General features: G+C 59.2%; 51 protein-coding genes and 1 pseudogene (1 of these 52 only partly in view). 18 read left to right on the forward strand and 34 right to left on the reverse strand.

Annotated features, from left to right (window positions below):
- From R8871_RS00270 to R8871_RS00285, 4 genes are all read right to left on the reverse strand, one after another.
- Nucleotides 1–375: the 5' portion of a cupin domain-containing protein gene (locus tag R8871_RS00270; RefSeq protein ID WP_175048510.1), read on the reverse strand. The gene continues 117 nt to the left of window position 1, outside the view; the window shows 375 of its 492 coding nt (coding positions 1–375); its start codon is at nt 373–375; its stop codon lies beyond the left edge, outside the window.
- Between the two features lie 185 nt (nt 376–560).
- Nucleotides 561–1526, reverse strand: coding sequence for a LysR family transcriptional regulator (locus R8871_RS00275; protein WP_093645125.1), 966 nt, complete (start codon nt 1524–1526; stop codon nt 561–563).
- Nucleotides 1527–1620: 94 nt separating this feature from the next.
- A complete protein-coding gene (locus R8871_RS00280; RefSeq protein WP_175048511.1) occupies nt 1621–2577 on the reverse strand; it encodes a quinone oxidoreductase family protein in 957 nt (318 codons plus the stop codon).
- Between the two features lie 38 nt (nt 2578–2615).
- Nucleotides 2616–2867, reverse strand: coding sequence for a hypothetical protein (locus R8871_RS00285; protein WP_175048512.1), 252 nt, complete (start codon nt 2865–2867; stop codon nt 2616–2618).
- Nucleotides 2868–2964: 97 nt separating this feature from the next.
- On the opposite strand from R8871_RS00285, the gene R8871_RS00290 reads away from it, so the two are divergent.
- On the forward strand, nt 2965–3765 hold the full coding sequence (locus R8871_RS00290) for an AraC family transcriptional regulator (RefSeq protein WP_175048513.1): 801 nt from the start codon (nt 2965–2967) through the stop codon (nt 3763–3765).
- 57 nt (nt 3766–3822) lie between these two features.
- On the opposite strand, the gene R8871_RS00295 is transcribed toward R8871_RS00290, so the two are convergent.
- The 3 genes from R8871_RS00295 to R8871_RS00305 are packed head-to-tail and all read right to left on the reverse strand — an operon-like array spanning nt 3823 to nt 6140.
- Entirely contained in the window at nt 3823–4824 is a 1002-nt protein-coding gene (locus tag R8871_RS00295; protein ID WP_175048514.1) for a 3-hydroxybutyryl-CoA dehydrogenase, read from the reverse strand.
- A complete protein-coding gene (locus R8871_RS00300; protein ID WP_175048515.1) occupies nt 4821–5927 on the reverse strand; it encodes an NAD/NADP-dependent octopine/nopaline dehydrogenase family protein in 1107 nt (368 codons plus the stop codon). The genes R8871_RS00295 and R8871_RS00300 overlap by 4 nt, the downstream gene beginning before the upstream one ends.
- Nucleotides 5928–5984: 57 nt before the next feature.
- A complete protein-coding gene (locus R8871_RS00305) occupies nt 5985–6140 on the reverse strand; it encodes a hypothetical protein (RefSeq protein WP_175048516.1) in 156 nt (51 codons plus the stop codon).
- 2 nt (nt 6141–6142) lie between these two features.
- Here R8871_RS00305 and R8871_RS00310 point away from each other — a divergent pair, with 2 nt between their 5' ends.
- Together R8871_RS00310 and R8871_RS00315 are read left to right on the forward strand one after the other, a co-directional pair.
- Nucleotides 6143–7126: an AraC family transcriptional regulator gene (locus R8871_RS00310; protein WP_175048517.1), complete on the forward strand. Its 984-nt coding sequence runs from the start codon at nt 6143–6145 to the stop codon at nt 7124–7126.
- A gap of 5 nt (nt 7127–7131) precedes the next feature.
- Complete coding sequence (locus R8871_RS00315; protein ID WP_175048518.1) at nt 7132–8205, forward strand: LysR family transcriptional regulator; 1074 nt, start codon at nt 7132–7134, stop codon at nt 8203–8205.
- A 53-nt stretch (nt 8206–8258) separates the two neighbouring features.
- On the opposite strand, the gene R8871_RS00320 is transcribed toward R8871_RS00315, so the two are convergent.
- On the reverse strand, nt 8259–9353 hold the full coding sequence (locus R8871_RS00320) for a porin (protein ID WP_175048519.1): 1095 nt from the start codon (nt 9351–9353) through the stop codon (nt 8259–8261).
- Nucleotides 9354–9748: 395 nt separating this feature from the next.
- Between R8871_RS00320 and R8871_RS00325 the strand changes: the two genes are divergently transcribed.
- Entirely contained in the window at nt 9749–11173 is a 1425-nt protein-coding gene (locus tag R8871_RS00325; protein ID WP_175048520.1) for a spinster family MFS transporter, read from the forward strand.
- Between the two features lie 131 nt (nt 11174–11304).
- Here the strand turns inward: R8871_RS00325 and R8871_RS00330 are convergent, their stop codons facing one another.
- Together R8871_RS00330 and R8871_RS00335 are read right to left on the reverse strand one after the other, a co-directional pair.
- Entirely contained in the window at nt 11305–11775 is a 471-nt protein-coding gene (locus R8871_RS00330) for a hypothetical protein (protein WP_175048521.1), read from the reverse strand.
- Between the two features lie 797 nt (nt 11776–12572).
- On the reverse strand, nt 12573–13487 hold the full coding sequence (locus tag R8871_RS00335; RefSeq protein WP_175048522.1) for a LysR family transcriptional regulator: 915 nt from the start codon (nt 13485–13487) through the stop codon (nt 12573–12575).
- Nucleotides 13488–13760: 273 nt separating this feature from the next.
- Here R8871_RS00335 and R8871_RS00340 point away from each other — a divergent pair, with 273 nt between their 5' ends.
- From R8871_RS00340 to R8871_RS00350, 3 genes are all read left to right on the forward strand, one after another.
- A complete protein-coding gene (locus tag R8871_RS00340; protein WP_217468876.1) occupies nt 13761–15077 on the forward strand; it encodes a YfcC family protein in 1317 nt (438 codons plus the stop codon).
- A 103-nt stretch (nt 15078–15180) separates the two neighbouring features.
- Nucleotides 15181–16374, forward strand: a complete 1194-nt coding sequence (locus R8871_RS00345; protein WP_175048523.1) for a M20 aminoacylase family protein — start codon at nt 15181–15183, stop codon at nt 16372–16374.
- 267 nt (nt 16375–16641) lie between these two features.
- Nucleotides 16642–17217 carry a hypothetical protein gene (locus R8871_RS00350; protein ID WP_246287274.1) on the forward strand — a complete coding sequence of 192 codons (576 nt, stop codon included), beginning with the start codon at nt 16642–16644 and terminating at the stop codon, nt 17215–17217.
- 523 nt (nt 17218–17740) lie between these two features.
- Here the strand turns inward: R8871_RS00350 and R8871_RS00355 are convergent.
- Nucleotides 17741–18070 (reverse strand): hypothetical protein, encoded by a 330-nt coding sequence (locus R8871_RS00355; RefSeq protein WP_175048524.1) that lies wholly within the window; start codon nt 18068–18070, stop codon nt 17741–17743.
- Between R8871_RS00355 and R8871_RS00360 the strand changes: the two genes are divergently transcribed.
- Together R8871_RS00360 and R8871_RS00365 are read left to right on the forward strand one after the other, a co-directional pair.
- Complete coding sequence (locus tag R8871_RS00360) at nt 18069–18653, forward strand: hypothetical protein (protein ID WP_175048525.1); 585 nt, start codon at nt 18069–18071, stop codon at nt 18651–18653. The two genes, R8871_RS00355 and R8871_RS00360, sit on opposite strands and share 2 nt — an antisense overlap.
- Before the next feature lie 432 nt (nt 18654–19085).
- Nucleotides 19086–20225: an acyltransferase family protein gene (locus tag R8871_RS00365; protein WP_175048526.1), complete on the forward strand. Its 1140-nt coding sequence runs from the start codon at nt 19086–19088 to the stop codon at nt 20223–20225.
- Between the two features lie 246 nt (nt 20226–20471).
- On the opposite strand, the gene R8871_RS00370 is transcribed toward R8871_RS00365, so the two are convergent.
- The 4 genes from R8871_RS00370 to R8871_RS00385 all read right to left on the reverse strand — a co-directional run bounded on the left by R8871_RS00370 (nt 20472) and on the right by R8871_RS00385 (nt 24442).
- Nucleotides 20472–21665 carry a GGDEF domain-containing protein gene (locus R8871_RS00370; protein ID WP_175048527.1) on the reverse strand — a complete coding sequence of 398 codons (1194 nt, stop codon included), beginning with the start codon at nt 21663–21665 and terminating at the stop codon, nt 20472–20474.
- Between the two features lie 372 nt (nt 21666–22037).
- Nucleotides 22038–22409 carry a hypothetical protein gene (locus R8871_RS00375; protein WP_175048528.1) on the reverse strand — a complete coding sequence of 124 codons (372 nt, stop codon included), beginning with the start codon at nt 22407–22409 and terminating at the stop codon, nt 22038–22040.
- 675 nt (nt 22410–23084) lie between these two features.
- On the reverse strand, nt 23085–23564 hold the full coding sequence (locus R8871_RS00380) for a hypothetical protein (RefSeq protein ID WP_175048529.1): 480 nt from the start codon (nt 23562–23564) through the stop codon (nt 23085–23087).
- A 341-nt stretch (nt 23565–23905) separates the two neighbouring features.
- The gene (locus R8871_RS00385) at nt 23906–24442 is read right to left on the reverse strand and encodes a hypothetical protein (protein ID WP_246287276.1); all 537 of its coding nucleotides are present in this window, start codon (nt 24440–24442) and stop codon (nt 23906–23908) included.
- Nucleotides 24443–25859: 1417 nt separating this feature from the next.
- On the opposite strand from R8871_RS00385, the gene R8871_RS00390 reads away from it, so the two are divergent.
- Together R8871_RS00390 and R8871_RS00395 are read left to right on the forward strand one after the other, a co-directional pair.
- Entirely contained in the window at nt 25860–26087 is a 228-nt protein-coding gene (locus R8871_RS00390) for a hypothetical protein (RefSeq protein ID WP_175048530.1), read from the forward strand.
- Nucleotides 26088–26163: 76 nt separating this feature from the next.
- Nucleotides 26164–26430 (forward strand): hypothetical protein, encoded by a 267-nt coding sequence (locus R8871_RS00395; RefSeq protein WP_175048531.1) that lies wholly within the window; start codon nt 26164–26166, stop codon nt 26428–26430.
- A gap of 385 nt (nt 26431–26815) precedes the next feature.
- Here R8871_RS00395 and R8871_RS00400 read toward each other — a convergent pair whose 3' ends face one another.
- Genes R8871_RS00400 through R8871_RS00410 form a run of 3 tightly spaced genes read right to left on the reverse strand, consistent with a single transcriptional unit; the run spans nt 26816 to nt 30742 of the window.
- Nucleotides 26816–28060, reverse strand: coding sequence for a D-amino acid dehydrogenase (locus tag R8871_RS00400; protein WP_175048532.1), 1245 nt, complete (start codon nt 28058–28060; stop codon nt 26816–26818).
- Complete coding sequence (locus R8871_RS00405) at nt 28057–29514, reverse strand: N-acyl-D-amino-acid deacylase family protein (RefSeq protein WP_175048533.1); 1458 nt, start codon at nt 29512–29514, stop codon at nt 28057–28059. The genes R8871_RS00400 and R8871_RS00405 overlap by 4 nt, the downstream gene beginning before the upstream one ends.
- A gap of 7 nt (nt 29515–29521) precedes the next feature.
- Nucleotides 29522–30742 carry an MFS transporter gene (locus R8871_RS00410; protein WP_246287278.1) on the reverse strand — a complete coding sequence of 407 codons (1221 nt, stop codon included), beginning with the start codon at nt 30740–30742 and terminating at the stop codon, nt 29522–29524.
- Between the two features lie 133 nt (nt 30743–30875).
- Here R8871_RS00410 and R8871_RS00415 point away from each other — a divergent pair, with 133 nt between their 5' ends.
- Both R8871_RS00415 and R8871_RS00420 read left to right on the forward strand, forming a co-directional pair.
- Nucleotides 30876–31778, forward strand: coding sequence for a LysR family transcriptional regulator (locus R8871_RS00415; RefSeq protein ID WP_175048534.1), 903 nt, complete (start codon nt 30876–30878; stop codon nt 31776–31778).
- A gap of 127 nt (nt 31779–31905) precedes the next feature.
- On the forward strand, nt 31906–32064 hold the full coding sequence (locus R8871_RS00420) for a hypothetical protein (protein WP_175048535.1): 159 nt from the start codon (nt 31906–31908) through the stop codon (nt 32062–32064).
- A gap of 72 nt (nt 32065–32136) precedes the next feature.
- Here R8871_RS00420 and R8871_RS38830 read toward each other — a convergent pair.
- The 11 genes and pseudogenes from R8871_RS38830 to R8871_RS00470 form a co-directional block, all read right to left on the reverse strand.
- A pseudogene (locus R8871_RS38830) lies at nt 32137–32259 on the reverse strand (hypothetical protein); the annotation flags it as partial.
- Nucleotides 32260–32283: 24 nt separating this feature from the next.
- On the reverse strand, nt 32284–33408 hold the full coding sequence (locus R8871_RS00425; RefSeq protein ID WP_175048536.1) for a tetratricopeptide repeat protein: 1125 nt from the start codon (nt 33406–33408) through the stop codon (nt 32284–32286).
- A 132-nt stretch (nt 33409–33540) separates the two neighbouring features.
- Entirely contained in the window at nt 33541–33801 is a 261-nt protein-coding gene (locus tag R8871_RS00430; RefSeq protein ID WP_175048537.1) for a hypothetical protein, read from the reverse strand.
- Between the two features lie 262 nt (nt 33802–34063).
- A complete protein-coding gene (locus R8871_RS00435; protein ID WP_175048538.1) occupies nt 34064–34573 on the reverse strand; it encodes a hypothetical protein in 510 nt (169 codons plus the stop codon).
- Between the two features lie 352 nt (nt 34574–34925).
- The gene (locus R8871_RS00440) at nt 34926–35177 is read right to left on the reverse strand and encodes a hypothetical protein (protein ID WP_175048539.1); all 252 of its coding nucleotides are present in this window, start codon (nt 35175–35177) and stop codon (nt 34926–34928) included.
- 96 nt (nt 35178–35273) lie between these two features.
- Complete coding sequence (locus R8871_RS00445) at nt 35274–35702, reverse strand: nuclear transport factor 2 family protein (RefSeq protein ID WP_175048540.1); 429 nt, start codon at nt 35700–35702, stop codon at nt 35274–35276.
- A 386-nt stretch (nt 35703–36088) separates the two neighbouring features.
- Nucleotides 36089–36793, reverse strand: a complete 705-nt coding sequence (locus R8871_RS00450) for a hypothetical protein (protein ID WP_175048541.1) — start codon at nt 36791–36793, stop codon at nt 36089–36091.
- Between the two features lie 276 nt (nt 36794–37069).
- Nucleotides 37070–37606: a hypothetical protein gene (locus tag R8871_RS00455; RefSeq protein ID WP_175048542.1), complete on the reverse strand. Its 537-nt coding sequence runs from the start codon at nt 37604–37606 to the stop codon at nt 37070–37072.
- A gap of 149 nt (nt 37607–37755) precedes the next feature.
- Nucleotides 37756–38181 (reverse strand): hypothetical protein, encoded by a 426-nt coding sequence (locus R8871_RS00460; protein ID WP_175048543.1) that lies wholly within the window; start codon nt 38179–38181, stop codon nt 37756–37758.
- 792 nt (nt 38182–38973) lie between these two features.
- Nucleotides 38974–40005: a Type 1 glutamine amidotransferase-like domain-containing protein gene (locus R8871_RS00465; RefSeq protein ID WP_175048544.1), complete on the reverse strand. Its 1032-nt coding sequence runs from the start codon at nt 40003–40005 to the stop codon at nt 38974–38976.
- A gap of 352 nt (nt 40006–40357) precedes the next feature.
- Nucleotides 40358–40906 (reverse strand): DUF2199 domain-containing protein, encoded by a 549-nt coding sequence (locus R8871_RS00470; RefSeq protein WP_175048545.1) that lies wholly within the window; start codon nt 40904–40906, stop codon nt 40358–40360.
- 596 nt (nt 40907–41502) lie between these two features.
- Here R8871_RS00470 and R8871_RS00475 point away from each other — a divergent pair.
- Together R8871_RS00475 and R8871_RS00480 are read left to right on the forward strand one after the other, a co-directional pair.
- Nucleotides 41503–41763: a hypothetical protein gene (locus R8871_RS00475; RefSeq protein ID WP_175048546.1), complete on the forward strand. Its 261-nt coding sequence runs from the start codon at nt 41503–41505 to the stop codon at nt 41761–41763.
- Nucleotides 41760–41981 (forward strand): hypothetical protein, encoded by a 222-nt coding sequence (locus tag R8871_RS00480; RefSeq protein ID WP_175048547.1) that lies wholly within the window; start codon nt 41760–41762, stop codon nt 41979–41981. Before R8871_RS00475 ends, R8871_RS00480 begins: the two co-directional genes overlap by 4 nt.
- 291 nt (nt 41982–42272) lie before the next feature.
- On the opposite strand, the gene R8871_RS00485 is transcribed toward R8871_RS00480, so the two are convergent.
- The gene (locus tag R8871_RS00485) at nt 42273–43160 is read right to left on the reverse strand and encodes a LysR family transcriptional regulator (RefSeq protein WP_246287280.1); all 888 of its coding nucleotides are present in this window, start codon (nt 43158–43160) and stop codon (nt 42273–42275) included.
- An 801-nt stretch (nt 43161–43961) separates the two neighbouring features.
- Here R8871_RS00485 and R8871_RS00490 point away from each other — a divergent pair.
- Complete coding sequence (locus R8871_RS00490; protein WP_175049921.1) at nt 43962–44537, forward strand: helix-turn-helix domain-containing protein; 576 nt, start codon at nt 43962–43964, stop codon at nt 44535–44537.
- A gap of 558 nt (nt 44538–45095) precedes the next feature.
- Here the strand turns inward: R8871_RS00490 and R8871_RS00495 are convergent.
- The 4 genes from R8871_RS00495 to R8871_RS00510 all read right to left on the reverse strand — a co-directional run bounded on the left by R8871_RS00495 (nt 45096) and on the right by R8871_RS00510 (nt 55150).
- The gene (locus R8871_RS00495) at nt 45096–50585 is read right to left on the reverse strand and encodes an AAA domain-containing protein (RefSeq protein WP_175048549.1); all 5490 of its coding nucleotides are present in this window, start codon (nt 50583–50585) and stop codon (nt 45096–45098) included.
- Nucleotides 50582–51775 carry a M48 family metalloprotease gene (locus R8871_RS00500; protein ID WP_175048550.1) on the reverse strand — a complete coding sequence of 398 codons (1194 nt, stop codon included), beginning with the start codon at nt 51773–51775 and terminating at the stop codon, nt 50582–50584. The genes R8871_RS00495 and R8871_RS00500 overlap by 4 nt, the downstream gene beginning before the upstream one ends.
- A gap of 713 nt (nt 51776–52488) precedes the next feature.
- The gene (locus R8871_RS00505; protein ID WP_175048551.1) at nt 52489–53616 is read right to left on the reverse strand and encodes an aminotransferase class V-fold PLP-dependent enzyme; all 1128 of its coding nucleotides are present in this window, start codon (nt 53614–53616) and stop codon (nt 52489–52491) included.
- A 334-nt stretch (nt 53617–53950) separates the two neighbouring features.
- Nucleotides 53951–55150, reverse strand: a complete 1200-nt coding sequence (locus tag R8871_RS00510) for a hypothetical protein (RefSeq protein ID WP_175048552.1) — start codon at nt 55148–55150, stop codon at nt 53951–53953.
- 153 nt (nt 55151–55303) lie between these two features.
- On the opposite strand from R8871_RS00510, the gene R8871_RS00515 reads away from it, so the two are divergent.
- The gene (locus R8871_RS00515; protein ID WP_175048553.1) at nt 55304–56104 is read left to right on the forward strand and encodes an SRPBCC domain-containing protein; all 801 of its coding nucleotides are present in this window, start codon (nt 55304–55306) and stop codon (nt 56102–56104) included.
- A 280-nt stretch (nt 56105–56384) separates the two neighbouring features.
- On the forward strand, nt 56385–57620 hold the full coding sequence (locus R8871_RS00520; protein WP_407673116.1) for an MFS transporter: 1236 nt from the start codon (nt 56385–56387) through the stop codon (nt 57618–57620).
- Nucleotides 57621–57671: the final 51 nt, after the last annotated feature.

A 57671-nucleotide genomic window follows, 5' to 3' on the forward strand; every position in this document is an offset into this window, starting at 1 on the left:
CGCCTGATGGCCGCGGCGCAGCCGTACATAACCCATCGACTGGCCCGACGGTTGGCCTTCGAGCCGCACGCTGCCTTCGGTCTGCGCGTCGACCAGCGGGCCGTCGGACGGCTTGATGAAATAGATATCGATCTCGCCGTCGAGTGCGACCGCGAATTCATCGTGCGACGCAGCAAACCACGGCGACGAACCTTCCGCGCGCAGCGTCTCGATCACGTACTTGAGATTCTTGCCGACGACGATTTTTTCGTAAGGCTCAGCGCGGCTCGCAACGTCGAACACGTTCGACATCGCGTAGTGCTCCGGTTTGCCCTTGATGATTTCGATGGAGCCTTTGCGGAAATTGTCCAGGCTACCGAACCAGGTCTCTTGCATGTCTGCCTCCAGTTGATCTACGAATCCGCGAATGCGTTGCTTGGATCGAAGATTAAGTGGCGACAGGCGCAACAGCAATGATCTGAGGGTCGGGAAACGCGAACCATGGGTGCTTCAAAATCGCGCCAGGGAAACTACCTGGTGGAGAACCCGCGGGGTTCTCCCAGGGGTCGCCGGGGGGGTTCTCAGTCTTCGGCCAGCTCTTCGCCGACGCTTTTGGTCTCGTCGTCCGGCGGAGAAATGCCGAGCGCCTTGTCCCACTGCGGTTCGCGCAGATAGCGGGCGCGCAGGAAGTCGACGAAAGCCTTGACCTTGGTGGTCGAGCGGTGCGAGGCGGGATAGACCGCCGACAGCCACAGCGGCGGCGCCGCGTACTCCGGCAACACGCGTTCAAGGCGCCGCTCGAGCAGATCGGCCGCGGCGACCATTGTCGGCAGATAGACCACGCCCGCACCGGCTCGCGCGAACTCGAGCAGCAGGTGCACGCTATTGGTTTTGAGCACGGGATTCAGGGCGATTTCGAAGCATTCGTTGCCGCGCATCAGCGGCCACTTGTCGCCCCATGGGTAGTACGAGTAACGGGCGAAATCGTGCCGCAGCAAATCGAGCGGTGTTTCGATCACCGGCTCTTCCTTCAGATATCCGGGCGCGGCGCACAGCACGCCACGCACAGGAAAGAGACGCCGCTCCACCAGCAGGTTGGAAGCCGGCGGATAGATCTGCAAGGCCAGATCGAAGCCTTCCTGCACCGGATCGATCACCCGGTCGTTGACGGTCACGACGAACTCGACGCGTGGGTAAGCGGCGCGGAATTCGATCAGCGTTTGCGAGAAATGCCCAAGCGCGAAGCCCGGCAACACGTGGATATTGAGCGTGCCGGCGAGCGCCTGCGGATCGCCGCGGGAGCGTCCCGACAGATCGTGGACCTTGTTGACCAGTTCGGCGCACTCGCGGTAGTACGTTTCGCCGAGTTCCGACAGGCGCACGGCCCGCGTTGAACGATGAAAGAGCGGCACGCCGAAATGGTCTTCGAGCTGCTTGACGCGCGAGGTCACCACCGATTTGGCGACGCCCAGCTGGCGCGCGGCACCGGCGAAGCTCTGCGCTTCCGCCGCCCGCACGAACGCTTCCATCGACATGAACAGGTCCATCTTGTCTCCTCCGGTCTCTGTGGCCCGTAGTCTGCCTTGCTTACGGCAAGTGTAGTCTGCTTCGGGATTCTGGACGCGGCAACGGCAACTCGAACTAACCGGGCGTGAAGACCGTGCGGACCTGGCTGTCGCTACTTCCCCAATAAAGGTTCAGATCCGCAAGCGGCACGGCCTCTGTTGCAATCTGAAGTCCCGCGGGCACTGTTGCAGTGAACACTTCTTTCACCGCATGCAGGAGACGAGGCAAGGTCACGCTGCCAATTCCGCTGCCCAGCAGCGTGATCGCGGTCGCGCGCAACACGGCTGCCGGTAACTGGATATCGGCACCGCTAATCGCGCCGATCTGCACAAAGCGGACCGGATAAGCGTCAGCCGACGCTTTTGCCGCGGCGATCAACAACGACCGTGCGCTGGGTCCCCACAGGTAATCCAGTACGACGTCCACCCCTTGGCGAAAATGCGATTCGAAGGCGCGGCTCAGGCTGCTTTCGTCCTGTTCCAGCGAAATCGTGAAATCGGCACCAGCGCGTTTGAGCGATTCGAGGCTGACCGGATTGCGACCTGTCGCAATGATTTTTCCAGCGCCGAGATACTTCGCGATCTGCACAGCAAGGCGTCCGGAGGCGCCCGTTGCGCCGTTGACCAGCACCGTCTCGCCTCGCACAAATCTGGCCCGCTCGGTCAGTGCCGCCCAGGACGACATGCCCGGAATCGCAATGGCGGCCGCCGTGACGTCGTCGATCGAATCGGGTAGCGGAATGCAGTTTGCCTCGGGTACGAGGCTGCGTTCCGCCAGCGCGCCGAACGGCGCGTGCGGGGCGAAGAAGTAGACACGTTGGCCGTCTTCGAGACGCCCGGTACCATCAACGCCCGCCACGAATGGGAAGGCGCCTGAAGCCGAGTAATGCGAGCCCGCTGCCTTGCTGCGGGTAATCCGGCTTAACGCCGAAGCGGCGACGTCGATCAGATGATGGCCAGCCAGCGCATGGGGATGATCGAAGTCTTCGTAAACGGGTACCTGGCCCGCACCTTTGACAACTGCAGCTTTCATGAGAATTCCTCGAAGATAAGATTGAAGCTGTGTCCCGATCACTGTGCGTCGAGCCAATTGCGCAGTGAAACATCACGTATCTCGAGCACATCGAAGAGTCCTATGGCGCGCAGTGCGGGCAGTCCTTCGACGATGTCCGCTTCGGCGTCCGCACGCGCTTCTTCACTGGCGCCTTCATCGCTCCAGATACGCGCACTGGCGAGAAAAGCCGCGACGGTACCCTTGCGAACCGTCGTGCCATTGATGTCGACCTGGTCGACGTGATCGGGAAGAATCTGTTCTGCTCGCATCGCACCGCACTCCGGTCGTTAAAAGAACGAAATCAGTGTAGTCGTGCAAAAGCGGCCCGTCTCCGGTATAAAGGCCATTCCATACGGTGTTTCGGCCATGCCTTCTTACCTCATTCGTCCCGATCTCGTGACCTCGCCGGAAGGTCCCTATCTCGCCGCGGCGGAGCTGACGCAAAGCGAAGCTCGCGCGACGGCATCGCACAGCCATGCGCGCGGACAGCTCATGGGCGCGCTGAGCGGCCTCATCTCGGTCGGACTCGACAAGCAGCAGTGGGTTGTTCCCGCGATACACGCGATCTGGATTCCGCCGCATTGCGTCCACTCGGTGCGGTCGTATGGCCCGTTCTCAGGGTGGAGCGTGTTTATCGCTGAAGAGCGGTGCGCGCCGTTACCGCGTGAACCTCGCGCGATCAGGACTGCGCCTTTGTTGCGCGAGGCCGTGCGGCGCGCGGCGACCTGGCCGGGTATCGAACTCGACGAAGCGCAGACGCGTATTGCGGATGTCATCGTCGATGAACTGGCCGCAGCGAAAGAGGAATCGCTAGGTCTGCCGAGCCCCGAAGATCCAAGGCTCGTCCGGATCACGGACGCGTTGGCGAGCGATCTCTCGGACAATCGCCGCCTCGAAGAATGGGCCGCGTGGGCCGGTGTTGCGCCACGTACGCTGAGCCGGCGTTTCGTCGCGGAGACGGGTCTGACGTTCGCGCAATGGCGTCAACAGGCCCGTCTGCTTCGCGCGCTTGAGCTTGTCGCGGATGGCCTACCCGTCACCACGATTGCGCTTGAACTCGGCTACGACAACGTCAGCGCGTTTATCGACATGTTCCGGCGAGTGATGGGGACAACGCCAGGGCGATACGCAACAGCCGCGAATCCAGACGATAGAGCCGTCATCTGATTCATGAGGGGCGTCCACGCAGCATCGCCCTCAACGAACATTTTTCGCAGACACCGTTCAGCTTTTCAACGCGGCATTAAACACTGGCGCGAGCCCGGTACTGTCGAGCAAATTGCTGAATTCACCGAGCCGTTTGTGCAGATACGCCGGCACATCGACATCCGCGTAATCGTAGAAGCCACGTTTATCGCGCAGGCCATCGCGGCCTTCCCGCATGTTGTCGCTGACGATCGTGGCGGGCAGGAAGCGTGGATCGATCGCCCGCGCCAGGTAGTGCGACGCATAGTAGAGGATGTCGCAGCCGCCCCAGTCGATAAATTCGAGCAGACCCAACACGGAAAACCGCAGACCGAAACCCGTACGGATAGCCGTATCGATGTCTTCCGCGCTGGCCACGCCCTCCTCGACCATACGCGCGGCCTCGTTCATCGCCAGCGCCTGGATGCGCGGCACGATGTATCCCGCCGACGGCGCGCACACCACCGGCACCTTGCCGACCCGGCGCAGCAAGGCGACCACGCGCTCAACCGTCTCTTTCGCCGTGGCATCGCTACGACTGACCTCCACGAGCGGCATCAGATGAGCCGGGTTGAGCCAGTGCGCGTTGAGAAGCCGCCCGGGATGCACGACCACCTGCTGAAGCTCGGTCACGAGAAACGTCGAAGTAGTCGATGCAAACAACACGTCCGCCCCAGCGTGCTCGCATAGCCAGGCGAACGCGACCTGCTTGGCCTCCATCACTTCCGGCACGGCCTCGAAGACGATCTCGCCTTCGGCAAGCCCTTCCCGCGCGCGCTCGCGATCCACAATGACGATGCGCGCCATCGTCTCCGCGGCCTGCGCCTCGGTGAGGCGGCCGAACACCACCTGCGTCTGCAACTGCCGCACGATCTCGCCACGCGCGGCGGCCGCAAAGGCGCTACGCGCTGCCGGGTCGCGCTCCTTGAAGTCGATCAGCGTCACGCGCAGACCGGCATAAGCGAAAGCCAGCGCGATCCCCTGCCCCATCCGCCCCGCACCGAGGATATGAACGTGCTGGATCTCGACGGCTGCGCTCATTGGTTGAAACCCCGTTCGAGCAAGGCCGTCATCGCCTCACGTGAAAGCGACGCAAGGCCCAGCCGCTCGAGCGTGCGGCCTTCGCCGTACAGGTCGCGCTCCGACACCGCGCTCGCCAGATTCAGCAGACCTTCGGCGACGGGCGTCGGCACGCCGGCCCAGCGTCCCGCCGAAACAAGAAACGACAACCCGAGCCGCGTATCTTCGAGCATATAGCGATGCGTCTTCAGATCGATGTCCTCGCGCCAGTCGCCGCTATCGGTCAGCTTGCCGTGTGCGCCGCGGCCGTACATCCACTCGTCGCCCTCGCTCGCGTAGTGGTCGGCGAGCGGAAAATGCGGCGCACCGTAGCCGAGGGCCTCGCGTACCGCCATCCGTTCGGCGTCGAGCACGCTCGTCACGCGGCGGATCGACGGTTGCGTGCCTTCGTTGTGGATGTCCCAGGCGTCGAAGTGCTCGAGCGGTCCCGCGTTCATCATAATCAACGGCGGGTGGATTACCGGTCCCGCGTTCATCAGGGCGCCGCTCAGCGCATCCTCAATCGGTTCGACCGATGGATAAGCCTCCTGCAGCACCTGAACCGCCCACGTCGCAAACCGTGCGGGAAAGACGCCGCTCGGCAGACGCGTGGCGTACGCGCTCACCACCACATTGTCCTCGCCATGTTTGCGTGCGAGGTACGGCAACGTGCCGGTCTCCGCGAAGGCCACCTCGTGCGCGTTGCCCGCCTCGTGCATCGCCTTCGCGAACACATAGCTGCCGAACGTGCCGGGCGGCAGGAACACCACCTGATGGTCCGCGAGAAAGGGTGCCAGTTGTGCCGCCAGTGCTTCATGCGTCGTTGAAGGCAGCGGGATCACGATGAGCGCTGCGCCCTGCACCGCTTCCGCCAGGTCGTCGACGAGACGGATCGCACCCGGCTGCGCGGCGATCGGCACCCGCCGCTCGCCGCGAAAATCCTTGACCTTGAGCGCGCCAAGTTCGCGCAGCCGCGCCGCGGCGACCGTATCGCGGCGCCACCACGTCACGTTATGGCCTTTTTCCAGCATGTCGATCACAGCCGCATAGCAGCCGTGGCCCCCGCCCAGTACGCTGACATTCATCACACTTCTCCTTGTTCGATGATCGTCAGACTACGGGGTCGACGGCACAAAGACGCTTCACAGCGCGCAAGCGGCATTCAAATCCGGCAACTCAATGAGAACGCCGTCGCGCGCCTGATGAACAATCGCGCAATCCGGGTCGATCCGTTCTTGCGCGAAAAAAATGGCCATCGCATGATGAGCGCGCTGCCCGCTCCCCGCTTCGAGGCCCATGAATGGAAATCGCGATTTCACGCAGAAACCGTAACCGTCTGATCGCATCGCACGCCCGCGAGGATATCGAGCGGGAAGTCTCACAGGTGCTCTGTCCGCACCGGATGGAAGTCGCACACCGCGGCCCGCTCAATGCCGAGCTATACGGCGTCGCGCTCCATCAGGCGATGCTCCTCGAACTCCACTACGGCAGCGAAACTCACATCGATGCCGGCGACATCGGCAATCACTACCTGTTTCGCACCACGCTCAGCGGCCAATGCGCGCTGGAATCGGGCGGCGAACGCGTTTCGCTGCGGGCCGGGAGCCTGAGTGTGTCGTCGCCCGCGCGCATGAGCCGCATCGTCACGGACCGCGATTGCCGCAACCTGCTCCTGCGGATCGACCGCCAGGCGCTCGAGGTCAAACTTGCCGAGATGCTGAACGACAGCGTCAAACAACCGCTCGTGTTCGATCTCGCTTTCGACAACGCCCACACGGGCACCACGGTTTTTTTGTCGACACTGCGCTACCTGTGCAATCTGTGCGACCAGTTCGACGAACCCGCGCAGGAACGGATCTTCGGCCGCGATCTCACGCAGTGGCTGATGACCGTTCTGCTCAGCCAGTTGCCGCACTCGTACAGCGCGACGCTGGCCCGTGCCTCCTCGGCGCCACTGCCGGTCCACGTGCGCCGCGCGCGCGACTATATCGACGCCCACCTCGACGAGCCGCTGCGGATGGACGCCCTGGCGCGCGCCGCCGGTGTTTCGACGCGCACGCTACAGAACGGTTTCAGCCAGTTCCTCGATACGTCGCCCGGTGGGTATATCCGCGAACGGCGGCTCGAGGCCGTGCACCGTGCACTGCAGGCGCAGCCTGAACGGTCGGTGACCGATATTTTCATCGAGCACGGCGTGCATAGCTTCGGGCATTTCGCCAAGGCGTACGCGCGGCGCTTCGGCTGCCTGCCATCGGCCACCGCGAAGCGCATGGTGCGCAACTGACTCTCATGCAGACCGATCCCTCCAATTCCGCCGAGTCCGCCGACTCCACCGCTTCGGTTGCGCACGAACATGACCCGTTGCCCTTTGCAGAAACCGCCGGGGCTCCGCGTGTACGGGACCTTGATCTGAACCTGCTGAAGGCATTTCACGCGGTGTACATCGAGAAAAACGTCGGCCGTGCGGCGTTGCGGCTGGGAATCACGCAGCCTTCCGTGAGTCACGCGCTTGCCCGCCTGCGGCTCGTGTTCCGCGACGCGTTATTCGTGCGTACGCCCGGTGGTGTCGAAGCAACGCCACGTGCGCAGCGCCTCGCGATTTCAATCGATCGCGTGCTGGAGATTCTTCAGGACATGCTCGATGAAGGCGCGCAGTTCCGCGCCGCCACGTCGCGCCGCGTGTTCCGCCTGCATATGAGCGATTTCGCCGAAGCCGCGTTCCTGCCGACGCTGATGCGCGAACTCGATACGCGAGCGCCCGGTGTGGTGATCGAAACCCATCAGATCGACGACAGCCAGTTCAACGTGGCGCTCGAATCGGGCCGCATCGACTTTGCGCTCGGGCATTTCCCGCATGCGTCGAGCCACTTTCACCATAGCGAACTGCTGCAGGAGCGTTATGTGCTGCTGATGGCGCGGCGCGTGGCGGAGCAGTTCGAACTGCGGGAAGGCTATACGTTGAATGCGAACGTGCCCGCGGGGCTGCACTTCATCGCGGTGACTTCGCACCCGCAATCGGTCGAACTGCTCGAACGCTATGGGCTCACCTCGCGCGTGCGAATTGCCGTGCCGAACTTCATGGTGGTGCCGGCGATCCTTAGCCGCTGCGATTACGCGCTGATCCTGCCGCGCACCGTTGCGCGCGCATTCTCCACGCTCGGTGAATCCGCCGTGTTCGAACTCGAAGATGCGCTCACGTGGCCCGTGAACGCATACTGGCATCGCCGTTTCGATGCCGATCCCGGCCACCGGTGGCTGCGCGGTGTGCTCATGGAGCTGTTCCGGATCGGCGCCCGTGAGCCTTTCGACAGCTGGCTCAGCGCGCCGCTCGATCTCAATCCGGAAGGCGTACGCAGCGCCTGAGCGCGTCCGGAGTAACCCGCCGGTTCATCGGCGGGTCGGCTTGATCGGCCCGCCTAGAACGCCGTCATGATGCCGGCCACCACCGAGCTTGCGGTCGCGCCAGCCTTCGCCACCGACACCCCGCCACCCGCCGCGCCGTTAACCGTGAAGTTCGCGTGTGCGCCGTTGCGAATCATTGCCGCGCCCGTATAGAGCACAGTGCGCTTGGAAAGCGGATAGTCGCAGCGCACGCCGAACGAATCGGCATTGCCTTGGCTGTCGGCCACTTTCCGGTAATGGCCGTAGCTCAGCAATACCAGCGAGCGGCCCACCGGCACCGTGGCGTCGAGTTCGAACAGATCATTGTGCGGATTCGAACTGGCGGCGTTCACACTCGTCGCGACGTCCGGCCCGCCGCGATGACGTAGATAGATGAAAGCCGGTTTGACGAAGCCGAAATCGTACGAAATTGCGCCAAGCGCGTAATTACCGGCGGCCGTCGGACTGTTCGCATTCAGCGCCGCCGCGCTCGCCGGACTGAAGGTCTGCTGCATGTAGTCGGCGTCGACCGAGAGATTGCCGTTCACGTAGTTGACCGACGCACCATACGTATCGCCCAGCGTCGACGGCACGTTCGATGCACCATTCGCTCCACGCGCGGCGATCGCCCGCACGAGCACGCCGCCCATTCGCGGCGAGGAATAGCGTATCGAGTTGTTCACGCGCAAAAACGCGGGCCCGACGAAGTTATTCGCCGCATTGCCCCATGCGAGGCCGGCGCCGTCTCCCGGCAAGCTGTAGGTCACGAACGACGTATGCAGCACCGTGTAATTGACGCCGGCCTGCATCGCGCCAAACGGACCCGACAGCCCAACCCACGCTTCGCGTCCGAACAACGCGCCGTTGTTGCCGAGCGTGCCGTTAGCCGAGTTGAAGCCGTTTTCGAGCTTGAAGATCGCGCGATAGCCGCCGCCGAGATCTTCACTGCCCTTCAAGCCGAATTGCGTCGCGAAGATATCGCCGCTGCCCATCCGCACCACATGGTTGGGGCCGAAATTCGCGTATTCGATCGACGTGTCGATCCGTCCGTACAAAGTCACGCTCGATTGCGCAAGCGCGGGTGCCGCTGCGAGGCTCAGCAGCGACACGCACCACATCCGTTTGGTCATTCCCTTGGTCCCGGCGAAAGTCTGGTTCTAACTGCCGCGCGGATTTGCCGTCGCGACGCTCGTGTTTTCCGTCTTCTCCAAAGCCCTTCGTTTGATGGAACGGAAAACGAAGCGAGTCTAGGAACACCAATTTCGAGCGTCGATGAATGCGCACATATAACACTTATAGACAGCGCGAATGACGTGCGCCGCGCACCGTACAACGGCCTCTCTCGCCTTATGGGACAAGCCTTTCCGGCCGCCGCCTGGGGAAAACTTTAGTGACCCAGGGGAATCTCGCCGTGTGTGCGCAGGCCTTGCGTATATGTTTCAGAAATTTGTTTACATACGCTGCTTCGACACCTCATTGCAACCTCATCGCAACTTCGTCGAATATCAGGCACAGGAGAACCGGCATGGCCGTATCAACGAGCAATAACCCTGCACGCAGGCGCTATACGTACGAGTGGTACGTGGTCCTGATCTGCATGCTTGCGTATGTGTTTTCCTTCGTCGACCGACAGGTTCTCGCGCTGATGATCGAGCCGATCAAGAAGGATCTGCATCTGACCGACACGCAGTTCAGCCTGCTGCAAGGCTTCGCGTTTTCGCTTTTCTATGCGGTGATGGGCATGCCGCTCGCCTATCTCGCCGACCGCTTCGCCCGCCCTCGCATCATCGCGACTGGCATCGCGTTATGGAGCCTCGCCACCGCGGCCTGCGGCGTCAGCCAGAACTTCATCCACATGTTCTTTGCCCGCATGAGTGTCGGCGTGGGCGAAGCCGCGCTGTCGCCCGGAACGTATTCGATGTTGAGCGACTACTTTCCGAAGGAAAAACTGGGGCGCGCGGTGGGCGTGTACTCGCTGGGCTCATTCATTGGCGGCGGGATGGCATTCCTGATCGGCGGATACGTGATCCATCTGCTCAAACAGATGACGACGGTCAGCGTGCCGCTTCTCGGCGACGTGCGTTCGTGGCAACTCACGTTCTTTATCGTCGGCTTGCCGGGCTTTCTGGTTGCTTTGCTGTTTATTCTCACCGTGCGCGATCCGGCGCGTCGAGGACTCGTGCGGGACGGCGCCGGCCAGGCAAAGCGTGTATCGATGGGCGACTCGCTGCGCTTCATCGGGACGCATGGCAAGACGTTTACCTGCCACTACCTCGGCTTCTCGTTCTATGCGATGACGCTGTTCTGCCTGATGAGCTGGACGCCGGCGTTCTATATCCGCCACTTCGGCCTCACGCCGGCTGAAGCTGGTTACACGCTCGGCACGATCCTGCTGGTCGCGAACACCATCGGCGTGTTCTGCGGCGGGTGGCTCAACGACTGGCTCATGAAGAAAGGCCGCACGGACGGTCCGATGCTCGCGGGTTTTATCGGCGCGGCGGGGATGCTGGTACCGGCTGTTGCTTTCACGCAGGTCGATAGTTTGAATGTGTCGCTTGCGCTGCTGGTTGTGGCGATGTTCTTTGCGTCGTTTCCGATGCCGACTTCGACTGCTGCGATGCAGACGCTCGCGCCGAATCAGATGCGTGCGCAGATTTCGGCGGTGTTTCTGCTGGTTTCTAACCTCATCGCACTGGGAATCGGCACGACGCTTGTCGCGTTGCTGACGGACAAGGTGTTCGGTTCGCCGAAAGCGGTTGGTGACTCGATGTCGGTTGTTAACCTCGTGGCCACGCTGCTGGCCGCTGGGTTGTTGTGGCTGGGGTGCAAGCAGTTCCGGTTGAGCCTTGCGCGTGTGCAGGGGCAAACGGGGGCGGCGGCAGTTGGGGCACATCACGATGTCGCAGACGCCGCGCATGCCGGCGGCGTTGCGCCGCTCGTGGGACAGTAGGTCTATTCCTGCTTCGGGCTCAACCTATTTCTTTGCACTATTCGCTGGTGGTGATGGGAAGGCCGCCCGCTTTCGGGCGGTTGCGCAATGGACGGCGGTCGGCGAACTGAAGCCGTCCGCCTTCCCGGTGCTTAATGTTGCACGGGAGCTGGTTGTTGGTCCGCGTCTTCTTCGTTTGTCGCGGAATTGGCTGACGTTTGTTTGGCCGGGCTGGGTGTCCTGGCTGCCGGTGTTTCCGTCCCCGCTATTTGTGATGCCTCTGCGAGCAGGCGCGCTGCACGGTTCGCGGTGATGCGGCTTTGAGGGACGCCCTTCGCATCGAGCGCAATCACCTGGTATAGCTCACGGTCGCATTCGAGCTCCCGATGATATTGCTCTGCTGTGTCGACGAGCAATTCAAGCATGGTCTGCTGGCGTCGTCTTTCGTCGCTTGTGATGGCAGGATTCCTACACATTGAGGACGCAAGCGTGATCAATGTGTTGAGTTGGCTCAACTGCCGGTTGCAGAGGTCGAAGGTCTGCAATGCAAGTTTTTCGTACTGGAGCGCGTCGACTGGCGGGCGTGAAGCGGGTTGAGATTGTTTTGTAGATTTGGTGTTCATGGCGCGACCTCCCTGGTACTTCCTGGATCGCCCGACACTCGCTTGCTTGGGGAAGTGGGTGAGCGGGCACGTGGCGGGTTTGGAAGACCGGTGTTCTAACGAGCCGGCGAGCCTTGCGGCTCCCCCACCACAGCCCGCCCATTGAAAACAACAGACGTGCAGGGGTAGACGCACGACCCGCCTAGGCGGGTGTGCGGTTAGAACAACAGGCTTCCACACCTGACCGCCGGGTGTTTCCCGACGGCTTGATGATTATAAATCATGGCAGCCGCGTAGCGTTCAACCAGGCAGGCTAAGTGTTTGCGTTTGGCCGATTGGATAAGGGTTCGTCGGCGGCGGGTGGCGTGTTGTCGCGAATGCGGAGGTCACAGAAGATGCGGGCGATTGGTCGTCTCTGCGCCGATAGTCAGCGCGCAGGTGTATCTGGGCTTCGTCAGTTTCTGAACTTGGCGGTCGAGAGCGGTTCATCTGCCATTGCCGACGTTGGACTTCCATCTGATCGCGACTGGTCGAATGACTGCTCTCCGGGAATGCGGCGAACTGAAGTCGACTCAACTCGGACCCTGGCACAGAGATCATCTGAATGGCTGCCTCCGAGCATAAAAGTCGTTGCTTCAGGGCACCTACTCTCCTGGAGTCAGGGGCGCGAAGATGGCCGGCAATACGTGACGAACTGCGGAAGCATCCGTCGTAAGCAAAGATTCCCAACCTTCGGCGACCGCGAAACCGTGTCGATTGCTGGGCGCGCGTATCGAACACCCAGCTGGATCGAGCTTTGCGATTTCGCCCTCGGCCACCTAGACAGACGACATGAGTCGTACGATCTCCCGGCACAGAAAGTTGGCGGCGGGGCTGAGCTTTCGGCCCACCCTCGTCGCCACATAGCGCTCGAACGTATCGGCGATCGGGTGTTGAATGGGCACCGCCACCACGAGGCCTGCCTCGACTTTTTCCTTTGCCGCCCATCTGGTCATGAACGCAATGCCCAACCCTTGTGCCACAAGCGACGAGGCGACGGTAAAGAGATCGCAGGTGAACACTGGCGAAACGCTCAGATCGGCGTCCCAGAACATGGCATTCACATAACCCCGCGCCGCGAACTGGCCCGACATGAAAATGAGCGGCTCGTGCACAAGCTCCTCAATGCGAACCGACGCATTCACGGCGAACCGATGGCCGGCGGGCACAATCGCACACAACGGTTCACGCTGGAATAGCCGCGCATTCAGCAAAGGATCGCGCGACGTACCGATGGAAACGCAGATGTCCGCCTCATCCTCCCGAACCATTCGAATCAGATCCGGCAGTGGGCCCGTGCGGATATCCATGGCGATATCCGGGTACTTTTGATGGAAACGCGTCAGTACCACCGAAATCAGGTTACCGACCAAGCCTTCACCGACAGCCAGCGTGACATGTCCGCGCCGTAGGTCGCGATATTCAGCGAGCTGCGCGCGAAAGCGCTTTGCCTGACGCTCCCGTTCGTGGCCGTACTCGACGGCGGCCAGACCGACCTGGGTCAGCGAGATGCTCCGCCCGCGTCGCGACACTAGAGCCAGTCTCATCTGACGTTCCGCCGACGCGATCTGCCGGCTGATAGTCGATACGTTTACCCCCAGCGATTCGGCGGCCTGCCGCATTCCCCCATGTTTATCCACTGCGCTGAGGTACTCGAGCGTTCGCTCACTGATGCTCTGGTCTTCAGTCGGCATGTGGATTTTCCTGTTGCATCAAATGCAACATTTTCGCATGTTGACGTGTCGATTTCCGAATTGTTTCTGACACATACTCCGGGTCTTTCAGACACAGCGCGAGACCTGATCCGAATGGTCCGCACCGGGCACGCATGCCGCCGATCCGATTGGCTCGCGATCTCGCCCCCAAAAGAGGAGACACAAATGGATCCCAGCGAAATGACACCGGTCGAGGTAACAGCAAAGCGGCGTAATGCTTTGCCCGTCCAACGCACACCGACGAGTCCGTACGTGTTGCTCTTCGCGGTGCTGCTGCTTGCAGCCGTTGCCACGTGGATCATTCCGGCCGGCGAGTACGATCGCGTGATCAGGAACGGTATCAGCTTCGTGGTACCCCATAGCCTCAAGCGCGTCCCGCAAGGCGGGATCGGACCCGGCGCGGTCTTCATGACGATTGCGAACGGTCTGATCGCCTCGGCGCCGATCATCTTCCTGATCCTGTTTACCGGAGGCGCGCTCGCCGTTCTTGAGAAATCGGGGGCGATAAGCGCCGCGCTCAATCGAATCGGCAGCGGATCGAACACGCGGGACGTATCAGTCATCGTCACCGTGTGTACAGTCTTTTCGTTGCTGGGTACGCTCGGCGTAGTGGGCAATTCCGTCGTGGCCTTCGTTCCGCTCGGGCTTCTGATCGCGCGCTCGATGCGCCTGCCCGCCGTATTCGGTGTGGCCTTCATCTATCTGGGGGCGTACGCCGGTTTCAACAGCGCCCTTCTCAATCCCGCAACCACCGGGGTGTCGCAACGGTTGGCGGAATTGCCCATTTTTTCGGGTATTGGGTTTCGCGCTGTGGTGTACGTCTTCTTTACCGTGGCCACTATCGTGTTCCTGATAGTGAACGTAAGGGCGTTCCGGCGCGAGCCACAGACGCAGAGATTTCTCATTGCCGGCGGCGACGCCCCCGAACCCCACATGCCGGCGAGTGTCATCGCGCCGACCTGGCGGCAGACATTGGCGCTCCTCTTTTCGACTCTTGCCCTCGGTACGTTTGTTTTCGGCGCGATCGAGATGCATTGGGGAGAGACCGAGATGATCTCAATGTTCATGATCATCGCGATTGGCGCAGGCCTGATCTGCGGTATACGGCCTACCCGGATCGCCGACGAGTTTCTGGCGGGATCCGGAAGATTGGTGCACGGCGCACTCATCGTCGGCCTTGCACGCGCGATTTCCAGTGTGCTGAGCAACGGCAAAATTCTCGACCCCATCGTCGATCTACTGTCCAACATTCTGGCGCCTCTTCATCCCATGTTCGCGGCCATCGGCATGTTTTTGAGCGCGGCCGTAATGCATATCGCGATTTCGTCGGGGTCGGGGGAGTCCGCGGCGTTGATCCCTGTCTTCGCACCGCTGGGTGACGCACTTCATCTGACGCGTCAGGTCACCGTGCAGGCGGTGCTGTTAGGCGAAGGGATCATGAATTGCTTCAATCCGACATCCGGCGTTTTGATGGCCGTTCTCGCGACTGCGCGGATTCCATTCGGAAATGGGTGCGCTTTGTCATGCCGCTTATCCTGCTCTGGGGTGTCATCTGCATTGTTGCATTGATGGTCGGCGTCCTCATTCACTGGGGGCCGTTCTGAATCGCGAGGCTCGCCAAGTAACGCCGCCATGATCGTCGTCTCCCGCTTATCACTCCTGGTGAATCTCCATGCCGTTCAAACCTTTTACATCATTGATCGATCTCGTGCCTCACGAGGCGGACCTCGCGCGCTTGCGTTATCAACTGCATAGCCATCCGGAACTCGCCTTCTCGGAGAACCAGACCTCGGATCTCGTCGCGGCTCATCTGCGCGACTACGGCTACGAGGTTCATCGGGGTATTGCGGAAACGGGGGTGGTCGGAACACTCTCAATAGGCGACGGCTGCCGCACGATCGGCATTCGCGCCGATCTCGACGCGTTGCCGATTTGCGAGGCCAACACTTTCGCTCACGCCAGCAAGCATCCCGGAAGAATGCATGCCTGTGGTCACGACGGCCATACGGCGATGCTGTTGGGCGCAGCGAAACAGCTCGCGCAAAACCGATGTTTCAACGGTACCGTGAACCTGATCTTTCAGCCAGCGGAAGAACGCGGGTTCGACAGCGGAGCAAAGCAGATGATCGCGGAGGGACTCTTCGAGCGGTTCCCGTGCGATGCCGTTTTTGCCATGCATAACCACCCCGGCAAGCCGGCCGGTACTTTCATGTTCCGCTCCGGCGCGTTCATGGCGGCGGGAGACCGGGTGTTCATCAAGATTGTCGGACAGGGAGGTCATGCAGCGAGGCCACATCTCGCCCACGATCCGGTCGTCGCCGCATCGAGCATCGTGATGGCGTTGCAGACCGTGGTCGCGCGAAACGTCGATCCGACGAAGTCAGCCGTCGTTACAGTCGGCAAAATCGCTGGCGGCGATGCGCCCAACGTTATTCCCGGTCAGGTCGAACTGAGTCTGAGCGTACGATCGTTCGACCCGGAGGTCCGGGATCTGTTGAAGGACAGGATCATTGCGCTCGTCCATGCCCAGGCAAAAAGCTTTGATGTCGACGCGACGATCGATTATGTCGAAGGGTATCCCGTCGTCCGCAATTCCGATGAGGAAACTCGCTTCGCCGTCGAAGTCGCGCGAGAGCTGGTGGGCCGCGACGCCGTGAACGACAGTATGGACATGCTCATGGGAAGCGAGGATTTTGCCTACATGCTCCAGGAACGGCCCGGTTGTTTTCTGCGCATCGGCAACGGTCCTGCCGATCAGGGACGCACCTTGCACAGTCCGAACTACGACTTCAACAACGAGAACCTCGCTGTGGGCGCCGCGTTCTGGTCTCGCCTTGCCGAGCGTTACCTGAATCTGGACCGCTAGTCCCGACGAGGAATGGTTGCTTGAATCGAACATGATCTTTAGGAGAAGGTCCCTTGCCGGAGGGAAGCGGACATTCGAACGTCCGACTTAGATCTGCTTCGAGCGGCCGAAGTTGGCCGCACTGAGCCGGACGACGATCGGCTCTGATCGACCCACAAGGGACGGTCGCGGTTAGCCTAAGCGGACATTGGCGAGCGGCGTCGACGAGGACCAATGCTCCTATGACACAATGGCTACACACCAGCCTGCTCGCGACGACGTAAGACTATGACTCACACTCAATCAGCCACCAACGCTGCCCAATCGAGTTCGTTGATGACGGCATTTCCGGCGGCGCTTCGCCCTGAAGTGAGTGTCGTCGCGGATTTGATCCAAGGTAGCAACGCCACTCATCCTGGATTGCCTGTCGTTGTTCGAGGCGAGTCGCTCAATATTCCATATCGGATTCACCACGATTCCGATGAAATGCTGTTCGCGCGGCTGAACGAAACCCAAGCGATCGTGTACGCGTGCGTGCTAACGAGACACCATGATGGGCATATGCGGCAGCGCCAAATTGGGCGACTGGTTACGTTAACTGAACCTTGGGTAGCGCCATTCGTTATGCAACTCTGCGGCGAGTACGTCATTGAGATTCTCGATGCTATCGAGGCGCACTTACCATCCATGCATCAACGCAGTTACGGAGCGTTCTTCCGGGAAAATCCGCTATTTTTTCAAAGAACGCAGGATCGCATGATTAGCTACTGGGATTGCTATTACCGTTGGCTATACAAGCGAAAACTCGACTATGTTGGGTTCCGATTATTCGGCCGATTCCGTGAATGGAGTGCTGCTGTCTAGCCAATTCGTCCCATCGAACGCCGGAACCGGCCAGACTCGGCGACCCCTTACTCGTAGGATTTTCCCGCCATTAGAATGTCCGTGGCGCGGCGCCACGGGTTCCCAGGCCGGACGTAGAACTGGAGACCGTTCTTCGACGCTTCGGCCCATGCGCCGGCGGCCCCAAGAAATGCTCCAATGGTCCCGCTTTCCCAGCCAAGCGCGCCAATGGAGTGCGGAGGCGACGGCATGGCAGCCTCTATCTCCCGTTCAACGGTCCAGTCGCCCGCGAGAGCGCTCAGAAAATCGACGAAGGATCGTTAATCGAAAACGCGATCCAATGCCTCGCGCAGCTTACCCGCCATCTCAGCTTGAAGTTTATCGTTCACAGGCCTATTGTCCGAACGCTCTGCAATGGATTGTCGACGTTCTGGCAACGCTCGTCGAGTGTCGCTTTGTGGCCGATCCTTGCCTCATGCAAACGGCATGGATCACCCGAATGTCACATGGTCGCGATCGGCAGCACGCGACCCGGAGCAGCCCATCAGATTTCTCCGGAGCGGCCGTTCGCATGTTGGAGGTGCAAATTTTTCTTGGCCATCGTGCAATTTTTCATCGTTTGTTGCTCCGGCGAAGAGGTGCGATATTGGCGATTCATTCGGGGAGGTAGTGAGTTGATTACGCGAAGGCAGGTCACAGTGGCGGTATCTGTCGCTCTTACCTCATTGATGATCTCGCCATGTGGGTTGGCTTTGCCGCGAGCGGAACCTTCCATCAAGACGGTTGAGTCCTCCCGACCGCCGTATGTCGCCAGAACCGCTGGCGATGCACTGATTTCGATTACGCTGCCGCCAAAGCTGTTGGGCCTGGACATGAACGTCGAGAACTCGATCGCGTCGGAAACCGGCGATTTCAAACCGGCACGCTATTCATTTCCGGATACCGCCGTTCCGCAATCTGTCCTTCACGATCTGACCAGAATCTATCGTTACGATCGTCGACGGGATGTTCCGATCGTCTCTTCGGGGGGGGACTGGGTAATCGCGGAGTACTTCATTGCGGGCTCCCATGTTCCCGTGTCACGATTCCGGTTGCTGGGCAAGCAGGTCCAGCGTCAGGAACAGCTGGATGGGAGTGGACGAACGATCAGGATCATCGCGGTCGGCTGGGCTCGTCCGTCCACGGCGGAAGATGACGGGACAACGAATATGTCAGAGCTCGGTCAACATCCTGCGTGGATTCGCGTATTCAAAGTGTCTCCTGCGGGAACGAAAACACTCGTTGCTTTAGCCTGGCGGCGGAAGGGTTTCGCTACTGCGCCTGAGACCTATGACGAACCGGACGAGAAGTTACTCATGTTCGGTCTACCGGATGGCACCATGAAGTGGCGTACGAAGGCCGAGTTCCTGAAAGCGCAGGATATTGACCTCAATGCTGCAAAGTTTGATGCTCAGTAGTGCGTCCTACAAGGTTGAAACAGATGCGCTTCGACAATCGGTGCCAGTTGCCGCGCACGGATATTCGCCAGCGGTTGCCAGAATCGGGTATAGCCCGAGGCACCAGCCAGGAAAAGGAGCTTCGATGGTGTCGACATCGTTTCTGGTGGCCTCTGTGGCTGTCACGAAACTGCGCTGCCCGCGAACAGAACTGTGCATAGAGCCGTCACAAATCATAGAGCAGTCACAAATACTTTTTTCTCAACATGGGTGCAATATCGTCTGCGAAATGAAAATCAATTTTCGACGATGTAGGCAGTCCCGTCGAGCATCCCTTTGTGGTCGCACCCGGACCTACGATGCGGTTGGCTCTGCTGAGGCAACTATCCGCTGGCGCGACGCATTTCTGCAGGCGCCACCCACGTCCGCAGACGCGACACCGGGACAGAGACCATGAACCCGGCCCCCCGCAATCTGCGGATCGACACGCTGCGCGGTGTGTCGATCCTGCTCGTTTTGCTGCATCACTTCAACATAGCTTATGTACTGCGCGATACAGCCGTCGCGCGCGCATTCGGCTGGGACGCCATACATGCCGTGGTCCGGAACGGCAACTATGGCGTCACGATGTTCTTCGTCATCTCCGGCTACCTGATTACGTCAAACGCACGGCGCCGATGGGGCTATCTTAGTGCAATCGATGCGCGAACTTTCTATGTGTCGCGCATCGCGCGTATCCTGCCGTGCCTGCTCCTGTTGCTCGTCCTCATCAACGGGCTTGCGGCGGCCGGCGTGCCGATATTCAGCAATCATGCGCCGCTTGGCGCGCCTGTGTCGTTCTGGCTCGTCAATTTCGCGTCGTTGACTTTCTGGATGAACGTGCTGATCGGCTCCTACGGCTGGGTCAATTACGCGCTCGGCGTGCTGTGGTCGCTGTCGGTCGAAGAGGTGTTCTACCTGTCGTTTCCACTGCTTTGCATCGCGCTGCGCCGCGATGGGCAACTGCTCGTGTTCTGGGCGTTCGTCGTCGCGGTTGGCCCGTTATATCGGGCGATACATTCTGGCGACGAGGGCGGCTTTCTCTACGCGTACTTCGCGTGCTTCGACGGAATCGCGATCGGCTGCTGTACAGCGCTGCTGGCCGACCGGCCTCTGTGGCGCGCAGTCACGATGCGCACCACGCAATGGCTGACGGTCGCCGGAATGACAATTCTCTATCTTGCATGGCCCATTGCGCAAAGCCACGTCTTCGGGGTGACCGGCATTGCACTCGGCACAGCCGTGCTGCTGATCGATGCGCACGCCAGCGGTGCATCCGGAAGCGCTCGCCTGCTGGCGCCGCTACGCTGGAGCGGCAAACTCAGCTACGAGCTTTATCTGTTCCATCTCGTTGTGCTCGGCGGGCTTCGTACGCTGTACCCACCATCGACGACGCACGGTAATGAGAAACTGCTGTTGCTCGGCGTTTATCTGGTGCTGTCGGCTGCCGTGAGCACACTGATCGCGCGAAGCTATGCGACACCGCTCGATCGCTTCGTTAAACGGAAGTGGCTTCGCGCCTCGGCGCGAGTTCCGGACGGCGCTCGCCTTTGATACCGTGACGCGGGTTCCGATCGGTTGCATCGATTGTCAGCGATCTGGACATCAACCGCGAATGGCCGAAATTGGCCGCACTGAGCCTGACGACAAGCAGCTCATTTCGACCCACAAGGGACGATCACGGTTAGCGGAAGCGGACACTGGCGAGCAGCGTCGACGACGTCCGATGCTCCCATCCGAATTCCTACCCCAAGCCCATCCGCGACGGTACGGTTTGAGTGCTTGCCGGCCTTCGGGCGATCAGACGATATCAAGCTCGGGGGCATCCGACGTCTGACCTAATGGCTCCGTGACCACCCGGTTCCTCCCCGCGCGCTTCGCCGCATAGAGCAGGTGATCGGCGCGCGCCAGCAACGCTCCGACCGCCTCGCCAGGTCGATACCGGGCAATGCCGGCACTCGTCGTAACGCACAGCGTAGCCTCGATTTCATTAAAGCGTGAAGACTCCAGCACGGTGCGCAAGCGCTCGGCGATCTGATACGCGAATTTATCGTCAGCGCCCGGCAGCAGAAGCACGAACTCCTCGCCGCCGATGCGCGCCACCACGTCTTTCTCGCGCACCGCGGCTCGCAGGATTGCGGCGAACTGGCGCAGCACCGCGTCGCCGGCCGCATGCCCATAACGGTCGTTGATGGATTTGAAGTTGTCGATGTCGAAAGCGATCAGCGCGAGCGGATAGCTTCGCTTGTCCGCGACGCGGCGGCCCGCCATGCGTTCGAACGCGCGCCGGTTCAACGTTTCGGTGAGCGAGTCGAGATCGCGTTCGAGAGTCAGCCGGTCGATCACGTCCGACATCGCGGCGGCCAGCAGCACGAGCCCCAACACAGCGCCCATCAAGGCGAGCGACAACTGCAGCAAGACCCAGAAAATGGTGCTCGCGAACGGCGCAGCGCTATGCGGCAAGGGTTGGATCGTAGTGAGCGGCGTTCTGATGAAAAAACTGGCGCCGAAGATCAGCAGCGCCCAGAGAAGAACGTGGTTGACGGTGCGGCCATTGCAGCGTTTCCTGAAACGGACCGCGGTAAACACCATCAACAGCCCGGCGCTGAGATTCAGAATGTAGACGCGCAAGAGCAGGTTGGACGTCACGAAGGAGAAGTAATACATGCCGCCCAGCACGAGCGCGAACATCGACGCATGCGTCGCTAGCCGCAAGTGAAGCCCAGCCCTGCGCAAAACACCTTCCGCCAACAGTTGAATGCTTAACACATAAAACGTTGCCGATATAAGCGCGTTCAATCGCCATTCATCCGGCAGGTGACAGATCTGCACTGCCGAGCCGAGTGCGAAAGCAACAAATGAAGCGGCGAGAAAGCGCAGATAGCGCAGTCGTCTATCGTAGAGCCATGCACAGGCAAAACCGAGCGAAAAGACGGCCGTGATACCTGGGATGATCAATTGAACGAGTTGATTGGGCGTTATCTGAGCGGGCATGTGGCTCGTTCTCCGCTGCCGGCCACAAAATCGCCGGGCCTATGGGTTGGCGGTTCTCAGGGCGTGCATCGTCAGCCGCCATTGACGACTCTCCCAAAAATGGACGTGGCACCCGATATGGTCAGAGGATTGTACGCCTGGCGAGTGGGAGCCCTCGGGCAAGGCGATAGTGTCGCATCCGGTCTCGGGTTCGGAAATTGATGCGCGCTGGATTGTCAGCGATTCTTCTGACATCGGCGAAGGTCCCTTATGGGTCGAACTGCGCCCACTACAACTGGGTCAGTTCGATCCATTGCGGACAATTGGCTGCCTCGGTAGCGGACGTTCGTCGGACGGATGTAAGCCGAGAAGGTAGACTCTGGAACCTTTCGTCTATGGTTCGCCTCGGTCAACCTTCCAAACGTAGACTTTGCCGCTCGCACCAATCGTGTAGTCGACTTTCAGCGGCTCGCCAGGGACGGCATCAAATGGCGCGGGATACTCGATCTCCTGCCCTTGAACCCGGAACACGAATTTCTCCGTGGCAGCGAATCCCTGCTTCGGTCCAGGCCGATACATGCCAATGCGCTCAATGGTGGAATAGCCGTGATGCATCGATCGGTTCGAAAGTTCTGTTTTGAAGCGCCCCGTCAAGTAAAGGTACCCAGCAATGCCAAGCGCAATCAAGCCGATGGTGACTGCAAACGGCACACCCCACTCGCGCAGGTAGATTCGTGCATCGAGTAACAAATATCGTCGTTTCATTTTTTGGTCAGTGCTGTCGACCGATTGTACGTGGCCGGTTACTGCCTGATGGCGACCGGCAACACACGACACTGGGCAGCCCCTCGGCCTTGCCCGAACCGGCCATTCCTCCGGAGACGTTTCTTGGCTTCGCGGTCGGTCAGGCCACACTCGCCGACCCGGCGTCTAAACTATTTTGCGACCGTACAGGTCTTGACCAGTCAATTTGTTCGCTTCGCGCAGCAGACTCTCAAGCGCCTCATATTCCGAACCGTAGTCCAGCTTTCGTGATGCCAAACCCACGCAAGTCGACCTCAGTTCCGAGGTCAAGTCGCGTAACGCGGCAATTACTTCGCGGTCACCCGCAGATTCTTCCAATGCAGCGCGACCGATCAAATAAGCCTCCTCATACGCCGCGGCATGTACCTTCTCTCTTATGCGATCGGAATTTGAACTCAACTTAGTCTGTCCCTGACAATGCGGATTGAGCGATTGTCGTCAATCTTGACAACGATGTCGAATGACTGCGGCCGGCCTCTGCCCGACGCGGTCGGCTCAGTTCGACCCGGAGCGGTCGTTTGACTTACCCCAAAACCGACATTCAAAGGCCATGAAGATACATGGGAGCAGCGGTCGACCTTCTTCATCTACCGACGCGCGCCCCCGACTTGCTAAGGGGTGGTTTCCTCTCACTTTTTAAGTCGTTGCGATCTCTATGGTAATTTCCGGTTCGGACGGCGATGCAACATCAACGACCTGATTCAGGCAATACGCAGCCCAATGCCTGTAAGGTCCGGGGTGGTCATCGCAGGCCCATGACGCCTTGCGCATGTAGTTGAGATACTCCGAGCGCATGTATTCCTTGAAGAGTTTCCCTGACCCGTCGGAGGTCTCGGGTTCCCCCGACGCGTAGCTTTCGTTGACAACAGAGTACGCAATGTAGCTAGACCAGCGGATATCAAATATGCGACATCCAGGCAGATGCTCGATCGCGCGCGCCCCCTTAAGTATGCCTGTCAACTCAGGGGGCGAGTCAAAGCCGAGCTTTGCCGCGTCGACGGGACCACCTTCGGTTGCCTCCAACAGGACAAGCCGCAATGTCCGGTCATCCATTTGGCCGATACCTCTGAGATAGAGATATCGGCAGTCCAAAAAAATATCGGTCAGTTTTGACATAGTGTTCGGAGTTCCCCGCGAGAATCGGGTCGATTGTTAACGATCTATGCCGTGGTGTCGACTGGCCGTTCATGGCCGCACTTAGCCGGATGGTGACCAGCGGAGTTCGGCCAGTTTCGGACGTTCAACGTTCGGTCGTGAGCGTCCGGATCGCGGCGAATTACCGCCGTCCCGATGGTATGCAAAAGCGCAACGAACAGCGCATTGCGATAAAGTCGGTGCCGACACGCCGCGCGATTTGCTCAAAATATTGTCATCTCATCAGCAAGCTGCGTCGTGTGGATTGGTGCGCGACCGATTCGATGCCCTCGTTCTCGCGCCTATCGAACACACCGGCCGAACTAGGATTTACAGGAACTCGTCGACCTGAGCGGATACGGTACGGTGGAGGTGCCATTTACACTTGAGACAAGTTCGCGCGCGAAGATCTCGTCAGGGCCATCATTGTCTTGGATCAAGATCTCGTAGTCATGCCCGCGCTCGGGCACGAAAGTGCTAGCTTTCGGCGCGTCGGTCACTCTGTACCGCTTCCCGTTGATAAACTGTTCGCTCACAATCTGCGCATGAACTGTCATTGGCTGGCCAGCCGGGACAATGTACTCGTGGAAATACCGAGCCGCGTCGGGTGGCACGGGCATGCCGACGGTTTTGTTAGACAGGCTCGACAAGCCGGGTTTGGACGCGACGAAGTGCTTGGCCTCACCTGTAACGCACGCAGTGTTCAAGTAAAAGGTCACATTCGCTCCCCAATACACACGCACGCGAGCTTCCGTTTCCGGGTGATAGTCCGCCGCAGTCTGAGACGGCGTCCCCGCGTAGGCGCACAGCAGCACTGAGCTGACAATTGGAACGAACAGGGTGGCAGTATGACGTGTCATTGGGCGTGAAATCGGGAGAACGAAGGCGAGCGCTTGAAGCGATATAACCAGCGTGACTGACTATCGAAAATTCGCACTATCTATATCGGCTTCGAGTCAAAAAACTTAAATTCGAAGGTGGACCCGCCATCGTGCGTACGCTGCCGTCCCCCGAACCCTTGAGGCATCGGATCTGTCTAATACCGACAGTGTCTGGGGGGCACAAAGCTGCTCTTGCGTTTGCGCAACGTGAATGGCTAACCGTCGGTGCCACAATGGTCATTGCGCTTGCCGACCACCCATTTATATGCTCATTTTCCGACGAGCATCACCGCCATTCGCACCAACCGCAAAACGTCGTCTGTTCGTCCGCTTTCCGCACGAATCCAGGCGCCTAGCGTTTGAACATAAAAGGCAGCGATGGGTCGACCTATGCCGGACGACACTCGGCCCAGTTCGACCCCGAGCGGACTTTCGGCATACGTGGGAACGAACGACCAAAGCCAAGCCGCCCTCGCCCTTCGCGAAAGCTCCACCTAGACGCGTGCGCCGCCCCTCAACTATCCTTGCGACACCATCAAGAGCTAACCGCGTCCTATCTCCCTACATTTCCTTCGCTTCCTTTTACTGGTCGGCGATGCGTGAAGACACACCTGTTCTTCGTCGGAAATTTGCACGGAGGGAATACGCGATCGCTCGCCTGCGTGTCGCAACGGCCCGTCTTATCCGAGCCGATTCGGAGGTTGAACAGGCTCGCGCTACTTACTGGGTCAATGCCTGGGCGAGCGCGATCGGCAATCTACACTTTCATGGATTCGCCGAAGGGCGGGTTGGACACAAGCCGAGGCGGTGATCTTTCGAAGCATGGGGACCGCAGACTCATGCCCCTATCCAATGCCATCGCTCAGGCCGCATTTCGCGCCACGGCATGCCGACTTGACCTGCGCTGCTCCTTGCTCGTTGAACTGAAATCGGTTGCCTGAAGTGGAACCGTGTTTGACCCGGCACTCGAACGTTTCGTGCTGGCTTGTGCCAGGATGCGATCCAGATGCAAATAGAAGTGTTCGAGCTGTCTTGCGTCCGAAGCAGCTGGTTCGAGGTCGAAGACATCCTCGAGCGTGCGGCGCGTTACGTGGAAACGTTGAAGGCCGTGGACAATACGAACCTGGAAGACGACGCCGTCGCTATTGTGCGGCACGCTCCCCATATGAGCGAATGGCTACCCATGGAGTCCCCCGTGAATCATGCCAGATCAAAAGCTCGTCAACTCATGTTCGCACATCTCCACGAGAGGCGAATCTTTTCAAAATTGTGACACGTCATAGTTTGACATTTTTACCACGGTCAACCCACAGCCGCGCAGCAAGATGTCTGTAGACTAAAAATAGAGCGTCTGCAATCGTGCCTCCGCAGTCGCAATATGACCGGGAGATTCGCCATGATGACGTCTCAGGCTTACACGCCAACCGCCCCTGTATTGCATGTCTTCGAGCAAACCGGAGGCTGGCATTGGGGCATCACCGTCCCGCGTGCAAGGGGAAGTGGATTCAAACTCATTGCTTTCAGTGAGAGAACCTTCCCGGTTGAGGACGCCGCACGCACGGATGGGCGTCAGGCGCTGGTCGACCTGGCGGATAGCGGCATCCGAGACCGACTCGCCACCTAGATCGCGGGAATAGGACGTCTGTAAGTTCGCCGTGCAAAAATCAGCACCCATCCCTATCGATCAGAAAGTGACAGCCATGGACCAGCTCCGTACAAACCTCACGGCCCCTCTGCTTTCCGTCGACTCCACACTATGGTTTTCGGCCTACGCCTTTGGTTGGGGATACTGCGCCTTTGCGCTGCCTGCTGAAACGGTTTGTGAAAAACTCGGCGCTGCGAACGAGACCCCGAAACAATTGATGCTCGCCTTCGAGCTTGGCAAGCGCCGGCTTTTGCAAGCTGTGGAGCAGAAAGCGTTGCCAGGCACTGGCGAGCGGATAACGCTTTCGACCGACGATCTCTGACAACGGGGTGACGCCCGGCTGCATCACGCGATATTGTGACTCTGCGTGCGAAGAGTGGCTTCCGAGGTGAAGTCGGACAGTCAGATGCGGCCATTAGCAGGAGAGTGACCGACTGCTTCTGGCCGGCCCCTGCCTGTCGGCGACCGGCAGCACGCGACCCTTCTCGAACAGTCGATCCACTCTTCCGGGAGTCTGCTTACTACTCGATAGGGCCCCCTCTCCAGCAAGGTTGATGGTTAGCGAACCCTCAAAATCCCGGTTAGCCGCAAGCGGCACGAAGCGTGACAGATCTCCTTCACAGCACTCACAGAATGAGGACCTGGATCGCGGTGGTCACCGTCCCGCCTGGTGTTTCATTCGTCTCTGAAACCTCAAAATCATTCGTTCACAGCAAAAACTCGTCCACGTCAGATTTGTGCTCCCGGCCAGAGATTCTGTCGGCCAGACCTTTACCGCTGCCGAGCGCCAGCGTAAAGCCCAACGCGCCATGACCGACGTTCAGCCACAGGTTTCGATATCGCGTGCGCCCGAGTATCGGCGTACCCGCGGGTGTTGCGGGCCGCAAACCGGCCCACGGTTCAGCCGATGCATAGTGGCCGACCTCGGGAAACATCGCCTCCGCTTCCGCTCTCAACGTGGCCACGCGCGACGGGTCGATCGTTGCGCGTTGTCCATTCAGATCGGCCATGCCGGCGATTCGCAACCGGTCGCCGAGACGGGCATACACGATCTTCCGCTGGAAATCGGTCACGCTGATCGACGGCGCCGCGGCCTGGCTTTTTACGTTCACGGTCAGGCTGTAACCCTTCAGCGGATAGAGCGGCAGTCGGATGCGTAGCGGTCGCAGCAGCGCTGCACTGGCAGTTCCCGCCGCCACCACGATTTGCTCGGCGTCCAGCATCTCCCGTCCGGCGAAAGCGCTGATCCTACCCGTGCAATCCTCGCGAAGGTCGTTGATTCGGGTGGTGAAGCGGAATCGCACACCTGCGCGCCGCAAGCGCCGCTCAAGACCGACGCAGAAGCGATAGCAGTCGCCGCTGTCCTCACTTGCGGTATAGATGCCGCCCACCAGGCGCCTGCCCATATGCGCAAGTGCCGGTTCTGCGTATATGCATTCATCGGCGGTCATGGCCTGCTGCTCACAACCCAGTGTTCGCTGATAGTCGAGCAGTCGGCACGCTTTATCGAACGAAGCAAAGTCGCGATGAAGCACCAGTTTGCCGCTATTCGCGTAGTCGAAGGCGATGTCCGGTTCGCAAGCAACGAACTCATGCATCAGTGCGCGGCTGAACATCGCCAGGCTCAGCAGACGGCGCGTCGTCAGGTCGCTTTGCCGTTGGCTGCATGCGCGCACGAAGTTCAGACACCAGCGCCATTGGTCCGGGTCCAGCGACGGGCTGAAGCGCACGGGCGAGTCGGCGCGCAACAGCCACGCCGGCAATTTGCCGAGCACGCCAGGTCCGGCGAGCGGCGCAACGTAGCTGTACGACAGTTGCCCGCCGTTGGCGTAGCTCGCCATCGTGCCGGCGCCGCTGTTGCTGTCGACAACGGTGACGTCGTGGCCATCGGTGCGCAGGTAGTAGGCGGTCGACAACCCGATGACGCCCGCGCCTATCACGAGGACTTTCATGACGCGGACATCCCGCGCGTGATGACCTGCCCGGCGCGCGCGCCCGCATGTCGGCCGTCGCGCCATGTCAGCACGCCGTTCACGATCACGGCCTCGATGCCCTCGGCCGGCTGGATCGGTTTTTCGTAACTGGCGATGTCGCGAATCGTTGCGGGATCGAACACGACGACATCGGCATGGTTGCCCACCGTCAACGTGCCGCGCCCGCTGAGCCCAAAATTCCTGGCTGTCAGACCCGTCATTTTCCATACCGCCGTCTCGAGATCGAACAGACGCAGATCGCGGCTGTAGTGCCCGAGAATGCGCGGGAATGTGCCCCACAAACGTGGATGCGGCCGCGCGCCGACGCTCAGGCCGTCCGAGCCGATCATCGTTTCATCGAAGGCGAGGATCGCGCGCACGTCGCCCTCGTCCATACCGAAGTAGATCGCGTTCGCGGGTTGAAGCCGCGCTGCCGCTTCTTCTCTGGTGACGCACCAACCGGCAGCGATCTCGCCGAGCTCCCGGCCTGCCTGTTCCGGATGCGGCTCGCTGGAACTGATCACGATACGTTCGCGGAGCCGCGCGGGGTCGCGATGCAGCATCGTGGAACTGGCGTTGTACGGATAACAGTCAAGCGCCACGCACTGGCAGCGCATCGCCTTCCGGATACGCGGCAGCGTCACGGCCGACTTGCCGTGGTTCGACGCTCGCAAAAGTTTGTGATGCGAAATGATGACCGGGCATCCGAGTTCGCGCCCGATCAGGAAACTCTCTTCGAGCGATTCCATCGACCTGTCCGCTTCGTCACGCATATGCGTGGCATAGACCGCACCGGTGCCGGTGAGCGGACGGCAGACGTCAATGATTTCCTGGGTCGGTGCGTGAGCCGCTGGCGGGTAGTACGTGCCGGTCGATATGCCTATTGCACCCGCCGCCAGCGCTTCCTCAAGCAGTTCGCGCATCGCGGCGATTTCGAAGTCGCGTGCGGGGCGATCGAGCGTATCCATCGTCAGCACACGCAAGGTCGAATGGCCGACCATCGCTGCAACGTTCACCGCAGACGGCGCGCTGCGCAGCGCGGCGAGATAGCCGCCAAACGTTGCGTAGCGCTCGCTGTCGCCAGCATCGAGCAGATTGAGCGGCGCAGGCAGCGGAGTATTGTCGCGAAACGGCGCGATGCTGATTCCGCAGTTCCCGGTGACGACGGTCGTCACGCCTTGCGAGATCTTGGCCGTCATGTCCGGCTGCGCAAGCACCGCCTGGTCGTCGTGAGCATGCGAATCGATGAAGCCTGGCGCGACGATCTTCCCGCTTGCATCGAGCCGTGCGGCGGCCTTGCAATCGGCGAGGTTGCCGATGACGGCGATTCGTCCGCTTCTGATACCGATGTCGGCCCGCATGCGCGGCGCACGCGACCCGTCGATCAGCATGCCGCCGTGGACGATAAGGTCAAGTTCGGAATTGATCTGCATGGTTGGCTCAGGTGGATAGATGCGGCTGCGCGCGCCACGTGATGGCAACGATGAAAGCAAGCAGCGCGCTCGACACAAGGAACGACAGCGCGACGAGATAGCTGCCGTGGAACTCGACGATCAACGCCCCCATCACGGACGGCGCGAGCGAGCCGGCAATCTGGCCTCCGAAATTCATCAGGCCGGTTGCGCTGCCGATCAGATGCTCCGGAAAATACTTGAGTGGGATCGAGAACACCGTGGCATAGACGAAGTTGAACGACAGCAGGCAGAGCGTCCAATACACCACCAGCAGCGTGATCGACGTCGTCGAGATCATCAGCGCGAGAAACACCGCCGACCCGAGCGCGCCAGCCATCATGAAGCGCTTTTCGCGCCCCTTACCGTGACGGTCGAGCAGCCAGCCCACGACATTCGTACCGAGAAACGCGATCAGATACGGAATCGTCGATGCAATGCCGACATGCAGCAGATCGATGCGATAAGCCTTCAGCAGATAGGACGGCATCCACGAAATCATCCCGATATAGACGATGCTGGTGCCGAACCAGATGAAAGTCAGCTTCAGTGCGTCCGGGCGCCGGATGAGTTCACGCAGTTGGTGCTTCGGACGCGCCGCCATCCTGCCGCGTTGGCCGGCCATGCCGTCCCTGAGCGCTAGCCACAGCATCACGGCGACGGCCAGACCGGCGACCGAGAGAATATGGAATGCGCTGCGCCAGCCAAGATACACGACGGCAAGCGCGACGCCCGCGGAGCCTGCGGCATTGCCAAGGAACACGGTCGAAATGAGAAATGATTTGGCGCGCGCACGTTCCGGCTTCGGAAACGTCTCAGCGACCGTCACCGAACTGGCCGGCGAAAAAAATCCCTCGCCAACGCCGAACATGAAACGGATCACCAGCAGCGATCCGAACGACCAGGCCAATCCCGTCAGGCCTGTGAAAAGCGACCATAACGCGACACACATGACGACAACGATACGCGAGCCGTAGCGGTCTGACAGCCATCCGCCGAGCAGTTGCATTACGGCATAGCTGACGTAGAACACGCTGAGCAGCAGACCGGCTTGGCCGGCGTCGAGTGCGAATTCCCGGCTGATCGGGATAATCGCGGTGCTCATCACGATCCGGTCGGAATAGCCTATTGCCCATGCGAGGAACAAGGCGGCGAGACAAACTGTTTTCTGCATCCGCGTGTATGCGGGATTGATCGCTTGTGCTTCCATGTGCGTCTCCTGGTGCGACCGTGTGTGGGTTGGAAACGACTATAGAAGTTTGATGACGAGACCGTCGAATGAGACAAAATCGATGGGCTATAACCATAGGCTATATACTTTTCGCAACCGAAAAGGAGCCCGCATGCGCCTTCGACACATCGAAGTATTCTCAGCCATCATGAAGACGGGCAGCACGGTCGGCGCGGCCAGTGTGCTGAACATCTCGCAGCCGGCGGTCAGCAAGACGCTCCAGCACGCGGAGCGCACGCTCGGGTTCGCGCTGTTCGTGCGGTCGAAAGGCAAACTGGTGCCCACGCCTGAGGCGCTGCGTTTGCAGGAAGAGTTGCAGCCGCTCGACGATCAGTTGGCGCGCGTTCACCGGGTCGTGGCAAACCTGTCGGCGGGCAAGGAAGCACCGTTGCGGATCGCCGCGACGTCTTCGCTTGCCCATCATCTGGTGCCCTATGCGCTGGCGGCGTGGGGCCGCGCATTTCCGAACGCGCAGTGCATGCTGGTCTCGTCGCTTACACGCGAGATGGTCTACTGGCTGCTGATCGGCGAGATAGATATTGGTTTCACGATGCAGGCTATCTCTCAGCCCAATCTCGTGACAACGCCCGTCTGCAATTTCGACCTGTATGTCATCGCCCCACCGGACTGGTGGCCAAAGAGCGTGCTCGACCGCCCAGCCGTACCCGCCGATCTCGCGGGCCAGCCGTTCATTGCGCTCGATACTGCTTCGCCACTGGGCGTCACGGTAATGGGATGGCTCAATGGCGTCGAACCCGAAATCAAGGCATCGGTGAAGACTTACGCACTCGCGCGTGCGCTGGTCGAGGCAAACGTTGGTATTGCGGTTGTTGATAGCTTCACGGCGCAAGCGGGTTCATCTGCAGGAAAGGTGCAGATGCGGCCGATCATGTCGCCGACAGAAAACTGGGTGTATGCGTTGACCAATAGCTCGCGGCCGCCGCCGCAAAGCGCAGACGTTCTGGTAAGGTCGATGCAGGAACTTGGCGGCTTTTCTTCATTGGAACGCCGGTAGGAAACCTGGAAAGATTCAGCGGCGCGGAATCTGGATAGATACCTGTCGGTATCGCTCCACTGAATGACTCGCGCGGATAACTGAGGACTCCAACGTTGAGCGAAGAGCTCTCAGCCACAGACAGACTATGAAATTATGGCAAGTACAACTTGAGGGTGAAGGCTTTGTCATTGACGGCATGCCCATGACCTTCGAGCTGACCGGCTTTGTCGAAGCTGATGGCCCATATCCAGATGTGAGAGCCCCGCGGTTCCGCAGCCGTCCCTTTCATGGATTGAAGGACTGAGATCGCCCCTCAAGGGACGTTCGCAGTCATGCGAAAGCGGACACCCGAATCGAGGATTTCACTACTTCGGTACTAGCTTGCGACTACCTTCTTTAAGGGGTGAATGGCCAAATCCATCGCCGTGCTCGAGTCTCGGCCATTCTGATTTTCCAGCGACTTGAAACCCATTTTCTCGTAGAAACCAACAGCGTTGGCTGCGGCATTTACCTAGATGGACGATTAGAGCAGCCCCCACCTGCGCGGTGCGGACGGTGCAAACAGATTTAGCATCAAATCTCGCGCGATAAAACTACCTCTGTGCTCGGTCGATAATTCTTGATATCTTTTTACGAGTTCTGGATCGCCAAGCGGATCTTCGAATTTAAATTGCGCGAACAGTGGATTGTGGGCTTCCCAAGCTTCAAGAGAAAGCGCCCCCATTGCTTTGAAACTTCCTTGTTGGACGGCCTTTTCATACCAGGCGTCCGCCTGTTTTTGGTCCTTGGTGGCGCCATAGCCGCTTTCATAATCGCGAGCCAAAGAATTTTCCGCCTCGACCATCCCCAGGTCGGCAGCCTTACTCTCCCAGTACACCATTTTCTGCAGGCTCTGATGAACTCCAAACCTTCCATCGCGGTACATATACGAGACGGCGAGTTGAGAAACGGCTGAGCCCTGTGAAGCTGCGTCCAAGCACTGCTGAACGGTCTGTCCCGGCTGATCATCCTTGCTCGAGACGATATCGAAAAGACATTGCGCTTCGATCCGCTGGTGTTGCGCTGCCTGCCTGAATTCAGCTTGGGCAAAAAGGTAATTTCTAGGTATCCCTACACCCGCCAGATAGTCAAATCCAAGTTGGATCATGGCATCGGTATCGCCTTGGTCTGCGGCCTCGAATGTCCGCCAGTATGCTTGTCTTTCTTCTTCAGCCTGTTGGACCAAAGCTCGCCACCATGGACCGGCATTAGAAACTTCGACAGGTTTTAATTCGCCAAAATAGAACATAGTCATGAGACTACCGCGCGCATAGACGTCCCCTTGTTCTGCAGCCTTCCTATACCAAAGTACGGCTTGAGCCGTATCTTTTGGTACTCCCTCGCCGTTAGCGTAGCTCTGGCCCAGCAAGAACGCTCCCTTGGCATTTCCTTGGTCGGCGGCTCGCCGGAACAAAGCTGCAGCATGATTAAGGTCTTGCGGCGAGCTGGATGCGAATTGCTCGCCGAGCTGTACCAAGTCGTTCGGATCTCGTCGACCGACATCCGATCGGTCAGCAGCTCTCTCGTTGCTCGTTTCGGCCCGCGCGCATCCTAGCACCGCGACAAACGCAATCAAGACGCCAGCGCGCACCAGGTGATGTCTCATCATTTTGACCTTTCTAGTCCAAATCGTAGCCGTATGGATTAAGGGGAATACGGATTGTCGACGAATCTAGGAGGCATGTCCAATGACCGGAATTGGCCGACCACTGCCTCATACCCGCTCATATGCGCCGCGCAACTAAAGCCAGCGGTTCGCGAGCGCCTTCAGCCGTGGGTTGAGGAAACGAGCGCATACCGTGGTTATTATCGCTAGCGAAGGCATTCCGATAACCAGAAAAAGAAACCCCAGCCCCGGGTCGGCATAGCCCGGTCCCACTAACTCGGGAGGATTGATTTGACGGTCAATAAAAGCAAAGGCCGAAAACACCACCGCACTTCCGAGTATAAAGCTCAAAGTGAGCGAGACCAGGAACACGGCAATACGGTAGCTGCGCTTCATGTGATCGAAGTTTTGTATTGTGATCCTCGCCGGGCCATATGCGAGTGGAAAGCCGTGCCGTTATCGCGCCCCACTTCGGTTCGACTGAGCGGCTTCTTCTTGCTTCCCGAAATTGTCGCCGATTCGAGGCACGTGGTCGACTGTCCGAAAGTTGCCGGTCACTGCCCCACGCAAATTGCATACGCAGCCCCGAAGCCACAACAGTTTGAGACAAGCGCGGAGGCCGTCCCAAGGGTGACGGCCGTTTGAGTTTCCCGACGAGTCAGTGACGCGCGACGCTGTAAACGTCCCAATGCGGATCCTGATAGCGTGCCCTTATGCCCTGCTCCAATTCAGCCGCGCTGGCATAGTGAAACAGACCCTCCTCGATGTCGTAGAAGTGCAGCCGCCCAGCGCGTGTGTCCACCGCCATCATATGGGTATCGTTGGCGATCAGGTACACCCCTGGTGTGGCGAAGACGATTCCGAACAATGCCGTGAGCGACACCTGATCGCCCATCTGAGCACCCTGCAGTTCTGCCTGCTGCAGGAGGTTCAACGTCGCCTCTTGTTCGGTTCCCACGTTCCAGCGGTACTTCACTTGCAAGATGCCTGTGCGCATCTTGTCCGGATTGGAGTCCTTAGGTGCGACAGCAGGGTCGAGCGCGGTCTTCGTCCACAGCACGCTGGCCGCTACGCACCAGCCATAACGGCGAAGAATTCTGCGGTCGCCGGCCTCAGTTTGCGAGCTGTAGTAGTCGTTGCGAGATGCGAAGAGTTGGATTTCTGACATGATATGGGCCTCAATCGACATACGTGAAGCATTGGGCGACATGCGACCCAACGCACCCCGGACCACCCGGGACGAGACCAGTCTAGGGGGCGCCCTCAAGGCACGATATCCACCGGATGGGCCAAACGCAGACAAGGGCCTTATGGCATAGGCCCTTCCCGCCGTATCGCCGGCAGCCAGGCGCCGAAGGCGAGTCGATGCGCTGCGGGGCACCGCGTAGCTACAAAAGAATCGTGTGCCGCGAAAGATTCTCTGTTGATCACACGCTCCTCACCGCAGCAAAGCGTTGGGTTACTGCCTTTCGCATACCAGAAACTTCAACAGAGTGGCGCTCGAGGATTGCCGAAGGCAGTTAACGCTCCTTCTTTTTCGCCTGTGCAGCGACCATCCAACAGACCACCGCACCCGCAGCCCAACCGCATGCGAACATCAGTTCGAGATCGAGCAAGCCTTGAAAATTCTCCGCATTTTCGTAGCTGCATGTCTTATGAGTTTGGAACTGGATGCAACCAGTTTGCATGTCTTGAAAGACGACAAACAATTTATACAGACCCAATGCCGTGAATGCCACGGCAATAAGAGCGAACTTCTTCGAGTTGTTCATCGCACGCTCCGTTGCTTCGTTCTAACACGATACCAATTTTCAACGATCCATGTGCCGAGGTCGAGAGTCCGTTCCTGACCGGTTCGCGGCGGTGATCTAACTGGCACAACGCTGGCGATACGCGGTCACCTGCTCGATGCGCTCGACAAGATGCGCACGATTGGCGGGGGCAGCATATGACTCCGGCCAATATTCAACGATGCGAGTGATTTTGCCGGCTTCGACTGAGAAAAACGATACGGCCCGCGCGGTCATGGATCCATCGGTAACCGTCACATCGGATACTGCTTCACTAACCGTGTTAGCCACCACCCTGTTCACTGTAAACCGCCACGGGCCTTGCGCCGGGTACTCTGAGTTCATCTGTGCGAACCGCGCGACACCACGGATGCGTTCGTTCGACTGGGGCCATTCAAGCATGAATTGCTCACCTAACACCGCCTGCACGGATGCAAAGTCGTTTGAACCCATGAGCGTCCAAAATTCGTGGACGAGCACGGAGATATCGTTGGTGTCTTCTGTCATCGTTGCTGCGTTCGGCAAATTGAATGAGTTGTGATGCGCGATTGTCAGCGATTCCGCCGCCTATGTCGAATGTCTCCTTTTGGCCAAACTTAGCCGGACGACGACCGGCTAAGTTGGACCCACACGGGACACCCGCATTTTCGGAAAGCAGCCACTCGATGCGAGTCCGTCGCCAGCAACGCGAACCAACCGTTAACTATCAGTTTCCTGGAGCTTGGCAATGTCGTTCACGAGAATTCGCGGCCCCTGGAAAATCGCGAGACGTTCGTCCATTGAGTGAAGGTCTGAACGCAGATATATACCTGTTTAGCACAACGGTTGCTATCTACAGCGTCCATCATGGGCTCCGATTGACCACTGGTGGATGAAAACCTTGGAAGCGGATTTCAATGCGGGAGGCTTGCCCTGGCAATCGCCGCGCGATAGGGTTCGGCTAACGCCGTCCCCTCCCGAAACAGAATGCGCATCGTCCAGCACGCATCGGAAGGAGAGACCGCGCGCAGGTTTTGCAGCGCCGAAGCGAATTTCAGCCTCTCCTGAGGGGACAGCGTGGCCTTTATTCTGGACAAGGCTTCGTTGACATCCTCCCGCTTGACGGAAGGAATGGGATCTTGTCGCAGTTCGGCTAGTGTCGCGTCGCCCGCGAGTGCAAACCAGGAATCGGCGTCAGTTTGATTGAGCTTGATCAGGCCGGCATCCATTGCGCTGAGCCCCGGTGTCGATGACGGCCCCTGCATGATCGACACGCACTCGGCTTCGCTTGCATCGTCAAGTATCTTGGACCAAATTCTCATCCTGGTCTCGAGCGATGCATCGTCAAGCCTCTTCAGGCCGGTGAGTGACAAATCGGTTCCCTTCCTAAACGCATTCTCACGCGTCGTCTTTGCCACGAACGCCTGAACGGTGGGGTCATCGTGCATCCGTATGACGAACCTTGCGTAGCTCGTGTGGACGGGAGCGGATTCCGGGTAGGGATTGTAGATCGACGCGGCTTGGATTTTCTCCCCGGCATCTGGCGCCGAAGGGACGTTGGCGCAACCCGTGATGGCGAGCGCACATGCGCACAGCATAAGTGTTCGGCTAAGTTTCATTGTTATTGATTAGGGTGTGCGCAGAGTAAAATCACACGCAATCGCGCTCAAAAGCGCAAGCGTGGCTAATCATCAATTACGGCACCTAGCAAGATATGTTGAGGGATTGTCCATTCCGCAGGCAAGCGTAAATCGCAGTCTGTCAACGATTTGCTTGCTAACGTCGATTGCCCGCTCCTGGCCGAATTTAGCCGGATGGTGACCGGCTCAGTTCGACCCACAAGGGACGGTCGGTCGTGCCCGAAGCGGCCGTTCAATTGAGTTCGCTCGTTATTGTTAAACGATGGCTTCGCCGGTCGTGTAGTCAAGCCGATAAGTGGTCCGATTGAAATCGACTACCTCGATGCAGTCGGACAGCAAACTGAATCCTTCGGAAAACACATCGGCGCCGGATGCCGACCAGATCACATCGCCTTGCGGTGTTAGGCGCACAATTTCCAGTTCCCCGTGCGAAATGAGCGCGGCCCGCTTGCCTTCCCAGAAAATACCAAAGCACGTCGCGGTGTCGACCTGCGTTGCCCAGACCAACCGATGGGGAAAATCCAAGGACAGGCAAACGACGTGATCACCAACAGCCAAGTACAGCTTATCCTTGATCGCCACCGCCGAATGCTCATGCACCGCGGAGCATCCCCCTCTGGCACCGACGACCACAACCCCGAGTCCGTTCAGCTCAACTGCGTGGACCGACGTCAGCGTGCCGTCCGAAAGACGTACTTCAAGCGGATACGTGCGCACATTGTCGTGTGATCCGAACGAGTAGGCTGGCTCATTTACGATTCTCACCGGGCCAGATTGTGTGTGTATTTGCATGCGCACGTTCAACGATTGTTTGTTGGCGGGGGTCTAACTCAACGACTGGTCTTCAGTGCACCGTCGACTGGCAGGCTGTTGCCTGCCCCGTCGAACGCCCGGCTCGTCATGATAAAACCCACGCGAACTGCTGGGCTAATCGCTCATTCCTATCGCTGTTCGGAGTTAAACAAAAAAGATTGGTCGCCAGCCGACGACGCCCAGTTCGCGAGTTCAGAACCAAGCCGATTGATTGTTGCAGGCTCAAGCTCAACGGCGAACCGAGATCGGGCGCTTACAAGACGCGTACCATTTCTCTGACACTCGACCTCGAGTGCCGAATGTCCAACCCCGTCAAAAACGAACGCGCGCAGAACCAGCCAGCTATATGAATTCGGAGCATTCGAGCCGTTCTCAAAAACCACTTCGTCTGTCGATGACCGAGGAAATTCATGCAGGGTACGACCGAACGTTTCTATCGTTTCTGGATAGTCGTAGAAATTGACTTCCGCTGCAAAGCCAGAGCCCTGCATGGAAAATCGAAGTTCCAACATGCCGTCGTGATCACGCCATAGCGGCTCAAGGGTAAGTAGCATTCCAACTCCGAACTCATCTTTCCGGGGTGTTTGACCACCTTTTACCATAACCGGCAGGGGACCCAAACATCGAGATTGTTGACGATCTAGCCGGCGACAGCGACTGTCCCTTCATGGCCGGACTGAGCCCGACGGTAACCCGTGTCTGCGTCTCCTACGTGGGAACCCTGCGGAACCAGTGTGTACACGGCCCCAGAAACAACAGTACCGTCGCCGCTGCATTCGCCAAGAAGGCAGTCTCGTACAAACTCAGCCGAAGCGGCGGCGACACCGAAAGGCAAAATATCGTCGTAACGACTGTCAGTAACAGTTCCAGCCATCGTGCCAGCCTCTGCCGCTGGCAGAGTCCAACGATCAAGCAGGCATTTAGAACAAGCCAGAAAGCCAGAAGGAATACTAGTAAAAAGAATCCATCGTGCGTTTTAGGTGTCAGCGGGACGCCCATCGCAATGTCTACAAATTTGGCAAACATGAAACACTCGACGAGCCAGACGACACAGAGAAGGCCGATAGCGAGGCGTATGTGTTGCGGTGCGTCGGCCTGAAAGGCTGGCATCTCTTTTAATTTTTGTATTGGCATCCGTTCTCAGGCGACTGTCGCCCCCCGCTCTCAGTTGTTTTGTCGTGTACGTCTTGTTGCCGTCTCGCCGCTCCGTCTCCAAGCCATAGACCTCACGCTCCCGGCAATATAGCAGCACGCGGGTAGCCACAATTATCTGACCGTTGCGCTAGGGCCGACGCTGCCATTGTCATCAATCGTGATCGCCATGCCGACAGTCCGTTTCTGGCCGATCACGGCTCGTTCCTGCCCCGGTCTTCAAGTTTCACCCCGTGGGCGTCGCGCCCGTGCTGGTGATGTACAAGGGAGGTGACATTTCCGTCACCGTCTCTTTCAAAGGTGACTTGCGCATCAACTACCTTCCAGAAATACCGATTCTCGCTCTCCGGGAAAATCTCGTATTTCTGTTGGCGGCCATACTGAGCAAACAGTTGCTCACCCTCGATCGTGATCAATACGATCTCCATTGGACTCGTAAGCTGATACCGCCCGACACACGCCTGCTTCAAACTCAGGCCCAAGGAGATCGGCTGACGCTCTGGTCCAAGGGTAATCGAACCGATAACCTTGGGCACTAGCGGGCGCTCATCGACTCCAGTTGGCTGGAGCTTCAGTTGGTAAGCGGTTGCGCCCTCCCGCCAGGAGAGAACGTCGGCGATAGAGTCCTCCTCGAACAGTACTGCCGCATCATCGTCAATCGCAATCGCTGAGGACAACACGAGCATTCGCATCGTCTCCAATATCTCTTGTCGGCGAATACCGTCACCAGCGTGGTAATGGACATCGCAGATTCCAGGTAGAAGTCCGAGGCATCGCTGGAGCGGGAGACGACGGCGCCCAGGAGGCGGCAAGGGATGCTCAAACCAGCAAACCGCACCGGCACTCATACCAGACAGCAGGACGCCATGCTCCCACGCGTCCCGGAGCACCAGATCTAAACCCCAGTCTTTCCATAGCGCCAATGCGCAACGTGGATTGCCGCCGCTGACAAAGATCGCATCTTGCTGCCGCAGGTGCGCTGCTGCGTCGTCCGGATGAATGCACTGGGTTCCTGCCCTTCCGAAGAAGGAGACGTTGGACGTCTGGCAACCTAGTTTTCCGTAAATGTCATCAAAATCATTGATCAGCATTGGCGGGTCGCCGGCTGGAGTGGACAGGAGACACATCTTAGGTTGCGCCTTTCCCGTGAGGTCGCGAACGTAAGCAGCGGCGAGCGCCTCTGATTCGCCGGTCGAGAAACCTCCAATCGCAAGAATTCGTCGCATATCATCCTTTCCTGAGCTATCTGGACTGCCTCGATATCAGCAACTGACAAGGCGCCATTGCCGTTTGCTTTACATTTTCCACTGAGACCCTACGCAAACTTCACTGGGACAGCATTCGATTCGAATTGCGCCGGAGCGGCTGATGCCCGTCTGACTGCAGTCGCGTGTTGATTGAAGACGATCTCGCCTGCACTACCAAATGGCCGAACTCGGCTCGGCGACGATCGGCTCAGTTCGCCCCCAAGCGGACGTTGAGCTTTCTCGGACAGCAGGCATTCAATCGTCGGCGATCATGTACGGCTCGAAGAGCAAACCGCCCCGATACTGGTTGAGTCTCGAGGTATCAGCCTCATCAGTGGAGAATGCTCCGCGGATGAAGAACCAAGGCGAACAGCTCTTGTGCTCGCGCTTCGGTGATCCCGCTATGAAAGTCAATCGATAGCGGATGGTTAGTCTGCGCGAGCTCGATAAGTGGTCTGTCCGTGCCTGCCTGAGGAAAAGTGCGTGCCTTTAGCCCCTCCACCGATGGATAGCCTGGAAGTTGATTTGCTAGCCAGCTGAAGTACGGTCCGCCCGGCTTGCCTGATACAAGCCTGGACTCATAGTCCTTGAAACTGTGCTCGCTAAGGGAAACCCATATTCCCCATAAGAACGGCTCTGCAGCACGGATGATCGGAATCTCCAGGCATGCCCGCGCGAAGAAATACCGACTGTCGATAACACAGAGGTCTTCGTTCCACCATGCTCGCGCCGCTCTGTCCGCCTCTGGTATATCCAGTAAATATCCGGGGACTTTGAAGCCGATACTGGGTTCCCCCTCGTGCCATTCCGAACATTGCGAGCACTTGAATCTCAACAGGCCCATTCGATCTCTCGCGTTTTCCAGGTTGTGGTCCGCCATTGTCGCCAACCTGGGAACAGACGTCGAACGTCCCTTCGTGGCCGGCGCAAGCCGATCCTACTGTTAGCTTGTTCGAGTTATTTCCGATTGCGGTCGAATACCATCACTGTCGATTCGGCAACACCACTTTACGTGCGCTGGCCAACCGCCCTCCGCGTTTTTTGCTACGACTCCATTCGCAACCAAGTCGTCTACGTTTCCGTTCTCGTCCAAGTCATGCATGTACACACGAACAAGCATTCCTTCGTACAGTTGAACCGGAACGCCGCAGGCGTCGACCTTGCTGTCGTCAGCGGAGAGCAGTACGGTATTTGCGTCGACCATTTCATTGAAGTCGACGAAGAAATCTGACCTATGCATGATTAGCCGCTATTTCCCGCCTCCAAGTCCGATCCGCCCCGCCGACGCTCGGAGCAATCGAAGGCGCAAGACGTCCCTCTTGTTGGTGATTGTCAGCAATCCAGACGTCCGTGTCGACCGGCCGCTCGTGGCCACCCGCCGCCTGTCGTCGATCGGCAGCGCGCAACCCGCAGCGGGCCTTAAGTTTTCCCGAAAGCGGCCGTTCAACAGTCTGTGATATTTCGGATCAAAATGCCATGTTTACGCCAGAGTTTTCTGCAACCGATGCCACACAACATACACTGATCGCCAATCACTATGTCGAGACGGAAGAGGCACTGAACCTAAGCGTTGCGTTCGTACGGGCGCGCATACTTTTTGGCCGACAACACGTGCCGCAGCCGACAAGGTTTGTGGTGCACTACGACGTGCGTGGACAAAGGGTTGCGGACAATCTGGAAGGCCGCCTTAAGAAAACGCTCGGAGACGTCGCCGAGGTTCGGGTGAAGCGGTCATGAGCCTTCAACTTATAGTTCGTGGGATATCCCTGAGCGATGTTGAGCGCAGCCTTGACCTGCTCGACGGTAAAGCGGAAGTATTTTCGATTGGCCGAGAGCATGTCGGGATTTCTATCCCGACCCGCATGCTTGACACCGTCGGGGAGGAAAAGGTTAGAGAGGCGCTACGACACGTGACCGTCTATGACCTTTACTCGGGCGTTTGGAACGGACAGTAATGTGCAGTCGAGCAACTTGGAACATCGACGGAAAAATTGCCGACGATTCGGAAAGGGATATCGACAGTCCCTTCCTTGCCGAACTTAGCCGGATGGCAACCGCCAAAATTCGCCCCGGAGCCAACAGTCAGGTTTCTCGCTAGCGGACATTCGAGCCGATAGCGCTGCGCCAAACTGGCAGCAAACTGATGAGGATCGGACGGCCCTTAGCGTTGGCTCTCACCATGCGAGCCGAGCATAGACGATAACCGGACCGTCTGAACATCAAATGTTAAATACACGCACGTTGAATCATGTGTTCGAATCTGGAGTCCAGCTCCTTGCGAACGCGATGAGCGCCCGCAAGCTGCTCGATTGATGTCGACGGTTGGCAAAGTACAGGCTAGGCCTGTCATGCACGGGTACCCACTTTTCAAGCACGCGTTGCAGTCTTTGAGTGGCGATGTCCTCCATGACATGCCATTCGTTGATGAAGGCAATGCCGACTCCGCTAAGGACGGCATCTCGCGTCAGATTTCCCGAATTGACTATTAAGCGACCCTTCGGTTCTATCCGGATTTTTTTGCTCCGGAACTCGAAGTCCCATGTATTGATCGTTCCGTCAGTTAGCCGGAACCGAACACATTCGTGATGATGCAGCTCATGAGGTGTTTTCGGAATGGGGTATCGCAGAAAGTACTCGGGCGTTGCCACCACGGCACTACGCTGAGGACGCCCGAACGGGACCGAGATCATGTCCTTGGGAACGTCCATGGGGAAACGGATGCCTAGATCAAAACCCTCCGAGACAATATCAACGATACGGTCCTCAGCCTTTAGCTCTAGTTCGATGTCGGGATAACGCTCCATAAACGAGAGAAACATCGGCATGGTCTGTCGCGCGAAGCCCGTGCTTGTACTCACGCGAATCCGCCCGGAGGGCGAATCCTTTTGCGCCCCCGCGCGCTCAGTCGCGTCACGAATCACTGCGACCGCAGGTGCGATGGTTTCCACGAACTCCCGTCCAGCATCTGTGAGCGACACGCTTCGGGTAGTGCGGTGGAACAGTTGCACTCCGATGCGCGACTCCGACGCGGCGATCATCTGGCTTAACGCAGATGTCGAAATCTCAAGTTCGGCCGCCGATGACCGAAAGCTACGATAACGGGCGACCGTCAATATGGCTTCGAGATCAGTCAATCCATTCTTTCGCATTATCCTGTTTCACTTAATGATTCATGCATGATTATCCGTCTAGTTGATTGCCCGGTGTGGATATATTCTTCGGCCTTGCCCCGTGCGAGGAGGAACGATGCGTCAACAAGGCAACCGGCCAGGCGAGCAAGCCACGCGTGCGCCGGGTAACGAAAGGATCGCGACGAAGCATCTGGAGCCGTCGCTTGAAAGCTTTCGCGCGACGGAAGGAACAGATCGAGGGACGCTAACCGACATGCTCTTCGCAATCTCGCTTGGCTGGCGACCGCTAGGGACTATCGGCTGCGTAGCAAGCATCGATGACATTTGGGCGGTCTATGAGAACGCAAGCGAAGCCGGCGCCTCCACACTACAACCCGGGCTGCTGCGCGTGGCAGACGCTTATTCCGAGACACAGCGCATCGCGCCGCGCCCTGCATCTCCAACCCGACCTTGCGAGCTGCGTTGGTCGAGGCTGACTGCCGGGGGCAGTTTGCGGCGAGTGGCCGCGCTGTGGTTTGTCACCGGTGTTGCGGCCGGGTTCTTCCTGACACGCCTCGCTGAAAAGCAGGGATGGTCGCGATCTATTGCCGCCGAGCAGAGAACCTCAGCCTCTACGCCGGAAAAGGATGTGCTACTGGCTTCAAAGGTGTCGCACCTGCAAGCATCTCAGGAGCCCAGGGAGGATCCGGCTGATGGCGGTGGACAACGCGCTGCTTCACGAGTGGACTCGCCACACTCCGCAACTTCATATCTGACTATGTGAATACATTGATGCCATGGGCCTCGAAGTCCACTTCATTTTTTATGTTCACCGAAATGAAAAAAAATATTTCATCCGCGCAATTCGGCGGCAAGATCCGCGCGCTGAGGCAGCGGCTAAAGCTCACTCTTGACTGTACGGCAAGGGCTGCAGGGATTTCGAAACCTTTCCTGTCACAGATAGAGCGCGGCTTGGCCATGCCCTCGATTGCCTCGTTGAAAGGCATTGCCGACGCGCTTGGTGTTGCCGTGCAATACTTTGTTGACGCGCCAAGCGAACAGAAATTTGTGTGTCGTGGCGAGGAAGTGAGCTTCTTCGAGTTCGCGGATACCGCAAACTCGTTCGCCAGACTTACGCATAAGTCTGGAGGCCGGCAGCTTGAGGCCGTCCTTGTGAGATTCCCGCCCTATCAGAGCGGACCTGCCGATATGCCAACCAGCGCAGAAGAAGAGTTTCTTTACGTCACTTCGGGTGAAATTTCGTTGACTCTTGAGGGCAAGACGTTTGTGCTCAAAACAGGGGACAGTGCGCATTACCAATCGACGCTGCCTCAAGGATGGTTGAATAACCAATCCACTGAGGCGCTTGCGATCTGGGTCGGGACGCCGAACCTACTTTAAATGTCGAAACAGAGTAATCGCAAGCAACCAATTTAGTGCGATCGCCTGGGAGCCAAGGATTCCGTGACCTTGAATCGCAACGCTGCGCAACCCAATCGAAGAATAATCGCCGTTCGCCAGGCTGCGCTCAGCGCGCATAGTGACTAGCGCGCGTTCGCGGTCCGCGCCCAATGGGCCACTTGCGTGTTTTCCAGCAAGGTTGCGGAGCGACGTTTGTCGGCAATCTGGGGGGCCAGCGTTGAACGTCCGTAAGTGGCCAAACCCCGAAGTACAAAGTCGACCCAGCAGCGAGGGCTTGGAACGACAGCCGAACTTCCGTAGCCGACCCGGAGCTGCCGCTCAATTTTTCCGATCGCAGCCGTCCGAAGGACTACATCAGTTCGCCGCCATAGACGAGACGTTCCCGCTAACGCTAAAAAGCTTTGCGGAGGCATGTTTGCGATCATGCGAAAAGCCGCAGCAATTCCTCCACCGGTTGCGATGCCTAGCTTTTGGGCGAAGCGGTTTGTTACGCGAGGGACCGTACTGAAAGACCATCGAATACGGTCCCGACTCTTCTTACCCCTCCACATAACCCTTGCGCAGCTTCTCCGCCACGAGCTTGTCCATCTCGCGGCAGGCCCGCTCCGGTGTGTCGAATTCCTTCAGATTGGTTTGCCCGTTACTGCCTATGCGGCCATAGCTCACGCTCAACTCTGTGCCACGCAACCTCGCGCGCCAGAACTTGCTCGAACCACCTTGCTCGAAGCGCAGCGTCCGCACCACTTCTGTTTGCGCAGTTTGCGCCGCTTCCGCGGCTCGAACGTCGACATTGGATGCATCCGCCGATAGTGCCGAAGGGGGTGTCTGCCGCGGAGTAAGAAGCTCGACTTCCGCACTCAAGGCGCGGTCCTCGCCATCCGTCAGCATTGCCTCGATACGCGCCAGCACTCCGTCCGCATCGGTGAGCCAATCTTTGCCGGGAATGTCGAGTACGCGCCAGCCGAAGCTGCGCAAAATTCCGGGGCGAAATACGAAACGCTCAATGGTGTCCGCGACCTCTTCGCCGGGTGCATCGAGAAGGATTGCCAGCGCATAGCCCTGCGCCGACGGATCGGCAATGGCCAGATCGCATCGGAACTGGGAGTGCCCGACATTGACATGCACATGATGACCACGGGCTCTCAACGCCCTGGCCAGAGCATCCCTGATCGTGTCGGACGCGGCCTGACGCGTGAACGTGTTGCGCGCACCGAGATTGATCGCCCCCAGCACCGCCTGCGCGCGCTCGTACTGTCCGCAGGCGCTGGCTTGAGCGAACTGCAGGAACGTGCGTAGTGCCGCCGCGCCGTCGTTGTGCACGTTGGTGATGGCATCGGCCTGAATTGTCGACACAACCGCCATGCGATGGCGGGCACGGCTGAAGATCACGTTCAGGCGTTTTTCGCCGCCGCGCTGGTTGATCGGACCGAAATTCATCAGCATCTTGCCGTCGGGCCCTGGGCCGTAACAGATGCTCAGAATAATCACGTCGCGCTCGTCACCCTGGACGTTCTCGAGGTTTTTGACAAACAGGCCATTGAACTGGTCGTCGTCCTCGCGCACATACTCTCGTTCAAGGCGCGCGGCGAAGTCGGCATCCTCGCTCGCCAGGGCTTCCAGCGCGGACTCAATGCTGCTTTGCTGGGCCTCGGAAAACGCGACAATACCTACGCTCAATCCGGTCTCGCGACGTAGCAACTCACTCACGGTATGGGCGATATAGCGCGCCTCAGGTTCATTGCGCCGATCCAGATAGACGCCGTCGCTCAGTTGATGGAAACTGACCGGCCTCATTAGCAGCGCGTCGGCGCCGGCGATACCGACGTCATCCTGATCCGAGCGCAACGGTGTCGTTTCGTTTTCGACTACATCCAGCAAACGGTCCGGAATAGTGACGAGGCGACCGCTGTAGAACGCCGCGTTGGAAAAGCTGATCAGCGATTCGTGACGGCTTCGGTAATGCCATGCCAGTAGCGTGGCAGGAAGGTTGCGCGCGGCCTGATTGAGCAGGCTGTCAGCGTCCAGATTGATGGCAATTCGCTCACCATCCTCCTCCACGACGATCTCGTCGTCGCCATCGGCACCGCCGGAGGAGAAGAAACTCGTCGGCGGCAATTGCATTTCGTCACCGACCACGACTATCTGGCGTGCCCGGCTCATGGCAGGAACCGCTTCTTCCGTAGGAATCTGACTGGCCTCGTCGAAAATCACCACATCGAACAGGTTCGGTGACAGCGGCAGCGTGTCGGACACCGATAACGGGCTCATGAGCCAGATCGGCTTCAGGTCGTTGATCACAGCGCCGGTCTCACTATCGCTGAGATCGCGAATCGAACGATGACGCATGCTCTTGCTGAACTCATGCTCCAGTTCACGGCGACCTGTGGCATAGAGCTTCTTGAACGCTTTGCCATCGGCGTCCAGTTGCGTGGCCGACAGCGACGACTGCCGCACGTGTTCGGCAAACTGCCGATGCTTCGTTGCTTGCACGACGTGTGCGTTGAGGGCGAGCAACTCGCGCTGGTTATTCGCAACTGCGCGTGCGGTTTGCGCAAGCGCCGCACCATTGAAACGCGCCAGTACCGGATCGCCGCGCTCAAGCCGGCGCAACGCTTCGTCGGCGACCAGCGCCTCGATTTGGGCCGGTGCGTGATCGATCATCTGCAGCGCGACGGCATAGGTCGGGTCTGCGGCATGAACTGCACACAGCAGCGGGAGCAGGTCGGGAAGATCGTCCAGTGCTTCACGCAGGTCACGTAATTGTTCCGCGATGTCGGCGAGACGCGCACCCGTGCTCAACGTCGTTCCATCGCAAACACGTGCGGTCAGCTTGTTCAGCACCTCGCACGAACGGGCTTCCGCGAGTGCCGTTTCAACCGGGTCGACGGCGTGGCGCAGATGCGCGACCAGTGCGCGAAGACCGCTGTCCGACTCCAGCCGTACCTTGAGTTCGCCCAGCGCGTTCAGAAAGACGCTCATGTCGCTTACGCCATAGCGTCGGCGGCAGTCGGCATCGGCCGCACTCATTGCTGCACTGGCGGCGTGCTCCGCGGCCAACGCCTCAAGCACTTTGCCGTACCCCGGATGAACTGCATGCTTGCCGAAGTCGTAACGCCGCTTCAACTGACCACGCAAGCGCCACCACATGGGTTTCAGCCAACGTGCTGCCGAGTGCTCCAGACGCCGCGCCATCGCGAGCGCCGACTCGGTGTCGTCCGAAGCAAGCTTGTCGCGCCAGTTCGCGGTGGCCGCTTGCGCCGCGCTCAACGCTTGCGCGCACTCCTCCAGGCTCGCGCGTACCCGGCTCAGTTCGCCTTGTGCGGAAGAATTCGCATCGAGAAGATTCAGCTGGGCGGCAAGGCCACGGTCGAGCAGCCATTGACTATCGGTTGCGATCGAACGGGCATGTTCCAGCGTGCTGTCCTGATCGATCAGACTCGCCGTACTTTCGAAAACCGGGTCCAGTAAATCGAATAGCACTTCGACGTCGTGGCATAGCTGCTCGACGCGCCCAAATGCGTGCTGGCCGTCCAGTAACCGCGGCGAGATTCTGGCGAATGGGTGCGCGGCAAGACTGTCCAGACCGAAGCGATCCTTCATCACGTGGTGTATGCGCTGGGTGAGTTCCCGATGAGTGTCCCAGGTCGCCAGCGTCGGCAGACGCTCTCGCATGGCTGGACCGGCCTCCGGAGTAACGCCCAGTTCGGCCAGGCGGCGCAGCAGTGCACGCACGCTAACTCCTAGCGTCTCGGGGACCTCGGCCATCGCCGACTCGAAACGGTCGATAGACCGTTGTTGCTCCGCCAGGGCGTCTACGATCTGGGCGCGCCGTGCGCCTAACGCGTCGCAGTCGTGCGGTTTGGAAATCCACTGCTCGTAGCAGGTGCGCAAATCGGCAATGAAGGATTTTTTATCGGCCTGAGAGTCGTGGATGAGGCAGCACAGCGACTCCAGCCCGCTTTGCTTGAGCCGATGGAACACCACGTCCAGGGCAGCACGCTTCTCGCAAACGAACAGAACACGTTTGCCGCGTCCCGCGTAGTCTGCGATCAGGTTAGTAATGGTTTGCGATTTGCCGGTGCCGGGCGGCCCCTGGATGATAAAACTACGCTGGTTGCGAGCGAGGCCAACCGCCGCGTTCTGGGTCGCGTCGGAAGCGACAACGTTCCACTGGTCGCCGGGTGCGAGCAGCACAGGTGTATCGGTCTCCACTTCGCGCGGCTCGATCGAGAAGACGCGATCGAACGCGGGGTTGGCCCCGGGTTCGTCGATCAGTTGAGCGTAGTCGCGCACCAGCGACATCTTCCGGTAGTTGAAGTTGGCCAGCGTGACCTGGGTCAAGTCGATATCCCACGCATATCGATGACCTTCGACCTCTTCCAGCACGAAACCTTGTCGATCGTCGTCGGCCACTGCCGCATCCGACATGTTTGGTCGACGCAGACCAGCACGCGGTGCGGCGCCCGCTTCGAAGCGCTGCGGCAGATCGCTTGACCGGACCCAATGCTCGAACAGCGCGCGTCCAAGCGGGCGGTAATCGTCCTGTGCATAGCTATACGGTGGCAGCGACCCGCTGCGTGCGCGCACGACGGCTCCTGGCCTGCGGCGCTTGAATTGCTGCATGCGCTGGAGGGCCTTCTGCCGCACCAGCCGGACCGAGGCTCTTTCGACGAGCCGCAGTTCGACCGATGGCTCCGAGCGATGGATCTGCGTGAGGATATTGGCATGGATTTCGGCGAGCGAAGTCTTGCCCAGATCCACTGTTTCGTCGAGGTGGATGCCGTAGAGCTGACTAAGATGATGACGCAACACCGGATTGAATTCGGCATCACCACTCGTGCACTGGACCACATACTGGTCACGCACGCCTTTGCGCTTGACCAGTTCCACCGGCAGCCATAACAGCGGCGTCATGATACGTTCGTCTGGCGCCTCCTTGAGGTTGTGCCAGCGCAGGAAAGCGACCACGAGGCGCAAGTTGCTGAAGCCGAATTCAGCGCGGTCGCGACGGGTTTCGGTGATCAGTCGATCAAGCGCGGCTGGCAAATAGGGTTGATCGTCGAAGCGCAGCCAGCGCTGCAAGGGTACCGATCGCCCGGCGACCAGTTCAGCTGCAAACGGTCCACCCCATGTGCAGATGTGCTCTGGCCGTACGCTCTGGATTTGCAACATCAAGGGGACGCTGGCCACCGTCAGGTTGACGTTGGCCGCGCTGGGACGGAAGTACAGCAACCGGTTGCGCCGCGACAGATCGAAGAGACGGTCGCGCAGATGTGTGAGCACCGCGGCGCGCCGCGGTGCAGCACCGCTCGCGCCGGCCAGCGCCCGCTCGATATCAAGACCCAGCGGCTGCTCGCGCCAGGTGCGCAGCCTTGCGGCCAAAGCGGACACGTCAGTCGCGCGGTCGTGCCGGTTGATCTCGGTCATTTCCACGATGACCGACGCCACGATCGGATTCAGCCGGCCGTGGAGCGAGAACAGGTTGCGGCGGTGGGCAAGGAATCGGCGCAGATCGCCCTCATCGGCAAAGTCGAGGCCGCAGGCCAGACTGGCGAGCGCCATGCCGAGAAGGAAGGTGTCACTGATCTCATCGTGGTGACCGATCAGCAATTCCCAACTGAGCGGACCAGGCAGGTAGACCGGGCGTTCAATCGGCGCGGCGCAATCCAGTTGTAGCGCCTCGTCCGTCACTTCGCGTCGACCGTCCTCGGCATGGCTGCGCTGCAGCGCGCCAATGATGTTCAGACCAGACGCCGGATGCGGCTGCACCCGATGCACCGCGCCGATATCCATCGCCGGCAGTTCGCCTTCCGGCCGGCGCAGGACTAGTGCGCCGCCCTCGCCCACCAGGATGCTGTCGACGTCGAGTGCGGCGACCTGGCCATGCTTGTGCAGGGAAGCCACTTGTTCGAACAGCGGCACCACCAGCACGAGTACATCGTCGGTGAGCAGCGGAGCACCTGCCTGAGCTTGAATCAGCGTGCGCAGCGTACGCGGTGCGTCCTTGTGAATCGGCTGGTCGCTCATACCCGGCCCTCCCCGGCCACTTGGCGGCAGAAGCGCTCGAGGTCGCACTTGCTGAAACCGGCATCGCGACGAAGATTAGTCTGCAGGGCATCGAGGCTGCCGAGCGCCCTGGCCACGTGGCCAGCCCGAAGCAACGCCGCATCCTGCTGGTCGGGGTCCGCTAGAGCGAGATCCATCATCAGCGCATTGAGGTAGTCACGGATGCTTTCGTCGGCCACGTCGCCAGCGAATGCTTCCGGCCCGATAGCGGGCTCATCGTCCTGCCAGTCGGGGAACAGCATCCGGAGCTGAGCCTGTACGCCGTCGCTCGCCAACGGCGTACCGGCCAGGTAATGAGCCAGGAAGCCACGCGTCAACTGCTGCAGCCGCTCCTGCTCCGGCAGGTCCAGCCGTTCCAGTCCCAACGGACCATGCAACCGGGTCTCGATCCACGAGTCGAGGTTCTCCGCCTGCTCCCACCACAGCGCCAATGCGCGGGCCCGGATGAAGGTCTCCGGATGGGTATGCGCGGCGCTTGCCTTTGCTTCGTGCGACTCGATCTCCGACGCCTGGCGTAGGTAAGCCGCTGCATCAACGCTGTTTATGCCTGTCTGGATTTTTACCAGCGTCGATACTGCTGGGGCCACTGCGCCGGCTGCCACCGCGCCACCCCGGTCGGCAAACAGTTCGGTATGCAGGGCATAACGCCGATAAGTCTCACGATGGCTGCTGCTGTTGCCAGGAGCGGCCAGCGCGTCGTTAAGGATGCGGTCCGCCACCAGAAACTGGCCATCGTCTCGCGACCATAGCAGGTGATGAGCAAGCTCATGGCCGAATACCGCCATCAGCTCCTCAGTCGACAAGCGCTCCAGCAACGGTCCTTGCAAGATGATGTGCACTTCGTCGGGCACATAAATCAACGACGCATTCATTTCCTGCCCTGACGACTGATAAAGCGTTGCTCGACCTTCGACGCCAAGGCGCTTCATAGCGTGCTCCAGCGCCGCGTGCACCTCGGCATGGGCGTCGGCATCGAGGCGATATGTGTCGCGCAATAACATCGAACGCAACTCTTCGCGTTGCTCGACGGAGCCGGTGCGGGCGCTGGCCCAGCGCCAGACCTCCGGCTCGTGGCGACGTAGGTAGTCGACCACCTTTGCGTGATATGCGAGCGGCACAAGCGCACCGCGGTCTGGGGCGTAAGAGTCCATGTAGGGACGTCCGGGATTGAGTCGGTCTGGTTTTAGAAGGGTAAGTGGCGAACAGCGGTCGTTGAAACAGGGCCCGCGACGTCAACATGGGCGACGCGAAATCATCACGCCATATATTGACGGTCCGCTTGGCGCGCTTTCACGCCTCGGAGTGTGAGTGCCGATACCTACTCCCCATATTCAGCGTCATTGAGTTGGTGTAGCCAGTCAACATTGCATCGGCCGCCTAGTTGGATCAACGGCTTGCCGATTGCAGCTGAAAGCACCGGCAGATACGGAATGTATTCGTCAATGGCTGCACGAGAAGCAGGCGCCCCCTCTAAAAGTTCGGAAACGCCTGGCCCAAGCTTGCAGACCGTTCGATTTCTGGGGAACCCACGACGCATAAACGGGCATCAAGTAGGCAAACACAGAGTGCTCCCCATGAATATCGGCATGACTGTTCACGTTCTTTAGTCGCAGCTTGTGAAAGCCGTGCGGATGAATGCTTATGCGATTATTGACGCTCTACTCGATGGCGTTGAACGCCACAAGCTGGCCGGTTGCTGCCTGACGCAGAACAGGCTGCAAGCGGAATTTCATTGGCAATAGCAGTTAGCAACGAATGTCCGCTAAGCCCGATTAGTGCGCATAGCCCATTCGCCAGGCCTCAGCTTCCTCCTGCCAAACCGGTAGCGATGACGACCAATACGCACCTCCTCCACAAAAATCCCCTAAAGAATACTACCCAGCGCCTTCGCAAGCCTGCCCACCGCCCCCTCAACATCATGCAGCTTATCCAAACCAAATAACCCAATACGGAAGGTCTTAAAATCCTCAGGCTCATCACATTGAAGCGGAACACCAGGCGCGATCTGCAAGCCCGCCTCAGCGAACTTCTTACCAGACCGTATTCCATCATCATCCGTGTAACTAACGACAACACCCGGCGCCTCAAAACCTTCCGCCGCCACGCTTTTAAAACCCTTATCCACAAGAAGTGAGCGAACGCGCTTACCGAGTTCAAGCTGCTCTACTCTCACTTTATCGAAACCGTATGCCTCGGTCTCCTTCATGACGTCACGCAACGTAGCGAGACCGTCCGTGGGCATCGTTGCGTGGTACGCGAACCCGCCGTTCTCGTAGGCTTCCATGATCTGCAACCACTTGCGAAGATCGCAAGCGAAACTGGTGCTGGTTGTCGAGTCGATTCTTTCGCGGGCAAGCGGGCTAAGCATGACCAGCCCGCAGCACGGTGACGCGCTCCATCCCTTTTGCGGCGCGCTGATCAGGACGTCAACGCCGCTCGCCTCCATGTCGACCCAGACCGTGCCGGAGGCAATGCAATCCAGTACAAACATGCCGTCGACGGCATGCACCGCGTCGGCCACCGCGCGCAAATAAGCGTCCGGCAGCATGATCCCGGATGCGGTTTCGACATGCGGCGCAAAGACCAGATCCGGCTTGTTTTCCCTGATCGCAGCGACCACCTCTTCGATCGGTGGCGGTGCATAGGCAGCCTGTCTGCCTTGTTCGACCGGGCGCGCCTTCAGCACGATCGATTCAGACGGAATGCCGCCCATGTCGAAAATCTGCGACCAGCGGAAACTGAACCAGCCATTCCGGATGACAAGACACTTCTTGTTCGTTGCAAACTGCCGGGCAACGGCCTCCATGCCGAACGTCCCGCTGCCCGGTACGACAACGGCCGACTTCGCGTTGTAGACTTTCTTCAGAGAACCGGAAATATCACGCATGACTCCTTGAAAGAGCTGCGACATATGATTGATTGATCGGTCGGTGTAGACGACTGAATACTCGAGCAGTCCCTCGCGGTCGACATCGGGAAGTAAGCCTGGCATGTTTGTCTCCGGTTTTGGACGAATATAAGGATCGCAAACACATTCTAACGAAAGCCGCCTGCAACGGCATCGGCCGAGACGCCCCCGTTACTCATCGAGCAAGTTTCGGCATGAACCAGCCGTCGAGTCACGCTGGCTGGGAATGCGCCAGTGGCGGCAATCGGTACGATTATGGACCTTCGCAGGAATCGCCCTGATGGGCGACCGGAGTCACGGCAGTGCCATCGCACGTGTCCGCATGCGCATGTTGCGTCCATCATGGAAACGGGACGCCTGTAACGCCCCGTTTCATACGTGAGTCAGCGCGCCCGGCGGCACATGCGAGTGAGTGCGCCTACTCCCATCCCTGATATCCGGCAGGCTGTGCCGGATTGCCGTAGCCGGCGGGGTACGGCCGCCGCTGTTCAGGCGGCGTGTACATCTCGTTGTATGCCGGATAGGCAGGCGGGCGGCCCACTATGATGACCTGCTGCGCCGCCTGAGTGGGCGGCCGAGGTACATAGGCGGACTGCGCGTCAACCGGTTGGTACCGAGCGGGCGGATACGGAGTTGGCGCGTATTGGTTAGGCTGAACAGTTCGAGGCGGCGGCGCGTAGTCCCGCCTGGCGTACCCAGCTGACTCCTGCGACTCGGTTGACGCCTGGTTATAGGCCGGCGCCGCTGCGTATTGCTGGGGCTGCTGATTCCGATATTGCCGGGCTTGCCGGTTGTAAGCCGCTTGAGCTCCCTGCTCCGCCGCGTATTGCGGTTCCTCATCGGCCTGCCGATACTGCGGCACCGCCCGCTGAGCGTTCGACAAATCGCGCCTCTGCGTCACCTGCGCGTCGTCATCATGCGGCAATGCCGTCACGGCTTGCGTCGGAATCAGTATGGGAGGCTGGGACTCGGTGCCAAACAGCTTCGGCGGCGTAGTCCGCGTGGAAACCTGCTTCAGAGGCACGGGCTGCATTTCAGTCCGCTTGGGCGGCATAACCCGCAGCGAAGCCTGCTTCAACGACGCAGCCGGTGCGGAGACCCGCTTCGGCGGCGCAGACACGACTTGCACGGGGGCGTGCTTCAGCGGCACAGGGCCGGCCTGCACGACGACCTGCCTCACCGGCGTGGCTCGCGCAGCAGCATCCCGCTTCGGCGACGTGACCGGCGCGGATACTTGCTTCGGCGGCGCGGCTTGCGCTACGACCCGCCTTGGGGGCGCAACCCGCTCGGCAACCGGCTTCGGCGATGCGGGCATAGCCGACGCAGCAGGCTGCTTTTGCCGATGCTTCACCTCGTCGCCCAACGTCGCATAGGATTTCGAGTCTTCCCTGGCGCGCGCGTTATAGCCGATGAAATACGCATAGCGCAGGTCTGCCAGGCGCGCCTGAATATCGGCATCGGAGGAGACGCGCTTTTCGCCGGGGTCAAGCGATGAGTCGATGGTCGAGTCGTCGAAGGCCGAGGTTGCAGCATCAGCGGCACGGGCGGATTCGGGATGCAGCGCGCCGACAGAAGACATAAGCGCAGCGGCTACCGCGACGAGCACTTTTCTTTCCATACTTTCACCTCGGAATTCCGTGCGACAGACCGCGTGGGATTCTCCAATCTGCGGACCGGATCTTCACTCGCGCTTACGGGATATCGACTATTTTTAGCACGTCCTTGAGGGCCGCGGGTAGTGTTTCCGGGTATAACCCAGGCGAAAGCGTATGTGCTGGACAACCGTAGCAATGCTGATGTTGTCGGTTCGGAAATTCTTGCCTGCTGCGGCGGCTATAAAACCGAGGAGCACGTCATCGTGTGCAGCCGCGGTGAGGGGCGTATTTCCGCCAGCAACAGCTGGCGTGTGAATCGACTCGATCGCGGGCACGATCTGGTCATGGTCCGGGAAGTTCGGCTTCGGACGGGATCCGGCCAGTTTCGGCCGTTGGACATCGACGCGGAGATGGTCACCCACGGTCGCAGCAAAAGAACTGCAACGGATTACAGGGCGAATATGGGCTTGCCGAAGTGGTGGTTGAAAAGCATCCTCGCCAGTGTGGTGGGCATAGTTGGCGTCCTTTTCATCATGCACGAAGATATTCGTGTGCATGCGGATGTTCTCATCGATCGGCCGCCTTCCGATGTCTGGGACGTTATTTCGGATAGTGCCGCGTATCCTGATTGGAATCCCTTCATTACTCGAGTTGACGGCGACTTCAGGGAGGGCGCGACAATTCGCATTGTGCTAGGCAGCGGATCGGATTCGATGGTATTCAAGCCAACCGTCCTGCTCGTTCGTCCAGGCCAGGACCTTTGCTGGCGTGGCAGCGTGTGGATTCGCGGCGTCTTCGACGGCAAACATTGCATTCACCTGACGGCTGTACACGGTGGCACCCATCTTGAGCAAACTGAGCGTTTCTCTGGATTACTTGTCGGGCGGTTGACGAAAGACGTAATCGAGGACACTCGGCGAAGTTTTCAGGCGATGAATACCGCGGTCAAGCAGCGCGCCGAATCCAAAGCCCCCTGAGCGCCCGCGCCCGCTTCTTGCGGGGGCCCAACGGAATCGACATGACGGTGGTCGCTGATCGGCTACTTTCGTTCAGTCGGTATCCCCTCGTGAATCGCACCGTTCATCGGCCCACGAATGAAACGACGATATCTGGAAAAATTCACCTAAGTTGCGGGAAAAATGTTGACGTAGCATCATCAAACTCAACAGGGGGAAACCGGTGCTTCGGGGAATCAAATCTCGCATAAACGCAATCGCCCCCTCTCTTGCCTGTCTGCTTCTCAGCGATCTTTTTACGATCCTGGCAGACATGGTTGGCTATATCACGCTCCCTTGGTGGATCGTTCATCAGGGCGGCGCACATCACCTTGCAATCTACGGCGTAAGCATTGCCATCACCACGATCTTCGCAATGCCGCTGCTTTCGCCGCTCGGGGACCGATACGCAAAGAGACCGCAGATTGTATGGGGCATCTGCGCCTTAATGGTCGTCGCTTTTACCCTCGCTACGCTCGCCTCACTGTCCGACTACCGACTTACGCTCATCATTTGCATAGGCGTAGTCACCGTTATAGCGAAAGCTTTCATCGATCCAGCCAGTTCCACCATTTCGGCCGAACTTGTTCCAGCGAATCGTTTGGCCGAAGCGCTTCGTCTTCGTAAATCGACGCAAGCGGCCGGACGTGCCTTGGGGCCGGCACTGGCTGGTGCGGCATTGGCTTTGGGCGGTATTGCTGCAACCTTCTGGATGAACGGCATTCTGCTTGGCGTCGCTGCGTACGTGACCTTGCATCTTCCATCCCAGTCTCAGCTTCGTGAACACCATCGCGGCTTGGCCCGTTGGTGGGAAGACCTGCGCGCGGGGCTGCATGCTAAATGGATCGTCCCGCTGGAGCGTGGCTGGACACTGGTCAACTTCCTCGTGTGGATATTCCAGGGCCCTGCAGTCGGCATGCTGATTCCGCTCAAAGTTCAATCACTGGGGCTGTCGGGGCTCTGGCTAGGTAGTTGCGAAGCGGCCCTATCTGCAGGTTTGCTACTCGGCAGCTTTCGTGGTTCTGACGCACTGGTCAGGTGGTTCGGCCGATTCAATGTCCGGGTGGGGGCCGCAATGTGTGAAGGGCTGGCACTTGCTGCTTCCGGCTGGGCCCATTCACCTATCGTTCTCATGTTGACGCTTGCATGTGTGGGCTTCGCCAATGCATCGATGGGGCTCGTTGGCGCGACTCATCGTTCATTGGCCATCCCGCAGAATTTCCGCGTTCGCATTCTCGCTGCCAGCATGATGACCACGCAGATTGCTGGCATTCTTGGACCGATGATCGCAGGTGCGGCACTCACGCACTGGGCGGTGGGCCAGGTTTATACATGCTTCGGTCTTGCCACCTGTCTGCTCGCTTTTGGTTTTGTCCTGATACCGCGATCGCGCGAATTCTTTGCGCTCAACCACGATCAGGTGAAGGACTGGTTTCGTCAAGAATATCCCGATGCATTCAAAGCATCCGTGGTACCTGAGTCGAGACAAACTACGTAGATCGCAACGCGGCAAGGGTCAGGAAATCCCATGCGTATATACGCGGATTGG

The organism is Paraburkholderia sediminicola (assembly GCF_902859805.1).
Lineage (GTDB): Bacteria > Pseudomonadota > Gammaproteobacteria > Burkholderiales > Burkholderiaceae > Paraburkholderia > Paraburkholderia sediminicola.

Excerpts from the sequence above, each read along its gene's own strand:
- R8871_RS00430 (WP_175048537.1), bottom strand. The coding sequence starts at position 33,801 with ATGAAGCGCAGCTACCGTATTGCCGTGTTCCTGGTCTCGCTCACTTTG.
- R8871_RS00500 (WP_175048550.1), bottom strand. The coding sequence starts at position 51,775 with ATGGACTCTTACGCCCCAGACCGCGGTGCGCTTGTGCCGCTCGCATAT.
- R8871_RS00315 (WP_175048518.1), top strand. The coding sequence starts at position 7,132 with ATGCAGACCGATCCCTCCAATTCCGCCGAGTCCGCCGACTCCACCGCT.
- R8871_RS00490 (WP_175049921.1), top strand. The coding sequence starts at position 43,962 with ATGTTCACCGAAATGAAAAAAAATATTTCATCCGCGCAATTCGGCGGC.
- R8871_RS00345 (WP_175048523.1), top strand. The coding sequence starts at position 15,181 with ATGCCGTTCAAACCTTTTACATCATTGATCGATCTCGTGCCTCACGAG.
- R8871_RS00445 (WP_175048540.1), bottom strand. The coding sequence starts at position 35,702 with ATGACAGAAGACACCAACGATATCTCCGTGCTCGTCCACGAATTTTGG.
- R8871_RS00365 (WP_175048526.1), top strand. The coding sequence starts at position 19,086 with ATGAACCCGGCCCCCCGCAATCTGCGGATCGACACGCTGCGCGGTGTG.
- R8871_RS00440 (WP_175048539.1), bottom strand. The coding sequence starts at position 35,177 with ATGAACAACTCGAAGAAGTTCGCTCTTATTGCCGTGGCATTCACGGCA.
- R8871_RS00495 (WP_175048549.1), bottom strand. The coding sequence starts at position 50,585 with ATGAGCGACCAGCCGATTCACAAGGACGCACCGCGTACGCTGCGCACG.
- R8871_RS00420 (WP_175048535.1), top strand. The coding sequence starts at position 31,906 with ATGAAATTATGGCAAGTACAACTTGAGGGTGAAGGCTTTGTCATTGAC.
- R8871_RS00355 (WP_175048524.1), bottom strand. The coding sequence starts at position 18,070 with ATGTCCAGGCCCAACAGCTTTGGCGGCAGCGTAATCGAAATCAGTGCA.
- R8871_RS00435 (WP_175048538.1), bottom strand. The coding sequence starts at position 34,573 with ATGTCAGAAATCCAACTCTTCGCATCTCGCAACGACTACTACAGCTCG.
- R8871_RS00480 (WP_175048547.1), top strand. The coding sequence starts at position 41,760 with ATGAGCCTTCAACTTATAGTTCGTGGGATATCCCTGAGCGATGTTGAG.
- R8871_RS00460 (WP_175048543.1), bottom strand. The coding sequence starts at position 38,181 with ATGCTACTTACCCTTGAGCCGCTATGGCGTGATCACGACGGCATGTTG.
- R8871_RS00405 (WP_175048533.1), bottom strand. The coding sequence starts at position 29,514 with ATGCAGATCAATTCCGAACTTGACCTTATCGTCCACGGCGGCATGCTG.
- R8871_RS00395 (WP_175048531.1), top strand. The coding sequence starts at position 26,164 with ATGGACCAGCTCCGTACAAACCTCACGGCCCCTCTGCTTTCCGTCGAC.
- R8871_RS00290 (WP_175048513.1), top strand. The coding sequence starts at position 2,965 with ATGCCTTCTTACCTCATTCGTCCCGATCTCGTGACCTCGCCGGAAGGT.
- R8871_RS00285 (WP_175048512.1), bottom strand. The coding sequence starts at position 2,867 with ATGCGAGCAGAACAGATTCTTCCCGATCACGTCGACCAGGTCGACATC.
- R8871_RS00305 (WP_175048516.1), bottom strand. The coding sequence starts at position 6,140 with ATGGGCCTCGAAGCGGGGAGCGGGCAGCGCGCTCATCATGCGATGGCC.
- R8871_RS00465 (WP_175048544.1), bottom strand. The coding sequence starts at position 40,005 with ATGCGACGAATTCTTGCGATTGGAGGTTTCTCGACCGGCGAATCAGAG.
- R8871_RS00450 (WP_175048541.1), bottom strand. The coding sequence starts at position 36,793 with ATGAAACTTAGCCGAACACTTATGCTGTGCGCATGTGCGCTCGCCATC.
- R8871_RS00470 (WP_175048545.1), bottom strand. The coding sequence starts at position 40,906 with ATGGCGGACCACAACCTGGAAAACGCGAGAGATCGAATGGGCCTGTTG.
- R8871_RS00415 (WP_175048534.1), top strand. The coding sequence starts at position 30,876 with ATGCGCCTTCGACACATCGAAGTATTCTCAGCCATCATGAAGACGGGC.
- R8871_RS00335 (WP_175048522.1), bottom strand. The coding sequence starts at position 13,487 with ATGCCGACTGAAGACCAGAGCATCAGTGAGCGAACGCTCGAGTACCTC.
- R8871_RS00295 (WP_175048514.1), bottom strand. The coding sequence starts at position 4,824 with ATGAGCGCAGCCGTCGAGATCCAGCACGTTCATATCCTCGGTGCGGGG.
- R8871_RS00455 (WP_175048542.1), bottom strand. The coding sequence starts at position 37,606 with ATGCAAATACACACACAATCTGGCCCGGTGAGAATCGTAAATGAGCCA.
- R8871_RS00385 (WP_246287276.1), bottom strand. The coding sequence starts at position 24,442 with ATGACACGTCATACTGCCACCCTGTTCGTTCCAATTGTCAGCTCAGTG.
- R8871_RS00390 (WP_175048530.1), top strand. The coding sequence starts at position 25,860 with ATGATGACGTCTCAGGCTTACACGCCAACCGCCCCTGTATTGCATGTC.
- R8871_RS00275 (WP_093645125.1), bottom strand. The coding sequence starts at position 1,526 with ATGGACCTGTTCATGTCGATGGAAGCGTTCGTGCGGGCGGCGGAAGCG.
- R8871_RS00370 (WP_175048527.1), bottom strand. The coding sequence starts at position 21,665 with ATGCCCGCTCAGATAACGCCCAATCAACTCGTTCAATTGATCATCCCA.
- R8871_RS00325 (WP_175048520.1), top strand. The coding sequence starts at position 9,749 with ATGGCCGTATCAACGAGCAATAACCCTGCACGCAGGCGCTATACGTAC.
- R8871_RS00400 (WP_175048532.1), bottom strand. The coding sequence starts at position 28,060 with ATGAAAGTCCTCGTGATAGGCGCGGGCGTCATCGGGTTGTCGACCGCC.
- R8871_RS00505 (WP_175048551.1), bottom strand. The coding sequence starts at position 53,616 with ATGCCAGGCTTACTTCCCGATGTCGACCGCGAGGGACTGCTCGAGTAT.
- R8871_RS00375 (WP_175048528.1), bottom strand. The coding sequence starts at position 22,409 with ATGAAACGACGATATTTGTTACTCGATGCACGAATCTACCTGCGCGAG.
- R8871_RS00320 (WP_175048519.1), bottom strand. The coding sequence starts at position 9,353 with ATGACCAAACGGATGTGGTGCGTGTCGCTGCTGAGCCTCGCAGCGGCA.
- R8871_RS00380 (WP_175048529.1), bottom strand. The coding sequence starts at position 23,564 with ATGTCAAAACTGACCGATATTTTTTTGGACTGCCGATATCTCTATCTC.
- R8871_RS00280 (WP_175048511.1), bottom strand. The coding sequence starts at position 2,577 with ATGAAAGCTGCAGTTGTCAAAGGTGCGGGCCAGGTACCCGTTTACGAA.
- R8871_RS00475 (WP_175048546.1), top strand. The coding sequence starts at position 41,503 with ATGTTTACGCCAGAGTTTTCTGCAACCGATGCCACACAACATACACTG.
- R8871_RS00310 (WP_175048517.1), top strand. The coding sequence starts at position 6,143 with ATGGAAATCGCGATTTCACGCAGAAACCGTAACCGTCTGATCGCATCG.
- R8871_RS00425 (WP_175048536.1), bottom strand. The coding sequence starts at position 33,408 with ATGATGAGACATCACCTGGTGCGCGCTGGCGTCTTGATTGCGTTTGTC.
- R8871_RS00300 (WP_175048515.1), bottom strand. The coding sequence starts at position 5,927 with ATGAATGTCAGCGTACTGGGCGGGGGCCACGGCTGCTATGCGGCTGTG.
- R8871_RS00410 (WP_246287278.1), bottom strand. The coding sequence starts at position 30,742 with ATGGAAGCACAAGCGATCAATCCCGCATACACGCGGATGCAGAAAACA.
- R8871_RS00350 (WP_246287274.1), top strand. The coding sequence starts at position 16,642 with ATGACTCACACTCAATCAGCCACCAACGCTGCCCAATCGAGTTCGTTG.
- R8871_RS00330 (WP_175048521.1), bottom strand. The coding sequence starts at position 11,775 with ATGAACACCAAATCTACAAAACAATCTCAACCCGCTTCACGCCCGCCA.
- R8871_RS00510 (WP_175048552.1), bottom strand. The coding sequence starts at position 55,150 with ATGGAAAGAAAAGTGCTCGTCGCGGTAGCCGCTGCGCTTATGTCTTCT.
- R8871_RS00360 (WP_175048525.1), top strand. The coding sequence starts at position 18,069 with ATGAACGTCGAGAACTCGATCGCGTCGGAAACCGGCGATTTCAAACCG.